Genomic DNA, 57671 nt, shown 5'->3' with positions numbered 1-57671 from the left:
TTAATTCATCCTGAAATATTGGTCGTTTGAAGAGTTTGCAGAGTGTGTACAAGATCAGGGCATTCGCCTTTTCGCCACTTGCTATCATCCTGGCTTTTTCTCCTACGACAGTATAAATATCCTTCTCCTGAGCTTTCGCAGGAACGTAAAGTTTAGCTGGAGGTACCTCATATTCTCGGAGTAGTCTGATGTCTGCTAATGCTCTGAGATATCCTGTCAATACCAACCGGTGGATTTTAAATCCTCTTTTTTCCAATTCTTTTGAGAGGGCGCTGATGGATTTACCTTCGGAGCCTAGTATCTCGTAAATTGTCCTCCTTAAATCTTCTTCTGGATGAAACAATTGATCACAAATATGGTAAAAGATTTGATAAATAAATACCCTTCCAATGGCCGTTAATTTTTATCAAAACGTGTTCCAAAATTCCTTTAAGGTGGGCTGAAAATAGTATTAGTTGCCTTGTAATGGGATGCGTGATATCTTAGCATCACTTTTGAGAAGTGTGATAACATGAAGGCGGTAGAGTATCTTCGCGAACCTGGAGAGGTTTACTCCGATGAAAAAGAGTCGACCGAATTGTCGCTCTTTGTCAGGACGTCTGATGAAGAGATAAAGAAATGGGATCGAAGCAAGATTTACGAAGCGCTGATCCGTGAAACAACGATCAGCGAAGACGCTGCTTCGATCGTAGCTCGCGAAGTGGAGAAATTGATATTGAGCCTTGATCTAGACGTAATTACAGCACCTCTGATCAGAGAATTGACGAATGCGAAGCTCGTAGAATATGGGCTGGCGAAGATCCGGAAGCAACACACGAGACTCGGCGTGCCTCTCTACGACACACGACAGATCATCATGAATCCAAACAAAGAAAATGCTAATGTTCCACATGGGCCAGAAGCCACAAATCTGACACTCGCTGAGAGGATCAAGAAGGAATTCGCGTTGCTTGAAGTTTTTTCACAGGAGCTTGCGGACGCTCATATGCGCGGTGACATTCATTTGCACGATCTGGGTATGATAGACAGACCCTACTGCAGCGGACAATCAATTGAATACGTCAAAAAATTTGGTCTAAATCTACCCAATGCGATATCTATTGCAAAACCAGCGAAGCATCCAGAAGTTCTAATTGAGCAAATCATAAAGTTCTCAGCAGCTCTCCAAGGTCACTTCGCAGGCGCGATAGGGTGGGACGCCGTTAACATATTCCTCGCCCCTTATCTCGAGAATGTCGACGATGTCAGGATGAAACAGCTGGCGCAGATTCTGATTTTTGAATTTGCACAGCAAGCCGTTGCAAGGGGCGGTCAATCAATCTTCAGCGACCTCAACCTTTACTGGGAAATTCCGAACCATTTCGTTGGTGTCCCCGCCATTGGTCCAAAGGGAGAATTCACGGGGCAGAATTACGAAGATTACATCGAAGAGAGCCAACGATTTGTATCGGCGCTTTTCGATGTCTATCTCGAAGGCGACGCACTCGGCAGGCCGTTCTTCTTCCCGAAACCCAATGTCCACATGACTGAGAAGTTCTTCTCAACCGATGGTCATGAGGAGTTTCTGCAGAAAATATCGCATGTCGCATCGGAAAAGGGAAACACGTACTTCGTGTTTGATCGTGGGAATACTGCAAAGATCAGCGAGTGCTGCAGATTAGCCTTTAAGCTCGACAAGAATGATCTTGAGGACGCTAAGATGCCCTGGAAAATGAGGTATTCTGCGATGCAGAACGTGACGATTAATTTGCCGAGAATTGCATATGAGGCGCATCAGGATGATGAAAAACTCTTCGAGATACTCCGGGAACGCGTGGAACTCGTTGCACAGGCCCATCTCCAGAAAAAAGAATTCATAACAAAGCTGCTCAAGATGGGCAAACACGGTCCTCTTGCGCTTCTAACAATGAATCTCGACGGAGAGCCCTATTTCAGATTGGAAAAGGCGTCCTATCTTGTCGGGATGGTCGGACTCAACGAGATGGTCCAATATCATACCGGTGAACAGATGCATGAGTCAAAAGACGCATTACGATTCGGTTTGAAGGTGATTGCTGCGATGAAAACCGAGGCTGATCGGCTCGGTGCAGAGTACGGTATAAGAATGCCTCTTGAGCAGACACCGGCTGAAAGCACAGCATACCGCTTTGCAAGACTCGACATGAAGTACTATCCGCTCCAAGCTCCTACGGTCATACGGGGCAACAAGAGCACTGGTGAAATCTACTATACGAACTCAACATATCTCAATGTCGGAGCACCAGTGAGCGCGATTGAAAGAGTACGAACAGAGGGACTCTTCCATCCGTTGATCGAGGCCGGTGCACTCACGCATGTGTGGCTCGGTGAACATAAGCCTCCAGCAGAAAGCATAGCTTCGTTCGTTAGAAAGACATTTGAGAACAGTCAGAATGCTCAAATCGCTTTCAGTCCTGAGTTCACATCCTGCCTGAGCTGCGGTAAGACGAGTAGAGGGCTGAGGTCAACCTGTCCATATTGCTCTTCGCCTGATGTCGAAGGGATCACAAGGGTCACTGGCTTCTTTTCGAAGACGAGTAGCTGGAACAAGGGCAAGATCGGAGAACTCAAGGATAGGGTGAGGAATAACATCGCGTAATGTTGGAGAGTGAATTTTCCCTTTTCTTTTTTTCTGTTTTGTCCTCTTATTTTGCGTCTTAACGAAATCGGCGTGCAGTTACCGAAAATTGCTTTGTTTAAGTTCAAATACTAAGAGCTATTAATTGAAAGACTGTCGTGAATACCCGGTGAAATCTGATGACTAGGGTAAGGGTCGGGGAGCATCTTTGCGTCAACCTCAGTCGCAGAAGTCTGTGTGATAATTGTTGGACTGATTCCTGCCCGCATAACAGAGAGGAATTGGTTGAGTTCTGCGAGCATTTCAAGCCCCCATTTGCCATTTACAGAAAATGCCCGAATTGCGGAGGGATATACGAGCTCTTTTCAAATTTCAAATCGCTTGATCCCGATCTCTGCCCCCGATGCAACGAGTCTGGATTTCGCATTGTTTTCATCTCGTTTGCAAAGAGATAAACAGTAGGTCTAGATGATTCTCGGCCCGATGATCTGCCAGAGTATCAGCGCTAGAACGAAGAAAGCGAGAGTATAAGTGATTGCCGCGATGTACTTTTCCCTCTCCCTTTCTGTCGCGTTCTTCTTTAACTTCCTGACAACTGAGTCAAGCCAATCCTTGAAAAGGTATCCGCCATCAAGCGGGACAGCTGGCAAGACATTCGTTAAACCAACCATGAGATTTATCCAAAAGACCCAGTACATGCAATTAGCTATCACCCAAAATGCGCTCGTAGGGAGAAATGCTATCACACCACCAGGTACGAAAAGATCAGCTAGCGGCGACCTTAATGGTGCGAGACCGAGAAATGGCAGTGAGATGTATCTGAGCGTTGCTGAAACAAAACTATCAAAGTCAGTAACGCCTGCGTATGGATGGGCAAGCCTCTTTAACAACACATCTGGGGAATTGAGCGTCGCACCGATGTATGCCGTGTTAACACCAAGATATCCAGTGTCTTTGAAATCTGGTCCTATCAGTTCTGGCGCCATTTTTTTGTAATATTCCAGCTTGCTCTCCAGAGTTATCTCCGTTATCTCATCAAACACTTCGAAAGTTCCAGTCGCATCAAAGTATGCAAGCAGCGTGATGTTCACCGTCTGGTACGGCTTTGTCAATGACATCGCTCTCTTAAAGTCAGATTCATTACGCACGATTGTATCGTTGATAGAAGCGATGATCATTCCTGGTTTAATTCCAGCCATAGCCGCAGGCAATCCTGGAGCCGTCTGCGTTACCACAACTCCCGATGTAATATTCACTTGATTAATATGGCCTGCGTAGTAAAACTCAACGGAAACCAGCTCGCCAGGGTCAGGAGCGCTAATGTTCCCGATGTCGGATATATTCGCAACTTGTAGTCCTCCAATCCTCATAATCTGCGACCCAAAAAACAGTCCTGCATGTTCCGCTGGACTATCATCTGCGACACTAATAACGACGGGATTAGGCCTAACGGGCGTTGCCGAAGCAACAAAGAGTGAAGAAAATATAATGGCGCAAATAAGTGCCAGAACAATGTTCGTCGCAGGACCTGCCGCGTATACGCTCGTCCTTTTCTTCTTCTCTGTTCTGACGAGTTCCTCCTCATCGGGCTCAACAAATGCCCCCAGTGGAACCACGAGGAAGAGGAGACCTAGCGACTTCACTGTCATATTGCCAGCTCGTGTCATGATGCCATGAGCGAATTCGTGAGCCACGATGGCAGCAATCAACCCGACGATGCCGTAACCGATAGGAATGATCGGGTTTATTCCCGGAATTCCGATAAGCAATTCAGGTCCAGGCGCTCTCTCCGCAGGAATATCTGCAACTATCGTCGCTTCCCAGATCAGCAAAGCCATGATGACTATCATTGCAGCAATGCAGATGATCTTAGCAAGAGCGCTGTAGAAAAGCCAAAATCTCCTCGGCTTCGATAGCTTATCTATCAACAATTTTCCCCTGGTCGTCCTCCACATAAGGATTGGTCCGACCAGTCGGATTCCGTGCTTCGCAAGGAAGCCGGACTTGTGTAACAAGTAGACTAGAAAGATGTAGGCGATAAGGACGATAAGCGCAATGATGTATGGATTCATCGAGTTCTCTGGCTCGTAAAGGAAGAAGAAGTATTAAAGGATTAACCGGGAAAGGAAATGGACATCGTAATCTCGAAAATCATTCCCGACTCCAGACTTCATCAGAAATCTGGTCATAGATCGCTGAGGAATCGTCCTTCTTCTTTTGTTCTTCATCACCCTGTCTCGCAAGACGGAGAATCTGATCGCTCTTTAAAATCCAGTAATGGATCCTCCAGAGCTTCCCTTTTTTCAAGTGTACTTCTTCCTGCGTCGTGGTAAGCAATCCTTCTTCTTCCAACATGTAAAAAACATCCCTGTCCTCAGATGTAAGACGATTGTCAATAACTTCATTCGTGTAGCCGAAAAAGCTCATCAGATATTCTGCAAGGCGCTTTATATCATTCTCTGCCATCCCCTTCTTTCCCAGCGTATTTTTCAACGCCATTACAACGTCATCCATGCTTACAACTGTCAAACTTTCCCCAAAACCCGAATCGCATTTCAAATTAAAGAAAGTATTGGATGGATTTTTTTCAATCAAGTTTCTTTGTTCACTCTTTTGTGATCTACGTCGATTATTCTCCTGACACAGGAAGCTGAAATCGTCGCGGTCCAAAGGACTGCAATTGCGATGATACCCGCGAGAAAAACAAAATCAATAATCCCACCTGCTCCAAAAATAAATTCTCCTGTTTCATTGCCCCATATCGAGACGAGCTGCAAAACATCGAGGCCTATAAATGCACCGAGGCTAGCTGCTACATAAGAAATTGCGGAGGCCTGCATCAGATCTTTTTCATCTGAAAAAATATAAGCGCATAATGCAGCAACCGCAGAAATGACGAGCCAAAAGGGAAAGTCGATTACGATCTGCCCGTTCCTGATATCCGCGAAAGCGTATGATAGGACTGTTATGGTAGGTACTGAAATGACCAATTGAGCGATTTTAATTCTCCGAAATATGATGATCAAGCACGACACAAGCAAGGGGACGAGGGCACCAGTGATGTTCATACTGACAGGCGGGGGACCGTCGACAATTTTGAGATTGATGAAAGAAAAAAAGATTGCCGCAATTGCGATGAGCGCGGCGTACGCTATCGACTCCAACCAAGAATCCTCCACCCAGAAGTCCAGGAGGTTGCACGAGGTATAGTGTGCGGCCAGCAATACGATAACAATGAAGATCATCAAGGAGGCGATGGCTGATGCGAGTATCACCGGGACAGATGACATCCCTTTTACCATGGAAATAACGCTATTAAGATTCTACTGCCTCTTCATCTGCCCGTCTTTTCCGCTCTTATTTGATTCGTGCTTCCAGATTTTGCTATAGATGAACACTTCTAAGAGAACTAGTAAAACAAGAGTGAATGCGATTATGGCTAGAGTCGCGCTAGTACCATAAACCCTAATGATCTCAAGAATAACAAATGAATCGAGGAACATACATCCGACTGCGTACCAGTACTTAAGGTAGGTTTTCTTGACCCATGAAGCCCAACTTATCTCCTGTTCTTTGATCTCCTCGGTCCCTTCATGCACACTGTCTTTTTCTTGAATTCTAATTAGGCGTTTTTTTGCCATATTCTATTCTCATCGGAAATGACAGGCAACAAGATGCCCGCCGCCTTTATCTACAAGTGGCGGCTCTTTCTGTTCACATATTGCCTCTCGATATCTGCACCTCGTATGGAACCGACATCCTGATGGTGGGTTGGCCGGGCTCGGGAGATCGCCAGCAAGGATGATCCTGTCTCTTCGGAGATCAGGGTCTGGGATCGGAATCACTGAGAGGAGTGCCTCGGTGTAAGGGTGAAGTGGTTTTCTAAAAAGTTCATCTTTGCTCGCCGTTTCAACGATCTTTCCTAAATACATGACGTTGATCGTGTCACACATGTACCTAATCGTGCTAAGGTCATGGGATATGAAAAGATATGAAAGTCCGAACTCCGCCTGGAGGTCATTGAGTAAGTTCAATATTTGTGCCTGAACAGAGACATCTAACGCGGAAGTCGGCTCATCCAACACAACGAAATCTGGATTTAGCGCAAATGCGCGTGCAATACCGATTCTCTGTCTCTGTCCTCCGCTGAACTCATGGGGATACCTGTAGAGATGCTCTGGGTTAAGACCAACCCTCTCCAAAAGTGCAGTGACTCTCTCCCGCAGCTCTTCGCCTTTCGCCACACCGTGCACGAGCAGCGGCTCGCCAACGATATCCTTTATGAGCATCCTCGGATTGAGGGATGAAAATGGATCCTGAAAGACTATCTGCATATAGCGCCTGAGCTTTCTCATCTCTTCCTCTTCCTTCATGTCCAATGCATAAGTCTTCTGGATCTCCAGTAGCTCGTTCTCCAGTTTGACCTTTTCCTTTTCATCGTATGGATTTTTTTGATCCAATAGACATAATTTCTCTTCAATTTCAACGAGCCTCTTTCTTACCGCTGAAGGCATCCGATAATACACATGCCCATCCGTCGGCGGAACCAGATTGAGCATGCAGCGGCCCGCTGTTGTCTTGCCACACCCGCTCTCTCCCACGAGGCCTACAGTCTCACCTTTTCTTATCGCGATGTTAACACCGTCAACAGCCTTCACACTGGCGAGCTCTCTCCTGAAGAGCCCACCGCGGATAGGGAAATGCTTTTTCAACCCGCGGGCCTCGACGAGATACTCTTCCATCAGCTCGCCCTCCTTGTGTATAGATGACAAGCGACGAAATGCTCTGGTCTCACTTCAATCATTGGAGGTTTCTCTTTCTTACAAACCTCCATTGCGAACTGACATCGCGGGTGAAAACGGCATCCTGATGGTGGATGGACGAGGTTTGGTACATTTCCCGGGATGATGTCAAGTCTTCTCCCTTCTGTTGTCAGTTTTGGAATTGAATTCATCAGCCCTTGTGTGTAAGGGTGCAGTGGCTCCTTGAAGATCGACCGCACGGGACCAACCTCAGCCATTACACCTGCATACATGACACCAACTCTCTCACATGTTTCCGCTACGACGCCAAGATTGTGAGTAATGAGGAGAATCGAGGTGCCCGTCTGTAACTGCAAATCCTTCATAAGTTTGAGGATCTGTGCTTGTATTGTAACATCGAGAGCTGTCGTCGGTTCATCAGCGATCAGCAACCTTGGTTTGCATGCGAGTGCCATCGCAATCGTTACACGTTGCTGCATTCCACCGCTCAACTCATGTGGATAGGATTTCAAAACGTTTTTTGGATCAGGAATTCTCACCAATTTCAACATCTCCTCAGCTCGGCGGAGCGCCTCCTGTTTTAACGGTTTCTGATATCGTCTGAGGATCGGAATTCTAGAAAGGAATCTCACTGATAGGGCATCGGGTTTCTTATTCATTGTCTTATAAACTCTCTTATAATATGCAAGGATGGGAAGCCTCAAGATGCGGAGACTGGATTTGGTTGACTTGATCTCTTTGATTTCCATTTCAATGTTTTCTAAAACAGCTTTTGAAAGCTCCTGCCTTTCATGTAGCAGAAAGTTTTCAGCGATTTGCTCTCCCGCAGTAAAAACTGGGTTGAGCGAACTCATTGGTTCCTGGAAAATCATCGAGATGTACTTTCCACGGATCTTCTGCATATAAGTAATACTCTTCGATAGCAGATCGTATTCTTTCCGGATTTTTTCAAGTTCCTTTTTTGCATCTTCCAACTCTTTTTTCTTTCCATTCTCCTTATCAGAGGATTGAATCTCAGCAATCTTTTGCAGGAGTTCGATTCTTTTCTGCCTGACTTCTGAGGGCATCCCAAAAAATACGCTCCCTTTCTCGATTTTTCCTGGTGGTGACGGGATCAAACGAAGAATACAGTTTGCTGTTACACTTTTCCCGCAGCCTGTTTCACCGACGAGTCCAAACGCCTCCCCCTTCTTGATTGTAAGGTTGATACCATCAAGTGCCTTGACGACTCCCTGATATGTGTAAAAGTTCGTGTACAGATTTTCGATTTCAAGTAGTACTTCGTCCTGTCCCTTCATGAAGTCATCTCCTCAGACGCGGGTCTAGTATGTCCCGTAAACCATCGCCCAACAAATTGAAACCAAGAACGAAGATAAATATCATTAGACCTGGGAAGGTCACCATCCACCAGGGATTATATTTCGGACCATCTGGATATGGGTAGGGTATTTCGCTAAGGAAATATTCCTGCCCATCAGAGACCATTTTTCCCCATTCAGCATAGCCTGTCGGTGGCCCGAAACCGATGTAACTCAGGCCAGCCGCGACCAGGACTACGACGCCGAGGTCCATAGTAGCAGATACAAGCATCGGAGCTAGAGAATTCGGGACAACATGTCTGAATAAGACCCTACTCCTCTTTGCACCGACCGCTCTTGCTGCTTCGACGTAGGTGCTTTCCTTGATCGAGAGTACCTGGCCTCGTATCAGTCTCGCATAAGGAGGCCACCATACAATGATCAATGCCAGCATCGTATTCTCCAGATTTCTGCTCAACACGGCTGCGACAGCCATCGCAAGTACAAGCCCTGGGATTGATAGAAAAACGTCAGTAATCCTCATGATTATTTCGTCAATCACCCCTCCAAAGTATCCTGCGATAGCTCCCAAAACAATTCCAATAATCGATGCAACAAGGACAACATACAGAGCGATATAAATTGAGGTTCTAGCGCCCCAAATGACGCCGTAATAAATATCGGCACCGAGTTTCCCCGTGCCCATAATATATCCTTCTGCACCTGGAGGTTTCGGTGGCGAAAAGTCTTTTGGAATCTCCATCGGATTTCGTTGGTTTGGTTTCATCGGGGCTAGAACGGGCGCTAGAATTGCAATCACAACGATGCTTAGTACAAGTATTAGACCGACGATGGCAAGAAGGCTTTTCCGCATAAGAAAAAGCGAATAACGCAGTTCTCTGATTCTAGGTGATAGTGTCTTCTTCAGGTATTCCACTCTTGATCCAAAGAAATTGCTTCTTTTTGTCTGCACTTTGTCTTCTATCTTCTCACCCCAGTCTAACTCGTGGATCCAAGAAGGCGTAGAGAACATCAACAATTAAGTTGGCTATAACGTAGACAATGGCTGTCACTAGCACAAATCCCAATATCGATGCCCAATCGTTCATGAGGATCGCGTCTGTCGACCATCGTCCCATACCGGGCCATGAAAAGATTGTCTCTGTGAGCACCGCTCCTCCTAATAATCCCCCAAAGGAGAGGCCTACAACTGTCGTCGTTGGGATCAGGGCATTTTTCCTCGCGTGCCTGTTGATGACGATTTTCTCTGGTAATCCCTTTGACCGCGCAGTTTTAATATATTCCTGCCCGAGAACTTCGAGCATACTCGACCGCATAATCCTGGTAATGATCGCTATTGTCCCAAATGACAAGGTTATCGCCGGTAGAGCTAGATGTAAAAGTGCGTCCCCAAATAATGTGAGGTTTCCATTCAGTAAAGTATCGATGGTCCAAAATCCCGTGTATTTATGAATTGAACCCTGTTGGAGATATAGTATCTCATCATACCTTCCTCCAGCGGGAAACCATCTTAATTTGTAGAAAAACACGTACTGGAGCATGAGACCTAGCCAAAAAATTGGCAGTGATACGCCAGAAAGCGCCATTATTCTGGTCGCATGATCGACGGGTTTGTCTCTCTTTACCGCGGATATTGTGCCAAGAGCGATCCCGACAGAAACAGCAATCAGGATGCTGATGAGTGTCAACTCAAAAGTGGCAGGAAAATATTGAGCAATAGCAGTTGTGACAGGCGCTCTTGCTGTCTTGGAATACCCCCAATCGCCATGCAAAATACCGTCCAACCAGTACCAATATTGAATATGAATTGGTTCGTTGAGATGATATTTCTCATATACATGTGCTATCTGTTCTTCATTCATTCTTTCATGAATATACGCGGCAGCAGGATCGCCACCGATCCTCGTCAATGTGAATATAAATATTGAGACGCCAAGTAAAACGGGAATAAGCAACAGAAGCCTCCTAATGATATAGGCTCCCAGTTTCAAGCAAGCATCACCTTATTCCTGGAAAGGGATTTTGCTATAAAGCGTTTTCGAGATTTGGAATAATAGTGATGGATTCTATGAGGGGATGGTTCCTGAATTTGATGAGCTGGGTTCCTTTGGATGGAACTGAGTTCTAATAATAATACTGAAAAAAAATAATATAAAAAAAGGGTTTAAACTCTCAGGCTTTGTATATTGGATAATAGTACATACCTGAGAACATTGGGTTGAAGTAGTAGCCTTGTGTCCAATCACGCTCTACGTGGAAGTTTGTCGCCTGCGCCAGCCATGCAAAATAGGCGTTTTCGTAGACTGCCATTTCGATCTCGTAATACATCTGTGCTCTCAATGTTGTATTGAGCTCACGTGCAGCGTTCTCAACCATTAGTGATAGTGTATGGTTCTGTAGGCCGATTCTATACGCATATGTGCCGTTCTCATGGTAGAATGGGTAGGTATAATCATCTGGATCTGCGTAGTCAGGTGCCCAGCCAAGGAAGAAAATGGGCAACTGTCTTCCGCGCACGGCCGGCAGATATGCACCAGACCAATCGAGGGCTTGAACATTAACGATGATTGTGCCATTAACAAGTCCCTGCGTACTCAACGACTCAAGACCAACCTTGAACATTTCGCATGCCGCTTCTCTGACTGCATTTCCGGCGTTGTAATATAGCCATATTTCGAAGCCTTCATCAGCATAGCTCCGTCCCGTCACGTTATTGATTGCCAATTTAAGGTAATATGCAGATTTCGTTAGGTTGTAATCAAAGAGTGGCACAGATTCATTGTAGCCAAACATACCCTTTGGTATCGCGCCTCTTGGTTGTATCCCTGTGCCAAGCAGTACATCGCTGAGGAATTTATCGTAATTGAACGCATGGACGAAAGCTTTCCTGACATAAACGTCCTTGAAGAACCAGTTCGACACATTTCCAATTGGATTTGGACCCGGTCTAATGTCCTGGTTGAACCCGATGAAGTCGATGTTAAATGTCGGCTTTCCCTGAATAATGCGTAGTCCTGGCTTGCCTTCCACGTCAGTCTTATGCTGTCTTGGGATGTAAACTGAATCAGCATCACCAGAGAACAGCATCATTTCCCTTGTTCCAACGTCCTGCACCTTTTTGATGATTACGTATTTGAGCTTTGCTGGTTCCCGCCAATAATCATCGAATCTTTCCAACATGATGTATTGGTTCGAGACCCACTCTTTGAGCTTGAATGGCCCTGTTCCAGCTTCGTGCGTATGCATCCATTCGTTCAACTGGTTGACCTGGACTCCGCCATGCGCTTCTACGTAGTCCATCGATACAATTGATGCGACAGTATACGCAAGTACCTGGATGAACGCTGGATATGGCTGTACCAGATTTATCCTAACAGTATATTGGTCTAGCACCTCGACTGAAGCATCAATAGCATCCATGTCAAGTGGGCCATGACCATAGTCTGGAATCATCACCTGCCCCATCATCCAAGCTGGGCCCCAATCATCGTTGATGATCAGAACACGCTCGAATGAATACTCGACATCGTACGCATCCATTGTCGTCCCATCGTGGAACTTCACACCTTGTCGAATGTGGAAGGTGTAGTGAAGTCCGTCTGGCGTAACGCCACCATTCTCGATTGTGGGCACATTTGTTGCAAGCATTGGAATGAGCCTATCTGCATACTCTCCATCGTACCAAACAAGTGTCTCGTAAACGTTCTGCAGAATTTCTCCGCCAGCACTTTCATAGTCGTACGCCGGATCGAGCGATTCAGGCTCACCGATCGTCGCAACGATGTACGTATCTGGATTCTTGATCGCGACGGGTACCAAGACCTCTTCAGGTAGAACGATGACTGTGTTGAAGTACATCTGAGCAGCACCGTTTATGCTTGTGACGGCTAGCCAGGAGGCGTAAACACTCCCATTGCCGACATATGTGTGGTTGACCGTCGCAACTTCATCCATGGTGCCTGATATAACCGTTCCATCTCCGAAGTTCCATACTAGGAGGGAGATCAAGCTGCTGTCGAGCAGTGGAACCCAGGCCTCATCATCTTCACTCCAGATAATCGCGTACGCTGCTGATGAACTTGCATCGAAATCGACTTTAGTGCCACTTTCTATGACATCGCCGCTTGTTGCTGCAACTGCGTATGGAGCCGTACCATTTCCAATCTCCTCAACAGGAGGATGCAGAACTTCGACACGGATCGGGGAGTTCCAGTTGGTCGTTCGTCCACCTTTGTCATCCACAGCCGTTACAGTGACCAGGTATTTTCCTGGAAATTCGTATGTGTGTGTTACGACCGCACCAGCGACATTGTCCGTGCTTCCATCGCCGAAGTTCCAGATGTATTGAACGATCTGTCCATCGGTATCAGTGCTATCAGATGCGTCAAAAGTCACCGATTCTCCCGCAATGATTGTTGTTGTATCTGCTGTTGCGAGAACTGTTGGATTCTTGTTCTCAACGACTTTTCCTCCCATGAGAAGAACAGCACCAGCAATGGCTGCGACGACAATGATGATCACGATAACGGCAGCGATAATCTTCGTCATCGAGCCTTTAGGTGCCCCCTCCTTGGGAAGTCTTTCGCCTTCGCCTTCCATTTCTGATTTCCTCCTTATCCCCCCACAAAGAAATCAAATAGGGGACTGGATATTTGATAAAGCCTTGTTGCTATAAATAGATTTTGAAATAATATGGCAATGGCCAGACACTATATCAGCATTTTTTGAGTTTATTACCGTTGCAATCAGTTGTTTTGGATTTCAGAAAATATACGATTTCAATAAGGATCAAAATAATGGAAACGCTCTTACTAATTCTCCTTGGAGACTCTCCTTGGAGACTTCTCTTGCTTAATTGGATTTAATAGATTTTTAATCTTGGATGATGGAATCGAAACAATTTGACTCCAAGCAAATTTAAATAGGGAATCTTTTTTGAACGTTGATGTATTCTACAGTATTAATCACCACGCCAGATCGTGAGTCGGCAAGGAATATTGCACAGACCGTGCTCGGGAGGAGACTTGCCGCCTGCGCGAATTATTTTCCAATAAAGTCTATGTATTGGTGGAAAGGACGCATTGAGGAAGCCGAGGAATTTATCCTCTTGTTGAAGATCAGGACAGAAGATTTCCAAGAGCTCTTGAAGCTGGTGCTAGATAAACATCCTTATGAAATCCCATGCGTTGTGAGATACGACATAGTTGAGGGACATGATAAGTATCTTGATTGGATCAGGGAATCAACAGCGAGACCGTCGGCGGATTGAGTTCAAAGATGATTCGCCTAGCCCACTTCAATTTTTTTGCTTTCATCTTCGAATCTTTACCCTTTTGTTCCCTAACTGATTCAAAGTCGAATCCGATGAGATAAATCTGAGATGCGCCAAAGTGTCTCGCAAGAGTAACTGCTCTATCTCCATCCGTAAAACCGCCGAAATTGTAAACATTTCCAAACGGTTTGGATTGGGTCGTCGGGGTGATCCAACCTTCAAAAAAAGGCAACGCCTCTTTGATTCTTTCAACATTGTCACCGTGTGCATGGATCACAGCGACTGAGCCGCATGAATTTGCCTCAACCTGTGCCTTGATGTCTCCATCCAAATCGGTAACGATTATGTCTGGTAGAATTCCTTTCTTCATAAGGACGGAAGTCGCGCCGTCTGCCGTTATGAGAGTACCGATTGGCTTAACATTCTCCAACTCGGTCTCAAGGTTCGGTCCATATCCGTAGATGGTAGCCCTGTTTTGAATGATTCTCCGGAGACACTCTGGTTTGCAAATTCTCTTACCTTCAATCAACGTATTGAGGAGCCGCGCTGAGAGTTCATCATCGATGCGCGAGAAATTGAACTCTTGAAGTATCTTGCAATACAACGGCTCCCACTCGTTAAAATCCACGAAACCACCTACTCAACCGATTCTGTGGCCTCTTTCTTTTCTGGCACCTGCTTTTCCGCGGTGCTTCTCATGATCGTGTTCAGCAAACCCCCGAAAACTGCCAGCAAAAACCCACAGATAACCTCGAATAGGATTATAAGCTCGTCATAAGTCCGATACCCAAGGAAGAACTGCGTTGCGTCGATTGCGCCCTGGATAATGAATCCGATTGCAAAAACAGTGATGGACACGACAAGATAAGTCCAGTATATTTTTCCCTCCGAAAGGAAATGATTGACGAAGCGTCCCGTTTCATAGGATAGAACTGCAAAGATCCAGACCCAAATAGTGCCACTCACGAACAGAAGTGCCTGTCGGAGAATTCCAGCCTCTGCATTTGTGATGGCAGCATCAAATCCATAAGCAAATCCCAGAAAGATAAGTGCGATCGATAGTATGGCAAATGGGATCATCTGGCTTCCTGATCTGATCGCTCTTCCAGCTTTTCTCGAGAATTCCCTGAGTCTTTCACCAGTTCTGTAAGCATAGAGAATCAGGTAAAACCCAAGAACAACAGAGATCGTCCCAGCAGCCATGCCAGGCACGATAGCTATGTCCCATTCACTGATGAGCTGAATGATCTTCGGAATGAGAGAGAAAAACCCAAAAACTGCAAGCACGAGACCGATTGGGGTAATTAGTCTTCTTCTGATTTTATCATCCTGTAACATCTTGATCAGAATGTAATAAGTACCTTCAACCGTTGGAGCCTGTTTAACGAAAACCCGTCTGACGGAATCGATTTTCACTCTTGAAGAGACCATCGGATAAATGTATTCATCTTCTGCACCATCACTGACAAGAACCACTCTGTCCGGCTTAATCATTTCAAGCACGTTCTCGAGCTGTGTAGCGAGAACGAGATCGGATTGATAGCCCACCTTAACATCACCACAGATCGTCGCTATTTCCGCATCGATCCCTGACTTGACCATTTCATCATAAATACTGATAGCAGCGAGAAGAGTATTGGTGTCCGAATCTTCAGGATCTTTTAGTCCCAATGCCAGGGCAGCACTGAGGTTCTCCTCTCTGCCTATAAAAGGACTATGGAGGCCTGTCTTGACCCCGAAATCGTCGTCGCGGTCTACGCAGAGAACCATGATTTTCATTCACTAAACTCATCTGGTTTCAACATATTTGTTTTTTGTTATTCATTGATAAACGGTTCAAACTCTTCGATACTACTTTTCACATAATGATTTCGAGACGTGTCTTTGAAATAGAACCTTTACCACTTGGCTCACTGTTATTTGGCTTTTCTGCATGGGATTCCGAGGTTAATTGGATATCTGGTTCTGATGTGAAGCATAAATATTTATCATTTATAATTTATATTCAATTGTATTTAGGACTAAAAATAAAATCTCAGAGATGTGCAAAGAACCGCTGACCTGCTTCGCAAAAAAATTATAAGCGATGATTCTCATGCAAATATGGAATGGAAAAAAAAGCTGGATTCAAAGAATGTCCCAGATGCGGATTGCGCAATAAGATCTCAGCCACTGAGTGTGACTTCTGCGGCTGGAACTTCGGGGAGATCAGGGACGAATGGACGGATCACCTTCTGGAGCTCGAGCGAATTGTCCTGCAAAAAGAAGAGAGATCCGTTGAAAGAGAAGATTCCCGAATCGTTGAGGCCACATTGGTAAAGACAAGGGATCTCGCAATTGAAGAAGAGGAGGAACCTCTTCCACAGCATTCATTACAACCACCTACATCAGAGATTTCTGAGACGCCATCCGCGCCACTTGCGACTCCAAGTTCTCGTGAGATTGAGCAATCACTTGAACAGGAGCAATCTTCTACCCCTTCATTCTCTGCCGAAATTGCGGAACCACCTGTTCCTCCCACCGCTGAGGAGGAGGTGCCGGAACAGCTAACGCGTGATCAGGAAGCAGCAAGCGTCGATGTTGGAGTCGAGGAATCGACGATAGCGACGATCGAGGATGCGCATTTGAAGGGTCGCCTGGAGGGCGAGGTAACTTTGGAGCGAGTACGACCGCTCTGGAAGAAACTCATCTTGAGGCCTGGCGAAGTCCGTGGAAAAGGGACTACCGGCACAGAATCCTACGCTATAGGGAGGAAGTCGTTATCGTTAGAAATTAGAGCAACGCTAATGGCTGCAGGGTTCGTGATTGTTGGTTTTTCAGTTTATTTGACGATTCTTCTAGTCTCATCAGTTTTCACATTCAGTCAAGTGCTTGGATGGACAGTATCGGTAGCTGGGGCAGTGATGATCGTCATTGGCTTTGTGAGGATTATTAATGTTAAACATCTCAGTCAAGAAACATCAGGGTATGCCGAGAATTCGAACAATAAGAATGACGAAAGAGGTGAACTGGAGGTTTTGATTTGTCCAGTGTGTCACGAAGTCGTTTCATCCGAAGATCAGTTCTGCCCCGCCTGTGGCGCTATGTTTGAAACATTAAGGCAAGAAGAAGCCGAAGTGCTGTGAGAGGTGTTCGATATGAAAATTAAATGGCATGGTCATGCGTGCTTTGAGATCAAAGACACTCTTACCATCATCACTGATCCACACGATGGTAAATCGTTGGGGATCAAGCCTCCGCATGCGAAAGCGGATATCGTCTTGGTGAGTCACGACCATTTCGACCACAATGCACTGAGAATCGTCAAAGGGGACTACATAGCCGTGAGGGAACCTGGTGAGCGATCGATCAAGGACGTCAAGATTCTTGGTATTGTCACCGCTCACGACGATGTCGGCGGATCTAAGCGTGGAAAGAACATCGTTTTCGCCTTTGAATTAGATGGGATCAGATTCTGCCACTGCGGAGATCTCGGTCATCGTCTGAGTCAGGATCAGATCAGGGCACTTGGATCAATCGATGTCCTCTTTCTCCCAGTTGGCGGTATCCCGACGATCGACATCGGATCAGCACGGGAAGTCGTCAATGATCTGGCTCCTAAGATTGTTATCCCAATGCATTTCAGGGTTGCTGGTCTGGCGCTTTCGATTCAGCCTGTTGATGTCTTCTTATCAGGTATCCCCGAGGAAAGGATTCTCCGGGTCGGTAATGAAATCGAATTCGCGAAGGAGGACCTTCCCACAGAGACCGAGTATTGGATTTTCTCGCCCTGAGAGCGAGCAGATTTCGTCTCGCCTCAATTTTATCGCTATTAGCTCAAAAAATCACACGAGCCCGAGCGCATCTTCCACGCGCCCCAACTCAATAGGTGTACTCTTAAATCCAACGGCTGCTCCCCTTGAATTAGCGACAAGGCAAGCTCTCACGATCGGCGTACCGTAATTGAGCGTCCCGATCGAGGCAGGAACCTTGAAGAGTGATCGGATCATTTCTAGCTCTTCTTTTTTCGTATTTGGATGGCAGAGAACACCTTTATTTGTCGCGATGCAAACGGATCCCACAGTCTTATGCCCTGCTAGTACTCCCTGAACAACTTCGACTTGCAAAACCTTCTCAATCTTCCTCAGAACCTTTTTTCCGATTTCTGGATGAACAAGAGCAGCGTTGTCGTTAACGAGAATATTGTTGCCGGTCGCATTTAATTTGTCTTCGATTCGGTAGACTGGGATCCTTTTCGAAATGACTTTGATCTCCTCCTGGGAGGCCATATTGGTAACAACCGCACCGTATGAATTCATTGCAACAAGAGATCCCAGGATGTTTGTACCAGCGATCGAGCATCGTTCGACCTGAACGCCAAGAGCCTCCTCAATGTCACGTTCAAGCGATTTTGATGAATCAAAAGGGATTAAAGAAAAAAATTCATTTGCGACGCAATAAACACCAATATACGGGTTTCCGTTGTAGTTTGAAAGCTTCATCATGCCAAACGCACCGATTGATTAGTCCTCTGGGAGGGAGACCTCAACGAGTCCGTCTTCGAATTTGACCGCCTTGACTCTGATGCGGAACGGCGGTTTGCTGATTCCCCTGCTCCAGATCGCCTCATTCAATCGGTTATCGATCCAAATATCCTCCTCATCAGCTTTTAGATGCCGTACGATATATTCACGGACTTCTTTGATCGCACGCTCAGCCCTCTGAGTCCTTGGCACCTTCTTGGTGTCTTTTAGAGGGATATTGAGTATCTTCTCTTCTTGCTCCATAGAATCCCTACTCCTTTAGTTTATGCGTCCGCCAATTCCGGCGCTTCGGATGTCGCAAGAAGTTCCTATTTGTCCTGATCATTACCCACGCGGGGACCCTACGATTCTGTTTTGTCGCCTTCATAAGGCGAGATTTCATTGCCGACGGTTTATTTCGAGCCATAGTCACTTCCTCTCAATCGTGATTTCCCTTCTTCTAGGCGCGACACGCCTCAGGATCTGCTTCAGGGTCGCATCATCAATCTGCCTGTCCAGCCTCCCACTTTGAACAAGCATGATGAGTTGATCTTCGACCAACCTTGCAATATCGGGATATGCCATCTTGACTGTACCCAGTCTTTCCCTCGCTTCTGGCGTAAGGATCTGTCTAAGGAGGGCTTGTCGCTCTGCTTCAATTTGTCTCGCCTGTTCCTCAGCGAGCAACTGCTGTTCCCTTTGCCTCTGAAGCTCGGCGAGTTTTCTTCTTCTTAGTTCCTCGAGCTCAGCATCCTCCATAGGATCACAACCATTTAACTTGTCGTTGATTTAGTCATTTCGTCATGAATCTCTTTTGCGATTTTATCAAGAAGGGACCGCCCTTTAGGGGTGACGACCCTTCCTTTTTTCTTATCTTTCATGACAAGGCCCGATGCTTCCAGTTGCATCAAGCATTTCCTCGTGATCGATCCACTTCCTTTAACCGCCCTGTTCGGCTTGGACCCGCGATCAGCGAAACCGCCATACTCTGCCGCGAGCCTCGATGTGCCTATGGGCCCCATTATATATACTTTTCTAAGGATCGATGCGGCTCTTGTGTACCACCAGTCTGGTTGAACCGGTGATTTCTCTGTGTGGCGACCAGTCCGAACATAATCTGCCCACTCTGGCGGTTTGATTGTCTCGTAGGTCTTTAGGATTTCTGCCGTCTTTTCGATCACCTTGTCAGGAGGGACATCAAAGACTGTGACCATCGTATTCAACCTCAGGAATATCTTTAATCTTGCTCATTTAATGACGACGCTTGCGGCATTAATAGACTGCCTATATAAAAGTGTTTTGGACAGCGTGGAAATATGGCTTCAATTTCCTACTATCATGAAATTCCCTTTGTTTTTTCATAGAAAATGTTCACGGCAAAGTCTCTCCTGTCTTTCGAAAAAAATCGCGTCCTAAGAGAATTAAAATATGATTCTCCATAATTCATGCATGTGAAGACCGTAATCGCAATCACAGGAGCTTCTGGAGCAATCTACGGGAAGCGGCTTCTCGAGACACTAAGCGGCGAAAAAACCCTTATCATTTCAGATACGGCCAGGGAGATTATCAAGTTCGAACTGGGAATTGACGCTGAAGACCTTGAACGACTCGCAGATTTTTTCTATCGAAACGATGACCTCTTTGCCCCTATTTCATCAGGCAGTCAATTCTTCGATGCCATGGTCATCGCACCATGTTCCGAGGGCACGATCGCAAAGATTGCAGCAGGCATCGCAGACTCATTGATTACGAGGGTAGCTGCGGTGGCGATGAAAGAAGGACGCACACTCGTTCTCGTCCCGAGGGAAACCCCCCTCAGTGCTGTGATGCTGGAGAACCAGCTCAAGTTGTGTAAGCTCGGTGTCAAGATTCTCCCCGCATGTCCTGCCTTTTATCATAATCCAAGGACCGTGGACGATCTCGTTGACTTCGTCGTCGGAAAGGTCTTAGATCAAATCGGCGAAACGCACAATTTATTTAGGCGCTGGCGTGCATGATTGGAGATCAAAGAAAAAATCGACGATAGCCAGGTCTGATGACCACCGTATATGGCATCACGACCTGTGTTCACTTTATCGAAACTGCAGCACGCCTAATTTCCCTTGTCTCTCCTGACTCTCTGAAGCTTTCCAGGCGCGTACCAATTCCATTTACCGAGTAGCGACATCGCAGCCGGTACAAGATAGATGCGGACGATCGTCGAATCGAGGAGGATGGCAAAGGCGAGTGCAAAGCCGAATTCCCTCAAAAGCGCGCCCTCGGATAGCATCATCGTGCCGAAAGCAGCTGCCATTATGATACCACACGCCGTGATGATGCCACCTGTCCGCTCCATTGCATGGACGATCGCGTCCGTATCGCTCTTCCCCTTTTGTGCCTCTTCCCTGATTCTTGTTGTGATAAAGATGTCATAGTCCATGCCTAAACCGAGGCAGACAACGGTGAGGACCATTGGCATAAGCCACAATATCGGGACGCCTTGCAAGAAGTTGAACAGAAGCATCGTAACTGCAATCGTCCAGGAAATGCTCAGTAAGATTGTAATGATCGAACGGAGTGGGCTTATTAGTGAACCTAGAACAATCATCAAGACAATGTAAATGCCAATGATTGCAAGGACCTCCATGACTTTGAAGTCGTCCCAAACGAGCGTCGAAATGTCATACATGATAGCTGTGGAACCAGCGATGTAGGTCGCTGAGACATTGTTGTTCTCGGCCGCGAATTCAGAAGCCAATGATCGGATGGCATTGATGCTATCAATCGATTCTTTCGCAAAAGGATCTTCTCTGAAGCTGACGGTGATCAGCACGACCTTTGAATTATTTTCGCTGATCATTCCTCTCATGAGCGCCATGTACTGCGCGGCTTGTTCTTCTGGATACAATGACAAGTTTGCATAGTCGATCGGCTCATGCTCGCCAAGCGGCCGGGTCGGACTGGTGATTTCCGCTACACTTGACAGGTTCGAAAGTTCCTTGCACAAGTCTTCAATGGCATCGAGAGCACCCACATCAAATGAGTCATTAACTATGATAGGATTTTTCATTTCGACAGCAATGAGTGTCGGCATCATTTTACCGGCACCAAAGCTCTCACCAAGCACTTCGATCCCGAGCTTGCTCTCATTATCTGGCATCGCTTCTATGAAGTCATAACTCGTCTCGAGCGTCAAAACAAGATATGTGGCAGGGATCGAGATAACGAGTGCAACAAGGACGATCGCTTTGGCGTGTTTGACAGCAAATTTCGCGCTCTTCGTGAAGTACCCTTCTTTGTTTTTCTCTCCATTGTTTTTCTTCACGCCTGTCATCTTTGATGGCCAGAATATTCTGTCCCCGAGGAGCATGAGTATCGATGGGAGGAGTGTTAGCGCTGCAATGAGCGCGATTGTGATTCCGAGCGCAAGGCCAATACCCATCGATTTTAGCATTTCAAAACGACCTAATGACAGAACACCGAACCCGATGATCACAGTCGCGCCACTCGTTGCTATTGATTCTCCAGCCCATGTTACAGCGGTCTTGACGCTCTCCTCCTTTGATAATCCATTTCGTCTCTCCTCCCTGTACCTTGAGAGAACGAAAATACAATAGTCACAGCCTGCCCCCATCATTGATGTGACCATGAGTGTTGGAACGCTGTAGTGAATTGGAAGGAAAAAGGAACCGATAGCGTATACGGCTGCAAAGCTCACACCCATGGCAATCCCGATAATCATTGGCGGGACAGAGGATGCGATGAAGGATCTGAAGAAGAGTCCGATTAGAATAAGGACGAGGACGATGGTGATCGGATCGATCCTTTCGATGTCCTCGTTTGTTGATCTTTCGAGATCGAGGGAAATCGCATCCGATCCAGTCACGTAAGTCGTGATACCATCTGATCCGGATGTTGAATCCTTGACAATTTCACGAATGATGCCTACCGATTCTTTCCCGAGTGAAATGTTTTCATCGTCACTTTCGAATGTTAGGGAGATGATCATTGTGTCGTTTTTCGGAGTATTGACGAACGAGGAGAGAAGTGCGGGGATAATCGGCAGCGGGAAGTTGTCAATTGTATGGTTAACTACAATCTGGTGGGAGAGCTGCTGGAACGTAAAGATTGACGCATTTGAAGGGATCTTCCCAACTTCAAATACAAGCCACAGATCAATTGAAGCCAGTTCTGCTATGTTTGTTGCCGTAAACATTGAAATGAGTGAGTCGTTGTTCCAACCGTCCCATCCTAGATATGAATAGATTGCCGTGATGAAGGCTCCTTCTTCTCCACCGACTGCATTGCTCAACGCGTCAACCGACGATCCGACGATCCCTCTGAATTGCAAGTCATTTGGTTCGGACGATGAGGCGTTCCACAGAGAGTAAAATGTCTCAAAGTAACTGGAAAACGATTGAGCATAATCAGCAGGAATCTCGGATGTCATCGCTTGCATTTGAGAAAGGAATAGTTCCTTACAGAACGCGTTCAAAGCGTGATAATCATTCCAATCTGTTAAATCAAAATTCGAATAAATCGAATAAAGGAAGGCCTTGAAATCGGAGGGCAAGGGAGCGATAAGCAGGAAATTTTCAAAGCCTAACAAAGCACTCGAGGCCCTTTCAGAAGGCATAGATTCCAGAGGTGTTCCTCTTGTGGCATTCCACCCGATTATGTATGTTGAGTACCATCCCATTGCAAGCGATCTTTCTGACTCATTTAATCCTTGCGTCTCGAGGCTCGTTATCAACAAATTCTTTGTCTGTTCATAGGCAACCGAATCAACTGTGCTTACATTCCACAGGGGATAAGTCATATTGATTTGTATCCAGGTTGCCAAATGCATTGCAGGGATACCGAAAACCATGAAACAGCTCTTGTTTGTCTCTTGCCAGAGTGTCCGGAACTCTAGGGGGATACCGAAAACCGCGTAGGCTGTGAGATCTACCATTTCTTTTATTTGGTGGTACCTCTGATTGATATTCTTCAGCACACCAGTGCTGTAAACCTCAATGGCATCGTAAAGTGTGTCGACCCTTACTTCACCATCAATTCTCCCGCCATGTGTTTCATTAAAGATGCCATTCTTGATTTTAAAAACCGCTTCTTTCATTTCCTCATTGAAAACATCTTCATTCGTGAGGACAATGATCGTTGTTCCTTCTCGACCTGCCGATGGAAAATGTTGGTTGATGAAATCCTGTGCAATGATCGACTCAACATCTTTTGGAGCCATTTCCGTTTCTTCATATTCCACAATATTGAAGACCTGCGGTGCGACGGGAATGGCAATAATTAATACGATTATCCACGCTGCAATGATCCCTTTATAATGACGCGCGATGAAATTCGCGATTCTTGCAAACATCAGTATCCCCCTAACCGAATGGTAAGATCGGGAAAAGTGAGTTTCTATAAAAAAATTGTCATACAAACTCTTCAGATTTCAAATAGCGGAGAGGTCATTATATTTCAGTAATGATCCACGACTTTTGATTTGGTTAACCAAAATCAAAAGAAGAGATTTGACTCGTTAATCAGAGAAGGAACTACGAAGCCTCGAAAACTCATTCAACTTCTCACAATAAAAGCTCACTCGACATAGATCGCTGGTCTTCGCGGAACTGCCAATCTGGCTTTCTTCTGAGGATCTGGTGCGTTCGGATCGTCAGCGGAGTGAACTGAAATCTCGCAGCCGAACTCATCCTTAAGGAATTGCGCAGCCTCGTTGAGAAAATCGAATTCATCGAATTCAACTTTAAATCGATCCAAATCATCACTTGAGCACTTAAGAAGTGCTTCTGCAGTTTTTCGTGCGAAATCCGAAGCTTCTTTCCCATGAGTTTTTAAGACTTGATCCTTCATGACCATTTTCATTAAACCTGGGATCGAAAGTTCTTTACTCTTCGCCAGGTCGACTGCCATGGAAAGCACTTGCAGCTTCCATTTCGGTGACGTGTATAATCGAATATGTCTAGGCGTTATGCCAGTCACATCGAGTATTTCGTTGATATCGGAAATTATCGATTTAAGATATTCCTCAGCTTCTTCAATATCTGGCCTGATTTCCTCCTCAATGACATTTGGAAAACTCGATGTCGAGACAAAACATTCTTTACCAGAATTCTCCCACAATTCCTCAGCGATATGCGGGGTGATCGGAGCCATCATTCTTATCCAGGCATCCAAAACTCGATTGATGAGTTTTCGGTTTTTACCTCCCCTTCGGAGGTACCATCGAATATCGTTGATCATCTCAAAATATACTTCATTGGCCAGTCGTCGAAGATCATAATCTCTCATCCCTTCCCGAACGGCCCTGATCCTCGAATTCAATCTCGATAGCATCCATCGATCAATGTGTTTGAAGTCCCCCATTCCATCGAGATTTCTCAATTCCTCGATCGTTTTAAGAATCCGATCGATTCTGCTCTTGTAATTCTCGAGCGTCCCCTCATCCCACTCGACGTCCGCAAATGGCGAAGCAATGTGTGCATAGTATAATCTCATCGTATCAACGCCGAATCGTTCCGCTGCGCCTGGGATCGGTTCCGCACCTCCTTTTGATTTTGATATCTTGCCAAGTTTTCCTGTGATGTACCAATTGACAAATATTCCCCGTGGCCAATATTTTTCTTGGAGAATTCCAACATGGTTCATTAGAAAAGCTGGAAAGTGAACAGTCATATGTTCCTTTCCGCCTAGGTTAATATCGAGAGGATACCAATACTCGACATCTTCTCTAATTCTTCTCAAAAGCTCTTGGTCGACACCAGTCTTTTCGGAAACCCTTACGACATCGCCTTCACCGAGGAAGACGTAGTCAAAAAAATCCTCAGTCAATTGTTCTGTCTTTAACGATCCTTCATTTACGTACTTTGAAACAAGATAATAAATTGGATAAAGTGTGGAGTCTGAGATTGCCTCAATTATCCATTTCTCGTCAAATGGGAATCTCGTACCTAGCCAGTTACCCTGTCTAACGCATGCCCTCTCACGGAACCAGTCTAGAACATTTTGTATATTTGCATAGTATTCTGGAGGAAGGATATGCATAGTTCTTGCATGTCTCTTGCTGTCCTCTGTCAACGTCTTGTTGCCATAATCAATGAACCATTGATCTGGGACTTTCTTGATCACAACAGGCTTTCCACACCTGCAGATCACTTCTTCAGATAGATCGTAAAACAGTTCAGCTTCACCATTTGAGACCATTTCATCGCGCATGAGCTCTTTTGCTTTCTGAACCGGTAATCCAGCATATTGACCACAATTGTCATTCATCTTTCCTTTGTGGAATCCGTCGCGGTACACGATCTTCTTTGCTTCTTCGAGCCTTGTGTCACCACTTCTCTCAATACCCATCTTCTCAACAATCTCGACTGCGGGTAACGGTCCCCAGCCATCGATATCGATGATCGGAATCGGCTTGATTTTTCGGATTTCAGCAGGGTCGAGACCGTATTCAGATAGCGAAGTCTCGTCTTCTTGTAGTTCTTTTAACGCTATCCAGTCATCTGGGGCATCGGATGGAACGCTCGTGACTAAGCCTGTACCAACTGAGGGGTCACAGAATTTTGCTGGGAGAACCATAATCTCCCTGTGGATCATTGGAGCGATGCATTTCTTCCCTACGAGTTCTTTTCCGCCGATAGTACCAATAATCTCAAGCCCTTCTTTTTGGTATTTCATCTTTTCAAAGGAAGGTCTGCTTATGACCCAGATCTCATTATTGTTCCTGACTTTTACATATTCGACATCTGGATTGACCCAAAAATTAGTCTGCCCAAATACGGTCTCAGGACGAAGCGTTGCTGCCACGAGAAACAGTTCGCCACATTTGAACTTAAGAAGGGTATATTCAACGATCTCCGCCCTCCCCCCTTTCTGGAGATCTGTCTCGGATGGGTCCACAGCTACAGGACCGCATTCAATACAAGCCGGAGCAAAATAGGGCTTCTGGATCAAGAGCCCTTTCGCCATCAGCTTACGGAACTGCCATTGAATGAATTTTTGATAATCAGGATATATCGTGCATGTGAAACGACGCCAGTCAGCAAGAAAACCAAATCTTTTCCAGTACTGGTTAATATAAACATCATTAAAGAAGTGAACGACTTTGATCGGATCCTCCAGATTATTGATTTCAGATTCTGGACACCCGTTTGCGAACATATACTCGAGGGTCGCCTTATCGCGTGCTTTTATCTTCTTTGCCAGACTAATTGCACCGTTGCCCGTTGCATGGGTTCCAACGGGAAACAAGACATTGTATCCATTCATTCGCATATAACGCGCGATCGCATCTACATACGTATAGCCTCTCAGATGCCCTACATGCAAATATCCAGTTACACCAGGATAAGCGAAGATGATCATAAATTTCGGCCGGTTATCAGGTTCCGACTCATTAATGCCCACATCATACCATCTTTCTTGCCATTTTCGCTCGATATCTGTCAGGTTGTCAATCATGTTATACCTTTGGCACGGTATACGGAAGGATTTAAAAGATATTTTCGATAACAGGTACTGACGGGAGCTCCGCCGACTGGAAATTTCATTTGATCAAAGAATTATCAAGATGTAGACCCCAAATATGTATCTCCAATTCAGCTCACAAAGGACTGTTTCGTTGTCTCATTCACATCAATGAGAATCGGGGGAAGAAAAGCGCTTCGGTTTTCTTGGGATGATTAGTATGACAAAATATGACTTTTGCAACAAACTATAAATATCTTTTTTGTCATAATGTATGACGCCCGTGGTGGGACAGAGGACTGGCGTTCAATGAATGAGGAAAGGATATCGCTCAGGCTAGGCTCAGAGGAACTAAGGGTCCTAGATGAGTTCCTTAAGATGCATCCTGAGTATACGAGCAGATCCCAACTAGCAAGAATCGCACTAAGATCATTCATTGAGGGCAAACACGATGACAAGGCGATCAGATCTCAGGGGACAGAGGTAATGATTAGGGTCCCTCGCTTGGCCCTACGTGTCATCGAGGGGCTTGTTCGGGCGGGTGTCTATAACTCCATATCCGAAGCGATTGAGGAGTGTGTGAGAAGGGAGTTCGTTTCGAAATCGCTCCTCGAAGAAATCAAGAAGAGACTGGATGAAAACGAATGCGAGACCCTGGAAATCGTTCCGGACTCTGGACCTCTCGCGGGGAAATCGAATCAAACTGGGGATGAATAGGCCAGAAGGGATGGGATGCACGGCTTTGTTACTGCAAAGCCATTGGGCCAATCTAAATCATCTCCAGATTTCGGGAAGGAGGCCGATTAAGTATGGATAAGACGATGAAAACTGAGCAAATAATGGCAATGCTCAGCAAAGGGATGATTGAGCCGAGAATTTCAGTCGTGGGATGTGGTGGGGCAGGGAATAACATCGTGAACAGCGTATACTGGAACTGCAAAAATAGCGTTGAAACGATCGCAGTTAATACAGATGAAAAGAAACTACAATCAATTGATGCACATAAAAAAATCCTCATCGGCAAAGATGTAACGTATGGCAAAGGGGCTGGTGGATTTCCTGAAGTCGGAGAATACTGTGCAGAATGTGCTCGAGAGACTCTACGAGAAGTATTGAAGGGCAGCGATATCGTGTTCATCATAGCTGGGATGGGAGGTGGAACTGGCACTGGCGCTGCACCTGTTGTCGCCGAGGTGGCAAAAGAACTGGATGCTGTAACATTTGCTATTGCGATCAACCCGTTTTCCCATGAAAAAGAATGCCGGAAAAAAGCGGTTGAAGGTATCAAAAAGCTCAAAGAAGTTGCCGAGACCACACTAGTTCTAGATAATGACAAGCTTCTCGAAATTGCGGGTGACATACCTGCATGGGAGAGCTTTTCTATCATGGAGCGTAGCATTATCAAGATAATTGAATCGGTATGCACGAAAATCAGTGAATCATTCATAACTCAGATCGCATCAGATATTGAGGAAATGCTTGAGGATATCGATGAAGAAGAAGCTGAAGAACTCTCCCAAAAGAAGATCCCAGAAGCCGAACTGATCCACGCTGCTGTTGGAAACGGATGTGAACCAGACCCATTTGGCAACGCAAATGCCAAATTCGTTTCGAATTGACCGTTTCGTTTGAACAAGGTTTAAACAGGACTGGTCTGCTCGAGATAGTGATGGCCGAGTCACGACTGAATCAATCAAATAAAGGTTCAAGTCTGAGGGGAAAGTGAGCAAGATCTGGAGGAATTAGTGTCTTGGATTGGGTTCAGATTTTGGGAAATGGATGAGTGCTAAAAAAAGAGAAGGAATATTGAAAGAGGAATATTGACGTAGCCACGCGGTTTATTCATTTGTGTCCTTGATTTTCTTGAGGAGACGCGCGTATTCCTCATCGACGAGTTTTTGTATCTCGTTGATCGCTTCTTCTGAAAGATGTCTGAATCTTCCCTGGATCATCAGATATTCTCGAACGGGTTTCCTATTCTTGATCTCTTTCGTCAATGAGTATTTTCCATTCTCTACTTTATAGAGCGGAAAGATCCCAGTCTGTGTTGCAAGTCTCGCGACTTCGATGCTCTTTCTAGGATCAATACGCCAGCCCGGTGTGCACGGAGCTAAGACATGAATGAATTTCGTACCTTTGATGTCTTTCGCCTCTCTCAGCCTCGCAATGAAGTCCTCTGGATACGCAACGTTGACGGTCGCCCCGTATGCGATCCCATTAGCAACGAGCATTTCCATGATCCTCTTCTTTGGAGTTCTGTTCCAACCTTTTCCATCGGCGACTGGGGTTGTCGTCGTCCACGCACCTATCGGAGTGCAACCACTTTTCTGAATCCCAGTATTCATGTATGCTTCATTGTCTAGCATGACATAGATGATGTCTGCATTGCGGTCAACTGCAGCAGAAAGCGCCTGAAGACCGATGTCGACCGTCCCGCCATCGCCAGCCCATCCTACAACATATGCATCCTTGACACCGAGTACATCGAATCCAGCCCTTATACCATCGGCTACGGCCGCTGTGCACTCAAATGCATTGTCAACGACAGGAACTTTCAGGGCATAACTCGGCCAGATACCAAGTATGACGCCACCGCAACCCGCAGGGATATTCAGTACTGTTCGCTTGCCAAGGGCCTTTAAGGTGTAACGAAAGGCAAGCGGAGTCCCACAACCAGGACATGCACTGTGTCCTTTACATACATATTCTTCTTTTGGAATCGTAAATTTGGGGATATCTACCACCTCCCCGTTCCATCTTTTATATTAATCCATTCGACCATCCTATCCACTTTCCCTTCCTTTTTGATCTTGAGGAGGTCTTCAAAGATAAACTCCATGTTCTTCGGCGTAAAGTCTTTACCACCCATCCCACCAACATAGTCTTTGACAAGGACTTCTCCACCTGGGACATAAATTCCGTTCTTCACTTCTGAGTACAATGCGCCGCCGTATCCGAATGTATAGCTCCTATCGAACACGCCGACTACGGGTACCATATCATTGAGTTTCTTTAGCTCCTCAGCCGGGAAGGGTCTAAGGGTCTTGAGTTTGACGACACCGACCTTCTTCCCTCTCTCACGCATCTTATCGGAAACTTCTTTTGCCGTGCCGACTGCAGACCCAGCTAGAACGAGGGCCACTTCTGCATCATCGCAGTTGTAAAATTCTACAAGACCTCCATAGCTCCTGCCGAATCTTCTTTCAAATTCTTTATCGACTTCCACAATTTTCTTCTTCGCTACCTCTTGATCAAGTGCAATCCTATACCTGAATTCTGACCACCAGTCTGGCATTGTGAGACCACCGAATCTCCTTGGATCGTCGAAATCGATTTTCCATTCTGGATCGAATGGCGGGAGAAAATCATCGACTTCATCCTGATCTGGAATATCGACTGCTTCATAGGTGTGGGAAAGAATGAAACCGTCCTCGATGACCATTGAGGGCAACATCACTGACCGATCTTCAGAGATCTTATACGCCATGAGGATCGTGTCGAGTGTTTCTTGATTGTTCTCGCAAAAGAACTGCATCCAACCTGTATCCCGTTCGCTCATCACATCCATATGGTCTCCCCATATGTTCCATGGGGGAGCAAGTGCCCGCGCCACGACCGCCATGACGATCGGTCTTCTCGCACCAACTGCCCAGAACAGCATTTCATGCATCAGGGCGAGACCGTGTGATGACGTCGCGGTGAATGTTCTTGCCCCAGCGTACGAAGCGCCGATGAGCATTGACATTGCGCTATGCTCACTTTCGACCAAAAAATACTTGCCTGAGAGCTCTCCCTTAACATACATTTCCGCTAGTTTCTCAGAAATACTGCTCTGAGGCGTAATTGGGTAAGCGGCAATTACTCCAACTCGAGCTAGCTTAACAGCGTACGCAGCCGCATAATTGGCTGTCATCACTTCTATCATTTTCCCATCTCCTTTTCCATCGTAATCGCATCAGAGGGACATTCGTTAGCGCAAATCCCGCACCCTTTGCAGTGATCGTAATCGACGCTAGGATAATCGCCTTCTTTTTCGACTTCGATGCTTAAATCGGGGCAGAATTTCCAGCAGATGTAGCATCTCGTACATTTCTCCTTGTCGATGACTGGTCTGATCGTCCGCCAGGTACCGGTTTTGTTGTCCTCTGTAGTGAAAAATGTGATCGGTGTAGAGGGTAGATCCTTATATGTCTTCGGCATTTCCACCATTATTACGCCTCCTTGACCATATAATAGGCCTCTTTGGCAGCAGCGACATTTGCTTCTTTTTTGGTCGGGGCAGCTTCCTCGATGCTCTTCAAAACAGAATCGAGTGATATCTTTGGAAAGATTCGCACAAATGCTCCAACGATCGCAGTGTTGACAATTGGAGCGGTTTCGCTCCCGAGTCCGTGCTTCAATGCAATACCAGTGGCATCAACAGTCCACGTCTTGTTGGGCTTGTTGATTCCGAGTTCTTCTTTGCTTCTTATCGTGTTCATCAATATCTCGCCATTTTGCTTCAATCCCTGACATACATCGACGAATTCCATGAGTTTCGGATCAAGAACGATCACATAATCTGGTTCATAGATGCCAGCATGAATTCTGATAGGTTTTTCATCAATTCTGCAGAAAGCTGTTACTGGTGCGCCTCGCCTTTCCACCCCAAAGAATGGAAAAGCTGCAACTCGCATGCCATCTTTGACGGCAGCGCGGGCGAGAATCTCGGAAGCCACAACGGCTCCTTGACCGCCTCGTCCATGAATGCGGATTTCGATCATTTATTACACCAAGGCGGTCAAGTTTCTTTGTGATTATAAGCATTTTCCACATTTTTCATATCCGTGCCATTTATTAGCACTCGTTTTCCGTTGATGTCGATACGGTTTTCACTTTTTTTGAACCGCCCTGAGTTATCACACATCTCATCAAAAAGAAATAATACTATTCTTGCAAATGTTGGGACGATGGTATTCCATAGTCTTTTTTTTAGAGTCTTCGTAAATGCTACAGAAGACGAGAATAAAGTCATTAAAGCCCTGCAATTTGTTTCGGGTACAAAGGAGTTCAAGCGATCATTGTCAACTGGCTATCATGGCAATCCCATCACAATTCTCGAATCAATTCTGAGAAAAAAATCTGAAATTGATGCATTTCTTAATAGACTGAGTCTGGGCGATCTGAAAAAGATTATTGATACATTGGAACGGAGAATGGATGATGAGGGATTTGTCTATTTCAGATTTGATAAGCAGCTCGCATATCACGAACAACTTGTTCTAACGGATGGTGAGGATGTAATCGCTGTCAAGGGAAAAGCAAAAGCTTATCCTAGTACTTACGAGCGCGCGATCAATGCGGCCAGGGAATACTTCGAGTCGTTGATTAAAAAGAAATCATCGAATTCAAGTTCGCAGACTAATTAATATCTCAACCAGTGACTCCATGAATAATACAATAAGGGGTTTCATATTCGATGATGGAACTTCAATTCTGTCTTTGACCCACTGTCGCTAAGAGCTTATATACTTATGAACACATCCAGCCGTGACGCAGGGGTAGCCAAGCCTGGCCAACGGCGCAAGGCTTAGGACCTTGTCCCGAAGGGGTCCGTGCGTTCAAATCGCACCCCCTGCACCTTTTGAATTATACGAAATATTCTGCGTACATTCAGTGTCTTCATTCCTCCAAGTTTGCTTGTGTGAGTGAAAATTCCAAATTCTCATAAATTGAACATTTTTGGTTAAGGAAATGACATTCGTTATGATTCGATATTGGCGAACTGATTCGAATAATATGAATAGTTAAGAAATGGCGCTTGCCTGTGGCATTGTGAGCACAATTTGTGTCAATGAATATGCTGATCATAGGCTACCAAAACGGGGTACTGACGTTTTCATTGTCGGAGGGTCTTATCATCTAGCACTTATCGTAATCGGTCTTTTCAAATTGCACAAAGTGAAGGATTGCAGAGAGATCTCGGCGTTTCTTGTGGACTGTCAGGCATTACTAGGGATATTATAAATCGGATCGCCTTATGCGAGTTTCTATCGCCACTAATAATCGTTCCTTATGCCCTGCAACCAACATACGGTTTACGACATTAAATGAAATATTTCTTTATTTTGAGAGATACTGGCTTTCCGTGTTATTCAGCTCCAGATCAATCGGATCGACAAAATTGTTTCGAGGCAATCTATTTATATCAGAAGCCCCAGAATAATTTTTAATATGATTATGACCGAAAACCCCCCCATTGCTCCAGAGATACTAGCAAAAGTCATCGCAAGCAAGGTCGGCGTGAATGGGCAGATGGCTAAGGAGCTAGCGCTACGTATCCTTAATTACTTCGGTTATGGGGAGGTCGTAATAGATAATATCCTAGATCAGGAAGATCGCCGTCTATTTTACTTCCTGCAAGATCTCAAATTATTGAAGACAAATTGGGAGGAAACAATTCTCCCGAATGGTAGGAGTTGGAGAATCTTTTACTGGGAACTAAATATTGAAGAGATTCTACATGAAGCTCGGAAACTGACCGCCACAAAGGATGAAATTGTCAACATATATGACACACTTCCAGATACAGTTTGGTCTCGAGAACGACCAGAGGTCGCTGTCTAATAATTGGTGATATTTTTCTATATCCGAACGAATACCCCATCGATAGTAATGCATCCTCAGAGGAAGATCCTCATTGTGGTTATTGATGGCATGGGTGACAGGGCTGTCAGAGAACTCAATTGGAGAACACCTTTGCAATGCGCGAAGCGGCCAAATCTTAATTGGTATGCTGAAAACGGTGTGAACGGACTTATAGACATCATCGCTCCGGGCATTAGACCAGGTAGTGACACTTCTCATTTAGCGATATTAGGATATGATCCTTATCAGGTCTACACAGGAAGAGGGCCTTTCGAAGCCGCAGGAATCGGACTGGTCGGGCAAAAAGGGGATATCGCATTCCGCTGCAATTTTGCCACAATTGATCAACAGGGAAATATCGTTGATAGGCGGGCGGGAAGGATAAAGCAACCAGAAACGACAGAACTCATCTCTTCTCTTTCAAATTTGAGAATAGAGGATGTCCAAGTTATTGTTAAGGAGGCGACCGAGCACAGGGCTGTCTTGCTCTTGAGGGGGGAGGGGCTATCGCCATTTGTAACAGATGTGGATCCGCATGAAAGCTCACAGATCCAGGAATGCAAGCCGCTCGTCCCAGAAGCAGCGAAAACCGCAAGGATCGTGAATACTTTTGTTGAAGAATCTAGGAAGATACTGAGGACCCATCCTGTTAATTTGAAGAGGAAAGAGGAAGGAAAACCCGAAGCAAACGTCATTTTGCCTCGAGGGGCTGGCACCTTTCCTGATATCCAGCGGCTAGAAGAAAAATGGGGAGTGTCTGCAGCTTGCGTTGCAGGGGTTTCTCTCGTAAAGGGGATATGCAGGATCTGTGGCATGGAAGTGGCAAATGTTCCAGGTGCCACGGGCGGTATCGATACAAACATGATAGCGAAGGCAGAACGCGTTGCCGAGCTGCTTGAATCAAAAGACCTCGTCCTCCTTAACGTGAAGGCGACTGATATCGCTTCCCATGACGGTGATGCCCGCAAAAAAATCGAAATAATCGAACGGGTCGACTCGATGATAGGTTATCTGAGGACATCCATTCCATCGGATACTGTCGTCGCGATCCTTGCGGATCATTGCTCTCCTGTTGAAATCAGAGATCACAGTGGAGATCCAGTTCCTGTGACAATATATTGTGAGTCCGGAATCAGAGATGCTGTCGAGCAGTTTGATGAACCCTCATTCCTTGAGGGGGGCCTGGGGAGGATCCGCGGAAAAGATCTGATGCCGATCCTTCTTGATAAAGCCAACCGGTCGAAAAAGTTTGGCGCGTAACAGCTTATTGACCAATTCAATCTAGGAATAATTGGAGAGCGATCTCAAATTGAGAAAAAGAATCGGTCGTATTCGCCTATCAATTTACTCCCCTTGAAAGAGGCAAAAATGGAAAATACGAAGTGATTGATAGACATGATTGTGCGATTATGAAATTCTGTTATTGCCCTGATTGTAAGATCCTTAGGCCTAAGAATTGGTACTCACGAGAGAAATGTGAGGTTTGCGGTGCTCAGTGCAAAGTAATTCGTGTCAAGACTACAGTCTTCGGATGGCTATCTTATCTTTTCAGTCTCGTTGCCATTATTCTTTTACTCGATTTCATTGCGCGAGATCACGCTCTTTTTTCATTTCTCAATTTCTTGAAGGCGATTCCATCGGAATTCCTTGTTGCACTGATTTTCGTCTCGATCTTTGCTGCCTTCATTTTCCAGTATCTAGAATTGGCTAAGACTACTAAAGAGGCAAGGGGAATGATCAGGGGGAAATAGCCCATCGGGTGACGAGCTTATTTGACCCATCTGGCCAGAAATCCAGGTAAGAAGGCAAAAAGAGACGAGGTCCGACCCTTCATTCACCGAGACTTCTATGAATGATGCAAACTTGCTTGTTTTCACATCGTCAGTATAATCGGACGACACGACGAATGAGTGGCCGCTACATTTTACACTCCATTGATAATCCAGGTATGCGGGCAATAACCGATCAAGAAGGTGGCAAGCAATTGATTTAAAATAAAGCACTTTTGTATCATTTTCTCCAAGCCCGTTCATCAGAATATGGGCTGAGATGTGAGCGATACTCAGAGACTTGTTTCTGGTGAGGTCAGATGCTTCAAAACTGGAGATGTCAACGGTCGTCATGAGTAATACGTGGTGCGCATTCTCGGTATATCTCTGCAGGTAGTCAGATTGTTCATCTTCAGTCCTGAGCGCAAAATTGGATATTGAAAGGGAAATCATCACGCATACCACAAGAAAGAGCAGGGCGTCAAAGATCAGTGCTTGCGCTTCAACCTTGTGCTTGATTTTACCACACTCCGATTATGACGAGACCCGCACCAACTTTCTCAGATGGATATGAAAGGCTTACGGGGTAGGTGGCGTAGAAAAACGAATCGGGCGCATCAGGGATATCACCATACTTCAAAAGAGTAAGAGTTCTCTCTTGGTTCGTTATATCGACGAGAGTGATGCTATAGCCGTTGGCGCCGCTAGGATCGTAGATCACCGAGGAGAGATTATAGAGTGGAGGAATAACCAGCATTTTATTTTCATTGAAAAATCGGTCATCTGAGAAGAATTGTTCACAAATCCTTTCAGGCGCCCTCTCCATGTCATCTTCCGACTCAGCAAAATCTTCTATACCTGACAAAATGACGCCGGATAGAATGACGATTCCAACCGTTACGATCATCAGACTCAGTAGGACTTCAAAAAAACTCCCGATTGCTTGGGAATCTCTGTTCAATCTCAATACGTTATGCTCTTTGATGGAATAGAAATGATCGTTTTTCAATGATCGCATCATCATTCCCCGACCTTTTTATGATCTAAACCCTGCCTTTTTTTCTTGACACTACAATTATATCTCGTATATCTCGTCAGCATCCGAGGTTTAAGAGCTCGGTAAGAATTGGGCTATAAGACACCTCTCAAATAGTGACCATGAGTGATGGATTTGCACCTTCTTTTGATCTCATCCTTCAATTCTACCCTCTTTTCGTAGAACGCCCTGCCGATGAGCTCGCAAAGTTCAGAATCTCTCCTTCTCAAATCGATTCCAATCGAGTCGATCCCTATTTCCGTAATTTCGTCGAGATAATCAAGAAGGATTAGGTCATCGGAATTGAGAATGTGCGTGAGTCCATGGTTATCGCGGTAGACTTCGAATTTCTTCCCTCGCTCGTCAACCAGTATTCCTTCGGGGATCGTGGGATCTTTCGTCACCATAAGTTCGATTTTTCCGAAAGCAAGAATCTCTAGCCTTCCAAAATAATGCTCTGCAGTTTCTCTTATTTCGTCTCTATTCAATTCAACGGAGAGCGTATACTGATACAATTTTGGAATCGTGAGGCTATTAAAGAAGTTGAGGGAATAATGACCATAAAGTTTCTTATCGGAGTACTTATGAGCCTGCCCCAATGTACATACCATTAGAGACTCCTCATGCGTTTCTGGCACTGCCGTCGAGATTCTCGGCATCATTAGAACAATTTCAATTCCCCGATCCTCACAAAGACGCTTTGCGTCGTTGAACTGTTTGTTCCATTCAAAATAGACTCTCGTGGCATATGGAAGTATCTTCTGGAGCGATTTTAGAGACGAAATATAAAAGGACAATTCGCACTCAGACTTCTCTCTCCGTCTATAAGGTAGATCAAGCTTCGCAAGTCTTTCCTCTGCTCTTTCTGGCTTGAACGGGAACGATTCTATCATTTTTTGAATTTTCGGAAATTCCCGGTCTTTCGTTTTGTAAATAAAATAATCCCCATCTTGTAGATTAAATGGCGGAACCAGAATGTATCCATTGCTACTTTTCCCGATACGCCCCACCTCGAAGCCACCGATTTTCTTTCCGTCTTTGTATAGAGTGATTCCGTCGCCCTTCTGTATCGATTCAGATTTGATTCGGAGGACTCCTCTCATCACCGTGCCTGTGCCGAGTGGTAAACCCCTAGAGTCTGGAAAATCCCTCTGCATTATCTGTTCCTTATCAAGATATCCAGTGGTGAATCCTCGATTGAAAACAGTTTCGAGTAACTCTCTCTCCCTCGCGGTAATGATCTCCTCTTCTCCTTTTTCTATCCGGGCGATTGCGTTTGAATAGATTCTTGATGCCAGATAAACATACACTGGACTTCTCATCCTCCCTTCGATTTTGAAAGCATCGATTCCGATTTTCATTAAGTGTGGTAAATTGTCGATGGCGCAAAGGTCCGCGGTACTCAACATGTAACCTTCCATGTTGCCAATCTTGTACATTTTTCGGCAGGGCTGTGCACACATCCCTCTGTTACCGCTCCGTCCGCCGAGTAAGCTAGAGAAGAGGCACTGACCCGAATACGAATAACACAACGCGCCGTGGACAAAAATCTCGAGTTCTATGTCCGTATCTTCCCTTAATTTTTTCAGTTCGGAGAATGTCAATTCTCTTGCCAAAATCGCTCTACTAATCCCATTGGCCTTTGCCCAAGCGGCACATTCAGGCGAATGGATACCCATCTGCGTTGAGGCATGAATAGGTATTGAAAAATTATCGCTAATCAGCTGCAAAAGCCCTCGATCCTGGATGATAATCGCATCAATGTCGATGGACACGAGAAAGTCGACATGGGAGAGGACGGCGGAGAGCTCCTTTTCTTTGATGAGGGTATTCACAGTTGCAAAGACTTTGACGTTATTGTCATGGGCGATTCGAACCGCAGCTTTCAGTTCTCCAGGAGTAAAGTTCTCTGCCAATCTCCTAGCACCGAATCTTTTTCCGCCGAGATAGACTGCATCAGCACCTCCGAGGATTGCAGCCTTGAGTGAGTCTTTTGAACCAGCAGGTGCTACGAGCTCAGGCACAATCCCACGTATGTCGTTGATTTATAATTCTCTTCCTGCGGTAACCGCGTATTACATTGGACGACATCGCCACTCTAGGACATCGGCGTTTCGGGAATGTTACCTTTCAAATCAAAGGGTTAAATCCTTGGCTAATTAGCTTCATTGTAATGAATAATTGGATGGATGCCTAAACCAAATTACATACGAGGTGTATGAGGCAAGGTGGAAGATTATTTCAGCATATGAGAAACAAATTCTCTCCACATGATGATGCTGGTTTCTGCGAGTACACGAAATCTGAAGGCAGAATTGAAATCAATTGCAGCAAATGTCAAGGCAAGCAGGATCTAAGAGACACTAGATGCTTCAGATCCGTTCTCAGAATTATTTCGAGTGAAGCCAGTGTCACTGAAATTCTTCTAATGGGTGATCAGGACATCTCATACGATAGAACGGTTGTCAAAATTCTCCAGCATATTTCGAAAATAAAAAGTTCATACTGTTCTGCATTTGCGAGTTTCAATCCTGATAGGCGCTGTGCCTCGTGCCATTCAAACCCATGGTCTGTATTCGATCATGTTATCGATCAATTGTCTATTAAGGACCTGAGGCTTCACTTGAACAGCCAGCTTATTAACCGATCTGAAAAATGCCAGGACTGTTCAGAGAGGCTTGAATTTTGGCTTAAGTGTGCAAGTGCGGAAATTGAAGCGATTGAACGAATTGTCGCTAGGGAACTCTTCAAGGTGGTGATAACTGATGGTGAATGTCGTTATCAGACCTTCTAGTTCGAGTCGTCAATTGAGCACTGATCAGCGGGGTACTGCGAAGAAGGGATTCGACAAACTCATCGCTGAGAGGAGTACTCATAGGCCACATTATTCAGGATGTTGGCTGATCAGGAATATTCCCAGAAACGCTAAAAAGATTGAAGACTACGATATTAAAGATGCGCATGTCCAGATTTTCTCTCTGAATGAGGGGATCGAGTACCTTTATCATATTACACCGTGGGAATATGATCTTCCAAACGAACTAACACGAATTGTTCGAAAAACGATCGAACACCTGGCAGAAAATCCGCCGAGAGAGTTCTCCCTTTCCTTCGATGAACTCAACTCGTATATCCAATCAACTTCCCTTCAAGTGATCACATCGCTCACCGATAACGGAATTGCACTTCGACACAAGTATGGAGTAACCAGCGAACAACTGCTAGAACGGCTAGCGGCGGTAGTATCGAGATACACAGTGGGGCTAGGAATCCTTGAAACAATGTTATCGGATGATCACATCGAGGATGTTTACATTGATGCACCAGCCTCTGAAAATCCCATCTACGTTACCCTTAACGGAATTTCTGGGTCGAACAGCATCGTGAGATGTGCCACAAATGTCCTTGCGACAAACTCAGAAATTGAAGGGCTCGTCTCGAGATTCAGGCAATATAGCAGGAGGCCTTTTTCCGAGGCCTTTCCTGTAATGGAGATCGATGTCGCTGGTTTTGATACTCGCGCGACCGTAATCGGTCCCCCATTGAGCCCTATGGGCACTGCGATCGCCCTGAGAAGACACTCACGGCTTCCATGGACACTGCCTAAGCTCGCGTTTAACGAGACAGTTGATTGTTTCGTCGCTGCTCTCATCTCTTTTTTGATAGATGGTCGTGCGACGATATTGATCTGTGGACCCCGGGGAGCAGGAAAATCTGCTTTGTTGGGCGCAACGCTATTCGAACTTCCAAGAACTCAGAGGATTATCGCGATCGAGGATACACCAGAATTACCGATAAGGAAGCTCCAGCAGCTTGGCTACAAGATCCAGTCAATACTTGTCGAAAATGAAATCGGTGTTGAAAGAGAAGAAAAGACTGACGAAGCACTCCGTGTTTCGTTGAGACTCGGTGAATCTGCAATTGTTCTAGGAGAGGTGCGCGGGAAAGAGGCTATTACACTCTACGAAAGTATGCGGACTGGAAAAGCAGGATCTTCCGTTCTTGGGACGATACATGGCGAATCGGCGAGGTCTGTCTACGAGCGCATCGTTCACGATATGGGCATTCCAAAGGAAGCGTTTGCTGCAACGGATATTGTTATTACAATCGGTTTGTACCGGCCTCATGGATCTTCAAAGCAGATGCGCAAGGTCATTGAATTGACTGAACTCGAGAAAGACGGCAATCCTGGTGAATTCCGGCCGCTCATTGAATTCGACCATCATACTGGAAAGTTCAACGTGCATTCAATCCAGGATGCAAGTATTATCAAAAAAATCGCAAAATCATGGAATCTTAGCTGTGAGGAGGCATGGGCGAACATTCTGGCGAGGGCGAAAATGCGGGAAGTTCTTCTCGAATTTGCTCAGAAAGGTAGGAGGGAATGTCTCGAAGCCGAGTGGGTTGCGAGAACAAATGAATTTCTTTGGCAACGGATGGAGCTAGGAGCGATTGATCACGAGTTGATTGTCAATGAATTCGAAAGCTGGGTTGAGAGGAGGTTGGGAGTTGGTGAATTCTCTTGAAAATGTTTACATTGCACTCGTCAAGAAAGTAAACAAGGTGCAACCTCCTCAATATTTCAAGAAGCGCGCTAGAAGTTTGATCTCACGTCAATCGAGACAGTGGCTGCAACTCCACGGGGTAGATGAAGATGACGTCATCTCCGCTTCATGGGTAATACTCATCGTTTCCTTATCAACCACGCTGGTGATTTCCTTAACGTCATTCTTTCTCATAGGGAGTATTAAAGTGACCCTGATATGGATTGCATCGCTCCTTTTCACAATCATTTTCGCATCATTGATTCTCAGCCTACCAGACCGATTTGTCAGCCGTGAAGAAAGAATGCTATTTCGGGACTCTCCCGCAGTCATCGGCTGTATGTCGATGAGTATCCAATTTGATCAATCGATTGAAAGGGCGATCATATTCACGGCTAATCATCTAAAATGTCCGCTTTCCGAAAAGCTCTCTTCTGCATTGTGGGGGGTGATAACAAGGTCGAGGACAAACGTAATCTCGAGCTTACTCCAGATCGCCTCATCTCTTTCAAACATGAACGATGGATTACGACAGGCACTACATTTGATTATTTCTTCTTCATGTGAAAAAACAAAAGAAGGCATAACTCGTGTTCTCGACAAGGCCAATTCCATTGTCATTAACGGAATCAAAGAGGGCGTTGAGAAATACGTTGTTTCTCTGACTGTGCCAACGTTGGTTCTTTTCGCGCTCGGCGTTTTGTTGCCAGTCATGATCCTGTCTTTCTTCCCGCTATTGATTTTCCAGAGCCATTATTCATTAGCGTCTTCTAGTAATATTATCGGAATCACCTCATCAGCGGAACCAACAGGCGCCTATGTTCTGTTATTGGTCATCTTGCCCGCATTGACGTTTCTTTTTGCAAATTCAATCCTGTCAAGAAACCCAATGAATGATCAACAGAAAAGCCAAGTTGGCATTGGACGAGTTGAATTGCTTATGTTGTTGTCTGTCGCTTTTGCTGTATTCGTTCTCTTCTTTTTTGATCTCGCTCGAAGCCAACCGTATGTGGTTTTGTTAGTATTATCGATCCCATTGCCGATCTATTTCGCTTTTAAATTAAGAAGTGATCATTTATTAAGAAAACGCAACAGGGAAAATGAAAGAGAGTTTATAACAGCACTTTACCAAGTAGGAAATAGGATGATTACTGGTGGGAGCCTTGAAATCTCTTTGAAGGAATGTATAGAATCGAGATTCGGCTCGCCCTTTGCTGAGTTCGCCAAAAGGGTAATTCATAGATCAAAAATGATGAGGAGGAACATTGAGCATGTGGTTGTTGAGGAGACTGCAGTATTATCAATTTCGCCGCTGATCAAAGGAGCAATGCAGATTGTTGCGAGGTGCGCAAATCGCGACACACAAGGGGCAGGCCAGCTAGCGGTGAATTTAGCACAATACCTCAGTGATCTCAAATCATGTGAGTTAAAAATTGAGGAGCGGCTGTGTGGAGTCGTGGATATGATGAGGTCTACATGCATCTTCTTCGCTCCAGTCGTCTTAGGTATGACTTGCAGCATTTTCTCCGCAGTGGATGTTTATGGGCCAATTGCCGCGAATATGCTTAATACAAATATTTTGATCGCTGGGATCTATTTACTCGAACTGACTTTCACGATTACCTATTTTACGGTATTTCTTCTGGGCGATAGAAGTTGGAATGAGGTTCTCTTTCAATTTGGCAGGAGGATGCCTCTTTCGATGGTCGTATTTATTGGAACATCACTCCTCACTCGGATCTGGTTGGCTCGATTTCTCTGACAATGAATAGTTCGTTATCATCTTTGTAGAAAAGGTCAACGGCAATTTCCTCCTCCGTGTCTGGTGACATCGTGGACTCAATTAGATTCTTGACCTCGTCGCGTAGTACAATATCGATGGCCATGCCAGATCCTGTGAATGTGGCACGTGCTTTTCTGTCATCGACGACCAAAATATTCCCCTTTCCGAGGGTACAAGAGGATGAGAACTGGATCCCATCAATAATGCACGAGAGCGGCCTTTTTGTACCAGTATGAACAACAGCCGAGATCTTCCCATTGACCTTTTGTCGACCAATCCTACCCATCTTATATCCTACTACGACATAAGGCCCCAGATGTCCGTGAAATCTTTTTAGGATCCGCAGCTCCTCTGGAAGTTCGATCATTGAACCTGAGTAATTACTCTTCTTTATCAAATTTCCTCCGTATCATCTTTTTAATTGATTTTTTCGTTGTTTACGCAATTATAGCAAAATTTTAACCCTAAATTATTGTCGTTTCGTGCATATTCCCAAGAAATCAAATATCCCTCGTTCAAAAATCATAAAAATCATCTAGAAACGGGGAGTGCTTCGTCGAGAAATGAAATCATTCGATTCGAGAAGTTCCATTCGCTGACCAATTCTCCGGGAAAGGTCAATCATCATATCTCTAATCCTTGATATCCCCTCAGTCATGAATCTCAAATACTTGAACGCAAAGAGAATCGAAATTGTCGTTCTCATCCTATTCTCACTTTGGTTTCTTCTCATACTTATCTCACCATTTCTTGTACAGAGAAATACTGTTAATGATCTGAGCGGACTTGTCGGCCAGATTGATAACTCCGAAGCCATTGAAAAGATGAACGCTCTGCCGCGAATCATATACACAATTGGTGATATTTACTGCCATCAGAAATCAGATCGATCCTTTTTTATGAATGGGAATCAGATGCCCTTTTGTGCAAGAGATGTCGGGATCTTTTCCGGTCTCATTTTTGGGATGCTTATCGTCCTCTTGGCCCCAAAGATAAGAATCAGCGCTATCACTTTTGTTCTGATGTTCATTCCGCTTGTGATTGACGGCACGTTACAACTTTTCACATCCTATGAATCAACGAACCCGGTGCGGGTTTTCACAGGGATCTTGGCAGGAATCGCTGTCGCCATGCTTTTGTCATTGTTGATTCGAGAGCTATTTCCCGATTGGGGAAAAAATGAAACGAAATTGAGCGAAGACCATTAGACAACAGTGTCAAGTCGACCCTGCATCGGCTGTTAATGAATGAAGGAAATGTACTAGGATTGTAATTCCTTTGGACGTGTGCAAAATGTCATTTCGCAGACGATCGACGGCATTCATCAAAGTCCGTGACGAATTTTATCCAACATGAACCGTGGTGTGACCGCTTTCCTGCTGAAACGGTCATAAAAAGGAATAAAATATATATATGGGCCGTTTCATTCGAGTGAGCGACAAAACCCATATCTTTTGAGCAGGATTGATTTTGGAAGGTGCAGTTCGATGGAAAATGAGCAACTTAAGAAAGGTACAACGACTATTGGAATCGTTAACGCCGAAGGAGTCGTGTTGGCGTCTGAACACAGAGCGACGATGGGCAATATGATCGCTCATAAGGAAGTTCAAAAAGTTTTCAAGATTGATGATAATTTAGGTCTAACGGTCGCTGGTCTCGTCGGTGACGCTCAGCTATTGGCGAGATTCCTCCGTGCAGAGGTTGAACTCTATAAGCTGAAGAGGGGTATTCCAATATCTGTGAAGTCCGCAGCAACGCTTCTTTCAAATATACTGAGGAGTGGTGGAGGCATCGCTGGTTATTATTACGTTGGCTTGATTATTGGCGGCATCGATAGGACAGGCGGACATGTGTTCGGGATCGACGCTGCGGGTGGCTCGATCAGGGATGATTATGTCTCCGTTGGATCAGGATCTCCTTTTGCTTATGGGGTTCTTGAGGATTATTATCGAAAAAACCTTTCGATGAGTGAGTCGATCGATCTCGCAATCAGGGCGCTCAATGCAGCGATGAAGCGTGACTCGGCGAGTGGCGATGGTATGACGATCGTTACCATCGGAAAAGACGGATACAAAGAAGTGCCCGCCGAGGAAGTGAAGGACCGGATGAAACGGATGGGGATCGAGGCCTGATTGTTGTAGCATTAGCGTCTCCCTACTCGCTTTCAAACCCAGCAATTCGAAGTGTGACATGATCATGAGCATGGACAAAATACTTGAGGAAATAAGAGAGCAGGTCAGGAAGATTGTTCCCCCAGAGATTAATATTACCTCAGTCGACCTTGAGGGACCTGTTGTCGTTGTTTACACGAGGGATATGGAGACCTTCGCATCGAATAACGAAATAGTGAAACAGCTCGCTCAAGCGCTGCGCAGAAGGGTCGCTATTAGGCCTGATCCCACGATGTTGGCAGATCCAGAGAGTGTGGAACAGAAAATTCGTCAGATCATCCCTCCGGAAGCGCAGGTGACAGATATCTATTTTGAACATGATACAGGTGAAGTCACCATAGAAGCGGGTGCACCAGGTCTCGTCATTGGAAAACACGGTGCATTACTTAATGAGATAAAGAAAGAAGTTGGTTGGGCGCCAAAGGTCGTCAGGGCTCCGCCAATCCCATCAAAAACTGTTTCCGAAATACGTTATTACCTTCGCCATATCCATGATCAGCGAAGAGAATTTCTCAAGAAAGTTGGAAGACGGCTGATGAGGACCCGCATTGAAGGAGATACATGGATCCGAATTACTGCGTTGGGTGGGTTCAGAGAAGTCGGAAGGAGCGCAATCTTGCTCTCTACAAAGGAAAGTAAGATTCTCATTGATTGTGGTGTTGATGTCTCAGATCCGAACAACGGTTCTCCGTATTTTAACGTTCCAGAAATTCAGCCATTGGAATCAATTGATTGTGTGGTGATTACGCATGCCCACTTGGATCACTGCGGCTTGCTGCCAGCACTCTACAAGTATGGTTACGACGGTCCAGTTTATTGCACCCCACCTACAAGGGATTTGATGTCGCTTCTACAACTCGATTACATTAAAGTCTCATTTGGGGAAGGGAAAAAGAGCCCCTATGATTCCTCTCACATCCGTGATGTCGTTGCACACTGCATTCCTCTGAAATATGGTGAAACGACTGATATCGCACCAGATGTCAGGTTAACATTCCAAAATGCTGGACATATCCTTGGATCCGCGGTTTCACACTTCCACATTGGTGATGGATTGTACAATATTGCCTTTACTGGCGATATGAAGTTTGAACGTACATGGCTGTTTAACGCGACCGTAAACAAATTCCCGAGACTCGAAACCTTAGTCATCGAATCGACATACGGAGGCCACCATGACATGCAGCCATCTAGAGCGGAGGCTGCTAATCAGCTGAAAGGAATCGTTGAGCGCACATTATCTAAAGGTGGTAAAGTTCTCATTCCTGTCTTTGCTGTCGGTCGTTCTCAGGAAGTTATGCTTGTATTGGAGGAACTAATGAGGACTTCGAAGGTTCCAACTGTACCGGTCTATCTTGATGGAATGATATGGGAAGCGACCGCCATACATACGGCGTATCCCGAGTATCTCAACAGCCAACTACGTACACAGATATTCCAAATGGGTCAGAATCCGTTCCTCTCAGATATCTTCAAGCGGGTTGACAGCAACGAGATGCGGGAAAAGATCAGTCATGATCCAGATCCGTGCATCGTGCTCGCAACAGGAGGTATGATGAATGGTGGTCCAGTCATTGAGTATTTCAAAGCATGGGCCGATGACCCAAAGAGTTCATTGGTCTTTGTAGGTTACCAAGCGGAGGGCACCCTAGGGAGAAAGATTCAGAAAGGATGGACAGACCTGACTTTGACAGAGAGGGGCAAGCCGATTAATCTCCAACTGAAGATGGCCGTTGAAACTGTTGATGGCTTCTCTGGACACTCTGATCGAAGGCAGCTGATCAATTATATCTCTTCATTAGAACCCAAGCCTGAGAGGATTATCATATGCCATGGTGAAGAACACAAGTGCATTGATCTAGCAAGTGCACTCTATAAGAAGTTCAACGTTGAGACGAGAGCTCCGATGAACCTGGAAACAGTTAGGTTGAAATGATTATTCGATTCCGGGAATTCTGGTCTCTCTTCCCTTTTCTCCTAGTAAAACAACTCTACTATCTTCTTTCTCCATGAGGATTTCAAGACCAAGCAGGTTTCCTAGTCTTGTCCCGAAGTCCCTTATAGATGCATGGGATGGCATGTTGGTGAGGCTCATTCTTTGCCTTGATTGCCCGACGAACATGTACCCTTTTGGCTCGATGAACATTGGATCGGCAATCTCATCGAGTCTTGCGTATTCTTCCTCCCATCCCAGATTCCAATCCTGGACGAGTGTGTGGCGAATGACTGTTCGTGTGTTTAATGACGGGAGCAATTCAAGTGTCGCCATGAGCCGCTCCCACCCATCGGGAATCTTTGGAACGCAGAGCCTCCTGTAGATATCTTCATTTGGTGCGGCGACGGTGACATAGAGCTGTGTCGGTAAAGGATCCAGTTCCTCAAGAACTTCCGGTTTTGTCCCATTTGTGACGAGAAAAGTCGTTAGTCCCCTCCTATGACACACCTCGATGAATTCACTGAGGAAAGGATACAGCGTAGGCTCACCAGCAAGGGAGATTGCGACGTGTTTAGGTTCCCGTGCTTCCTTCCACCGATTGATTTCACACCTCTTGTCCCCTTTGAATCCAGATACGAGATATTTCTGTTGTTCAATCAAGGCGTCAAGCATTTCTTCTGGTTCACACCATGAATCTGGAAGTGATTCGAAACCCTGAACCCGCCAGCAAAAAAGACAGTTTTGGGTGCACATGTTTACGACTGGTGTCATCTGTAGACACCGGTGAGATTTAATTCCATAGAATTCCTGCTTATAACAAAATCTATTACGCAATAAACTCTCTTTCACCCAATGGCATAGTTTTACAGCAGCATGCCAGTGGTACACCTTGTACTGCTGCTTTTCGAGGATCGCGAAAAGTTCTGATCTCATTTTCTTCATGCAACTGATGTTCTCAATATTCAAAAAGGCTACGCTGCCGTGTTGGCTGATCTTCGGTGGATTGTTCATCTTCAGCCGAACGATCGCTGGCAATGTATGAAGCTTCAATTTCGATCTCTCTGATAGGTCTCTTTTCAATATCGGTAACCTTCTGAATCTCTGTCAATAAATGTCTGATCTTGTTCGAGTCTATCTTCTCATTTAAGAGGAAGGCCAATTCTTCCGCATCGAGTCCCAATTCAATGGCAATTCTTATTACGAACTCCCTGTCGTTTTCAGAAACATATTGAATATAGGGTAACAGTTCATCTCTCGCTGTCGATGCGGAGCAGTGGCACAGCGCTCCTAATTTTGCTGATATATTGTCTCTTATTGTTCTCAAGCTCCTCGAACGAGACATTTTCATCAGATAGAGCGGGAATCGGTATTTCGCGAATTCTTTGTATTTTCTCTTCTTTGAAGCACAGACACCGTAGGTCATCAGATCAATCGCATAGGACCAGAAACCGTAATACTGTCTCTTTCTAACCCTTCCCAAGAAAACGTCTGATCTTGACAAAATGTGATAAGCATGATAAAGATCATTATGATCTCTGTACTCAAGCGGGATGTTTTCATCGATCCAAAGCATTACATAATCAGGAGCTTCATTCACTTCCATGAAAACCGATCTCGCCCTATCAGGATTAGTGCCATGAAGTATCTCAACCAAAAGATCGTACATGGATTTCATGATCTGTCTTTCATTTAAGATTGCAACGTTTTTTTCTTTGACTTCCGTCCTGCCGAGCGCGACTGCTTGCAAGTCTCGAATCGCGGATCGAAGATCTCCGTTTGCATTGCTTGCTATCAACTCAAGGGCTTTTTCATCAATTCTCAACCCACGATCCTTCATGATTTTCTTGAGGACTGATTTTATCGAATTTGGATGGAGGCGATTGAATTTGATCTGCTTTGTTTCCGATTTGATTATCCCGCTCCTCTTACTCAACGCATAAAAATCATTGACAATTAGGATGACTGGCTGTTTGGTCGCTTTAATAAGTTCGACGATAGCAGGTATTCCTCCATAATCTTCCTTGCCGAAGATATTGTCTGCTTCGTCGAGTACAATAAGTTTTAAACATCCTTCTTTAGACGAGAGAAATTCCCCATCATCTGTAAAAGTATCTGTCATTGCACCTCTGAGCGCAATCTTTCGAATCGCTTCTGCGTTGCGCTGATCAGATGCGTTCATTTCAATGATGCCCCATCCAAAATCATTTGCAACGGCGAGAGCAGCGCTCGTCTTCCCCGTCCCTGGGCTACCGATCAGTACGGCAGCTTTTTTCTTTGGATGGCCGTTTTCCCAATCAAGCGCCCATTCCTTCAGCTCTTGTATCGCTTTGGGGTTACCAACGATATCATCCAGTGTTCTAGGCCTGTAGATTTCAGTCCAATCGCCACTATCTTTATTTGTGCTCATGATTGCCAAATAAAAATAGACAAATAGTATTTAATAAAGATCACCAGGGGGTCGAAAATATTCAGCTTCGTATTGCAATTAATTCGGGCTTGATAACTAATTAGAACAAATAAATGCAAATATAACGCAAATTGCTTAACAAAATAAGACTAGATCTATTATGTTAAGAGAAAAAAGTGTGGTTCTTATAGAGCAAGGATGTAACGCACTGCAACACCAAGAAATTGGAGCATTTTTTGGGCATTTTTAATTGAACACACGGACGGGACCTGTTCTGTGAACGGGATTCAACTTTTAATTTCTTGAAACACCCTGAATTGCGTTCGGCTCGTTTTGAATTCTCTCTCATAGTTTATTTAGATTTGATGATTAATTATGCATTCTTTAATTATTAAGATAGTTGCGTTACGAGATTAATAATTATCGAATAATTAATAATCATAGATTTGCAACTCTCAAATATCTGACAAGAATTAGAGAAAATTTCGGTAACGCCAGCTGAACCGGAAAATTCATGGATTTTCAACTTCATGGAAAAAATACTCAGTTTCTCCGTAAATCAACACTTCTCAATAAAGGGATAGTTCCAAAGTCTATTTGTGCAACACGAAAAGGAATAGTAAGCTTCTCTTTAGCCTCAAGGGAGTCAATGAATTAAATTATCACTTTAGTGGTGTTAATTATCAAATTGATTTAAATATCGTTAATTCTCAGGATTAGAATATTACAAGCACATAAAGGACGCAGCATAAAAAGGGATGAAGTAAATTGTTGAACAAAAATGTGCAATTTAGTCAACGACGGTCTCCCGAATATCAACCAAAAACGATAGTTTTTCGCATAATTCTCCCCCACTTGAGCACAAAGAGTGCAAAAAAATAAAATCAAAGAAATTGAGAGGACGAATTGACGAATGTAGTGCGGAAGAAATCATTGAGGGAGCTTGCAAACTTGCCGCTTGTCTCGAACGAAGCTGCGGTCCTCAATAATACTCTGGACGGCGTTAAAGAGGTTTGCAGGCACGATCGGAACGTGCGATCCCTTTATCAAACGTCCGTCCCACCGCAGGTAGCCAGCGTAGATAGGATTCTTGAGTATCCGGCTGATAGACCAAATAGTCCAACGGCCACCTCGTCTGGTTGCAATTTCATGCCTATTGAGTCGCCACGCAATCTCGCGCATTTTCTCCCCCCTAAGATAACTTTGGAAAATATCTAAAACAATCCCGGCCTCATCATCTACAACAGTCAGTTGTCCGTCCACAAATCTGTAGCCAAAAGGCGGATAAAAACCGAGCAGACCCTTGCCCGACTCAGCTTTCTGAGCCATACCCATATAAGTCCTCTCCCCGATCTGTTCGCTCTCCAATTGGGCGATTCTCTGGATGATGTCAACAACAAAACGTCCGACGGCATTTGATGTATCAAAAGATTCCTGCATGCTAGCAAATTTCTTACCCCATTTCTCAAGAGTCTCCATCATAATCATGAAATTCTTGCTGTTTCTATGAATTCGATCCATTTTCAAAACGAGGATCATGTCCCATTTATCCTTTTCCTGCATCATTCTCTGATAAGCTGGTCTGCGAGTGTTTCTTCCGCTATGTCCATCATCGCAATAGATATCCGCAATTTCCCATCCTTGGGCTTCGCAATACGCGATCAGCCTCTCTTTCTGAGCATCGAGTGAAAAACCTTCCTTTGCCTGGTCTTCAGTGGAAACTCTAATGTAAATCGCCACCCTAGTCAATCACAATTCCCTCCCCTTTAATGCGAATGAGATTACGCCCGCTCTTTTCATTACGGAGTTTTCTTCGAATCTGCTTCATCTCCTGGACGGCATTGTAGAGCTCTAAGGAAATACATGCCTGGTGCGGAGCCTTGATGACAAAATTATCCCATTTCATGAACCCGCAATAGAGGGGATTTGAAAGGATTTTCCCAATTGTTCCTTTCTTCCATTTTCCGCCTTTCTTCGTTGGCACACCCTTAGCATTGAGCCTTTCAGAAATTTCGTTCAGACTCAGTCCTGCTAAATACCATTCGAAAATCCTTTTGATTACCTGTTGCTCTGTTTCAATCGGGATAAGTGTTCCATTCTGATAGTTGAACCCATATGGTATTCCAAAACCCAGGTATCCTCTTCCCTTTCTTGCTTTCTGGGTCATGCCTATCTTAACTCGTTCTCCGATCTGCTCGCTCTCCAATTGAGCAATGCGCTGGATTATATCCATGACAAATCGTCCTATAGCACTCGTTGTATCGAAGGACTCCTGCATGGAATTGAACTCCTTCCCCCATCTCCTGAGATCCTCCATCATTGTCGCAAAATTCTTGCTGTTACGGTGTATCCTGTCCATCTTTAGAACGACAATAACGTCCCATTTATCCTTTTCCTGCATCATTTTTTGATATGAAGGGCGTTTGACATCTCGGCCACTATAGCCACTATCAACATATTCACCGGCAATCTCCCATCCGCGAGCTTTGCAATAAGAATGCAATCGTTTGAGTTGGGCGGGTATGCTGAAACCTTCCTTCGCCTGGTCTTCGGTTGATACCCTAACATAGAGTGCAGCTCTCAGCTACATCCTCTCCAGCATTGTTGAATTTAATATCTGGATAGGATGCTCCCATCCACATTATCTGACAACTGTCAGACATATATTACTGTGCGATATAAGAATTTGTCGAGGTACTGCCCGATAATGTGTAATTCATTGAACGCAATTTTGTTAATAGATATCGTTACAAGCTTTCTGATTTAATGTCTGAGCAATAAGTTTGATTAAATAATCATTGAACGATTTATCGCCCATTGAACGAGGAAGAGCTCAAGGCCAGGATTGCAGAATTGAGGCAGGAATTCGGAAACCTATTAGACGACGAGGCACTCAGAAGATTGATTTTGGATGAAGAAGGTCTACTAATAATGAATATGAAATGTGTGTCCGACCTGAGAGACCGCGAAGAAGCATCGGTTGAAGCAATAGTCAGTAGAATCTTCGGCATAAGAGAATTCAAGAAATCAGATGGATCAAATGGCAGAGTGAGGAATATAGAGATTGAAGACGGGACAGGTGGAGCTCGTCTTGTGCTCTGGGATGATGATGTCGACCTGCCGGAAAGAATTGGAATAAAGGTTGGCACAAAATTAAAGTTGATCAATTGTTTCGTGAAGATCTCAGATTTTGGAATCGATATTATGCGGGGGAGGAGGGGCAGAATAGAGATAGAAAATTAATAAATATACGCATTTTTTATCTTTAATTGCGATACGAACTAAATAAAATTTGGAAATCTCATTTCAATTCGCCATTGAAGATTTCTTCCTGAATGAATCGAGGCAATTTGCTGGAATTTATCAAGAAAATGAAATATGATAAAAAGGAGCAAAAGGGTTTGAGAAGTTCACGTTCTCTTTCTGCGGGTAAACACAAGGATGACGACGATGAATGCAGCTGCGATCACGATTGCAATCACAAGGAGAGCGGCCCAGTTAGACAAGCCACCAGATCCCCCACCGGTCACCTCATCAGAAATCGACGCCTCGTAACTTTCGATTTGCTCAAGTTGCGACTCGGCCATCTCTGGCTCAGCCAAAGTTGCCTCAACTTCTGTGCCCTGGAAAGGATCATATGGGATTTCTGATGGCATCTCGATAAAGCTTAGTTCCGTTGTTGCCTTGGCTAGGAATTTGATCCCAGTAGAGTAATAAATTCTCTCGCGACCATCATTAACCTTGATGACGTAGACCTCTATTGTTCCGAAATTCCCTAACTGGATGTTCCTTTTTTCTATGCAATGCAGTTCCAGGTGGATGGGAACTTCGAAGCTCTCTATAACTCCGTCGTGAATATTGACATCTCCATCCTCAATCGTGAGCTTGTCAAATTCTATAGGGAAGTCCGCGATACCCGTTCTTTCCACGAATTCCTCCGAGAAGATCTCCTCCTCTACCTCATCTGGCAACCCTTGGATATCTAGGAACCCGTCTATTGTACCAGAAACGACTGCGGTCGAATCAACCGACCAGCTATCACCTGTGTCGAATGGGAACTGGTAGATGTCAAGATATGGTCCGAATTCTATGTCAATGTTGGCATTCAGATTGAATCGAACTGAAATATCATAGTTGTCGTAACTGATGGTCACGTTGCTGCCCTCTGCCTCCAAGGAGGGAATATTTTTGGCTTCGAGATCAATTATTGAACTGCTCTTGATCTGCCAGTCTATGGTCTTGATTGCTAACGTCTCTTTGTCCAGGGTTAGTTCTCCCATAGAAAAAATGGCGAAATCCTCGTCAAAATCGAGACTTATTTCCTTATGCTGTTTAGGCACACCTGGCATTCCTGACAAAATCCAAATTGCTGGGTTTCCAACATCATAAGTCCCAGCAGATGGCAGACTGCCCTCGACAGCGATATGCAATTCAGATGCCATCTTGGCACCCACCTTTATTGTTACCAGGTATTCGGTGTTTGTGACATCAGTCACTTCCCAAAGAACCCAAAAGCCACCAGTGCCTTCCACATCGAACCTTGTCAGGGTCACGTTCGCTTGCGATAGAAGATCTTCGAGATCGGATTGAACATCCTGCAAATCTGGAGTGAAATTGTATTCCGATCCAATCGCCCATCTGTCCCCTTCTTGCCACTCTGGGGCTTCAGCTTGCGCGGATACGACCGACGGCACCGAAACAGAGAGAACACAGACGAGAGCCACGAAAATCGAAATTTCAATAAAACGCTGTTTCATCTGACTCCTCCCAGCTGTTTTGAATCAATTACTTGGTCTGTATTAGAACCTTTCGGGTTTGTTATTAAAAAAGAAAATAAGAAAAAGAGAAATGTGGGATCTATTCTCTTACATCATTCCCGGACCCATGGGTCCGCCTGGCATTTCCCCGTACTGTCCCCCTGGTCCGCCCTCAGGTGGTGCAGTTCTCTTCGCAGCGATGACGTCATCGATTCTAAGTATCATGCCTGCGACTTCGGCCGATGATTTGATCGCTTGTGTTTTGACTCTTAGCGGTTCGATGACGTTCTGCTCGAGCATGTTGGATGGCTCGGTGCTATTCAAATCAACTCCAAAGTATTGCGATCCCTTTTTGTTGCTCTTGTGTACGCTCTTTAGTTTGAGAACAACATCAATTGCGTCGTGACCAGCGTTTTCTGCCAGTACCCACGGAATGATTTCCAGCGCGTCAGCGAAAGCTTCAATAGCCAATTGCTCGCGGCCCCCAATGGAGGAGGCGTAATTGGCTAGATGCAATGCAACCTCGATTTCAGGAGCTCCGCCGCCAGCGACAGCCTTTCCGTCCTCGAGCGTCACTCCGACAACACGAAGCGCATCGTGCAGGGACCTCTCCACTTCGTCGATGACATGTTCAGTTCCACCGCGAATGATGATGGAGACAGACTTTGGGTTTTTGCAGCCCGTGATGAAAGTCATATCTTCTTCGCCAACTTTTCTCTGCTCAACAAGTTCAGCAGTCCCAAGGTCAGAAGCCTCCAGTTGGTCAAGGTTGCCAACGATATTTCCACCAGTTGCTTTTGCTAGTTTGTCCATATCGGACTCCTTGACTCTTCGAACTGCGTAGATCTCCGCTTTGGCAAGATAGTGCTGCACGAGATCGTCGATTCCTTTTTGGCAGAAAACCACGTTCGCACCAGATGCCTTGATCTTCTCGACCATTTTCTTCAACGACGCTTCTTCTTCATCGAGGAATTTCTGCATCGATTCAGGATCACTTATCTGGATTTTTGCCTCAACCTCGGTCTTCTTGATCTCAAGTGCCGCGCTCAACAAAGCGATTTTCGGATTCTTAACGGACTTTGGCATCCGGGGATGAACACGTTCCTTATCAATGACGATTCCCCTGATCAGCTCAGTATCGGCAATCGAGCCGCCGACTTTCTTAGCGACCTTGATATTATCGATATCGACAACGGTCTTTCCATCACGGTTTTCCGCGACCGCTTTGACGGCCTGAACGGCTAATTGAGCGAGCTTTTCCTTTTGACCACCAACGCTCTTACCCATCATTGCCGTACTTGCGATCTTCATGAGCAGCTCTTCATTATCGGCCTTAACATCGATTGCAATCTTCTCTAATGTATTAACGGCCTCTGCTGCAGCCATCCTATATCCATTCACAACGATTGTTGGATGGACCTTCTGGTCGAGCAATGCTTCTGCTTTTTTCAACAGTTCACCTGCGAGGATGACTGAGGTTGTTGTGCCATCCCCGCACTCCGAATCCTGCGTTTTCGCAACCTCAACAACCATTTTCGCAGCTGGATGCTGGACGTCCATTTCCTTAAGAATCGTCACACCGTCGTTAGTGACGACGATGTCGCCCATCGAGTCAACGAGCATTTTATCCATGCCTTTCGGCCCAAGGGTCGATCGAACTGAATCGGCAACTGCGCGTGCAGCAGCAATATTATTTGACTGTGCTTCGCGGTTCCGACTTCTTTCCGTACCTTCTCTGAGTACGATGATCGGTTGACCCTGTCCCATAGAATATGCCATTAAATAGCCTCCTGTGCGGCGGTATTTTGGTACTTCTATATGAAGTATTGCATTGATGAGTGAGTTTCTGGGAGTGCTTCGACAGGAGTTCGATGCCGTTAGTTTCAGTATAGAACGATTGATCCAGTATGTTTTTTATTGAATGCTGATTAATCCCTCAGTTCAGCCAACATCTTATCGAGAATGAATCAAGAGTTGAATCTAGAATGCCCTTTCAAAGTGGATTTGATTTTTCTTGCAAAGCCCGAAAATTTCCCGTTGAATTCTCTGATAGAAGGAATTTGAACGTGCTTTATTAAGGAACTCCTCTTTAAAATGAGAATCCTCCATCAAATCACATGAAATAAGTGTTTCCATCATATCCGGTCTCAAACGCAACTTGTCAACCATAACGCGTTTAGTGCCTGTCGACGCAATCTCCGAGATGAGGGCCCCTAGGCGATCTTCTGTGACAATAGGTAGTATCGGTCCGATCATGGCATAGGTGTCGATCTCTAATTCCGATAGCTTCTTTAAAGTCTCAATTCTTTTGGACGGTGGAGGGGCATGCGGTTCGAACTGACTTGCAAAATCATCATCGATTGTCGTAATTGTGATCCCCGCCTCAGCACCGCACATTCTAGAAATTAAATCCGCATCCCTTAATATAAGGTCAGATTTGGTCAGTATGCTCGCTTTTAATTCCGAACGTGAAATGATCTCGAGACTTTTTCTTGTGATGCAGTAATTGCGTTCAATTGGCTGATATGGATCAGTTACAGTTCCAATTCCAACGATACCTGTCTTATTGACGATCTCTCGTCTTAAAATATCCGGCAAATTGATCTTGACCTCAATTTCAGTCGCCCATGATCCTCTTTTGAGTTTGAGCACAGATGGTCCGTAACAGTAGAGGCATCCGTGCTCACATCCTCTGTATGGATTCAGCGCATAATTTAAACCAGGGAGTCTTGAAGGAACAAGAGATGATTTGCATATCTTTTCTCTTATAGTAGGGAAATTGGCACTACGAATTGGATTTCCATTTTCGAACGAATAAAGGTCATACATACTCTTCAATTCTCCGCTGATGCAGTGTGTCTCTGAGGATCTCGCTGTGTTTGATCCAGACATCAATCGGAATGTCCATTCGCGAAGAAATGTATCTAAGGGCATCTTCGAGTCTGCTGAATCTAAACGGTCGCTGGTTTAATGCCATCCTAACATTTTCCCTCACATTCCAGACACCAACGGGCATGATGTAACCCGGATGTGCTTCCCTGAAAATTACAGCTCCCGCTTGTCTCCTCTCCCTTTCAAGTAATTCGTTAACAGCAAGACGTGCTGCATAATAGCAACCTCCGATCTGTGCATATTCTTTCCTGCCGTTGTAAAATTCGTGGTCACTTATAATCTCAATCTGTTTCCCCGATGGATTCCATGCGGTATTAGGATACCATGCTTCAATTAACTCATATCTCCACGTAGTAGGAAGTAACAGCACGATCCAGCGGTTGTCGAGTTGTTCCCAGTCATAAATTCGGAATTCGTCAATCAATGGATAGGTTTTTGTTTTTTTGAGGAGAGCTTTCCCTATTAAGTCATCTACGGCAGTGATGCTCCATCGGGTTGGAACAAACCTTCTGTTCCTTTCGATTCCAAAAGCCCCAACACTGAATGCCTTCTGTATCCGGGATATCATAACTCCCTGTTGATAGAGACCAACTACCGCTTCTACCGCGCGCAGATCTGTATCATAGTATGCCTTTTCGATCTTTTGATCGAACTTTGGATATTCAATGCTGAGTTTTTTTAGTTTTCCAGATGGTCCGAATGGCTGAACCTCATCATCAAGCACAATTCTACCTGATGGTGGTTTTTCGAATTTTGCTTCCACACCGATTGGATTGATCGCAAGAGCGAGCTCCCTCGTTTGATCAACGATTCTTGATGGCGAGCTGATATCTG

53 protein-coding genes and 1 tRNA gene (2 of these 54 cut by a window edge) are annotated in these 57671 nt (G+C 45.1%); 20 read left to right on the top strand and 34 right to left on the bottom strand.

The annotated features are described in order from the left end of the window. A protein-coding gene (locus QHH00_01455) for a hypothetical protein (GenBank protein MDH7508051.1) crosses the window boundary here: on the bottom strand, positions 1-343 show its 5' portion. 239 nt of this gene lie to the left of the window's left edge; 343 of the gene's 582 nt are visible here — the first part of the coding sequence; the start codon lies at positions 341-343; its stop codon lies beyond the left edge, outside the window. Between the two features lie 168 nt (positions 344-511). On the opposite strand from QHH00_01455, the gene nrdD reads away from it, so the two are divergent. Next, on the top strand, positions 512-2617 hold the full coding sequence (gene nrdD, locus QHH00_01450; protein MDH7508050.1) for an anaerobic ribonucleoside-triphosphate reductase: 2106 nt from the start codon (positions 512-514) through the stop codon (positions 2615-2617). A 158-nt stretch (positions 2618-2775) separates the two neighbouring features. Beyond that, a complete protein-coding gene (locus tag QHH00_01445) occupies positions 2776-3051 on the top strand; it encodes a hypothetical protein (protein MDH7508049.1) in 276 nt (91 codons plus the stop codon). Positions 3052-3060: 9 nt separating this feature from the next. Here the strand turns inward: QHH00_01445 and QHH00_01440 are convergent, their stop codons facing one another. The 9 genes from QHH00_01440 to QHH00_01400 all read right to left on the bottom strand — a co-directional run bounded on the left by QHH00_01440 (position 3061) and on the right by QHH00_01400 (position 13277). Next, positions 3061-4668: a site-2 protease family protein gene (locus QHH00_01440; protein ID MDH7508048.1), complete on the bottom strand. Its 1608-nt coding sequence runs from the start codon at positions 4666-4668 to the stop codon at positions 3061-3063. Positions 4669-4747: 79 nt separating this feature from the next. Further along, positions 4748-5125, bottom strand: a complete 378-nt coding sequence (locus QHH00_01435) for a hypothetical protein (GenBank protein ID MDH7508047.1) — start codon at positions 5123-5125, stop codon at positions 4748-4750. Positions 5126-5187: 62 nt separating this feature from the next. Continuing rightward, on the bottom strand, positions 5188-5886 hold the full coding sequence (locus QHH00_01430) for a DUF1614 domain-containing protein (protein ID MDH7508046.1): 699 nt from the start codon (positions 5884-5886) through the stop codon (positions 5188-5190). 33 nt (positions 5887-5919) lie between these two features. Then, on the bottom strand, positions 5920-6237 hold the full coding sequence (locus tag QHH00_01425; GenBank protein MDH7508045.1) for a hypothetical protein: 318 nt from the start codon (positions 6235-6237) through the stop codon (positions 5920-5922). 9 nt (positions 6238-6246) lie between these two features. Beyond that, a complete protein-coding gene (locus QHH00_01420) occupies positions 6247-7338 on the bottom strand; it encodes an ATP-binding cassette domain-containing protein (GenBank protein MDH7508044.1) in 1092 nt (363 codons plus the stop codon). Continuing rightward, on the bottom strand, positions 7338-8657 hold the full coding sequence (locus QHH00_01415; protein ID MDH7508043.1) for an ABC transporter ATP-binding protein: 1320 nt from the start codon (positions 8655-8657) through the stop codon (positions 7338-7340). The genes QHH00_01420 and QHH00_01415 overlap by 1 nt, the downstream gene beginning before the upstream one ends. A gap of 4 nt (positions 8658-8661) precedes the next feature. Continuing rightward, on the bottom strand, positions 8662-9630 hold the full coding sequence (locus QHH00_01410) for an ABC transporter permease (GenBank protein MDH7508042.1): 969 nt from the start codon (positions 9628-9630) through the stop codon (positions 8662-8664). Between the two features lie 16 nt (positions 9631-9646). Next, a complete protein-coding gene (locus QHH00_01405) occupies positions 9647-10669 on the bottom strand; it encodes an ABC transporter permease (protein ID MDH7508041.1) in 1023 nt (340 codons plus the stop codon). 181 nt (positions 10670-10850) lie between these two features. Next, on the bottom strand, positions 10851-13277 hold the full coding sequence (locus QHH00_01400) for an ABC transporter substrate-binding protein (GenBank protein MDH7508040.1): 2427 nt from the start codon (positions 13275-13277) through the stop codon (positions 10851-10853). Positions 13278-13623: 346 nt separating this feature from the next. On the opposite strand from QHH00_01400, the gene cutA reads away from it, so the two are divergent. Further along, a complete protein-coding gene (gene cutA / locus QHH00_01395) occupies positions 13624-13947 on the top strand; it encodes a divalent-cation tolerance protein CutA (protein MDH7508039.1) in 324 nt (107 codons plus the stop codon). Here the strand turns inward: cutA and QHH00_01390 are convergent. Next, on the bottom strand, positions 13913-14578 hold the full coding sequence (locus QHH00_01390) for a DUF115 domain-containing protein (GenBank protein ID MDH7508038.1): 666 nt from the start codon (positions 14576-14578) through the stop codon (positions 13913-13915). The genes cutA and QHH00_01390 overlap by 35 nt on opposite strands. An 8-nt stretch (positions 14579-14586) precedes the next feature. Further along, positions 14587-15729 (bottom strand): DUF373 family protein, encoded by a 1143-nt coding sequence (locus tag QHH00_01385; GenBank protein MDH7508037.1) that lies wholly within the window; start codon positions 15727-15729, stop codon positions 14587-14589. Positions 15730-16058: 329 nt separating this feature from the next. Between QHH00_01385 and QHH00_01380 the strand changes: the two genes are divergently transcribed. Both QHH00_01380 and QHH00_01375 read left to right on the top strand, forming a co-directional pair. Further along, complete coding sequence (locus tag QHH00_01380; GenBank protein ID MDH7508036.1) at positions 16059-17075, top strand: zinc ribbon domain-containing protein; 1017 nt, start codon at positions 16059-16061, stop codon at positions 17073-17075. Positions 17076-17087: 12 nt separating this feature from the next. Next, complete coding sequence (locus QHH00_01375; protein MDH7508035.1) at positions 17088-17723, top strand: MBL fold metallo-hydrolase; 636 nt, start codon at positions 17088-17090, stop codon at positions 17721-17723. A gap of 51 nt (positions 17724-17774) precedes the next feature. On the opposite strand, the gene QHH00_01370 is transcribed toward QHH00_01375, so the two are convergent. From QHH00_01370 to QHH00_01350, 5 genes are read right to left on the bottom strand one after another with little or no spacing between them, the layout of a single operon-like run. Continuing rightward, positions 17775-18434, bottom strand: a complete 660-nt coding sequence (locus QHH00_01370) for a translation initiation factor IF-6 (GenBank protein ID MDH7508034.1) — start codon at positions 18432-18434, stop codon at positions 17775-17777. 18 nt (positions 18435-18452) lie between these two features. Then, entirely contained in the window at positions 18453-18716 is a 264-nt protein-coding gene (locus tag QHH00_01365) for a 50S ribosomal protein L31e (protein ID MDH7508033.1), read from the bottom strand. Positions 18717-18723: 7 nt separating this feature from the next. Beyond that, entirely contained in the window at positions 18724-18879 is a 156-nt protein-coding gene (locus QHH00_01360) for a 50S ribosomal protein L39e (protein ID MDH7508032.1), read from the bottom strand. 2 nt (positions 18880-18881) lie between these two features. Beyond that, positions 18882-19211: a DNA-binding protein gene (locus tag QHH00_01355; protein MDH7508031.1), complete on the bottom strand. Its 330-nt coding sequence runs from the start codon at positions 19209-19211 to the stop codon at positions 18882-18884. Between the two features lie 14 nt (positions 19212-19225). After that, positions 19226-19666: a 30S ribosomal protein S19e gene (locus tag QHH00_01350; protein ID MDH7508030.1), complete on the bottom strand. Its 441-nt coding sequence runs from the start codon at positions 19664-19666 to the stop codon at positions 19226-19228. Between the two features lie 237 nt (positions 19667-19903). Here QHH00_01350 and QHH00_01345 point away from each other — a divergent pair, with 237 nt between their 5' ends. After that, the gene (locus QHH00_01345) at positions 19904-20449 is read left to right on the top strand and encodes a UbiX family flavin prenyltransferase (protein ID MDH7508029.1); all 546 of its coding nucleotides are present in this window, start codon (positions 19904-19906) and stop codon (positions 20447-20449) included. A gap of 95 nt (positions 20450-20544) precedes the next feature. On the opposite strand, the gene QHH00_01340 is transcribed toward QHH00_01345, so the two are convergent. Together QHH00_01340 and leuS are read right to left on the bottom strand one after the other, a co-directional pair. Then, a complete protein-coding gene (locus QHH00_01340; protein MDH7508028.1) occupies positions 20545-23802 on the bottom strand; it encodes an MMPL family transporter in 3258 nt (1085 codons plus the stop codon). 224 nt (positions 23803-24026) lie between these two features. Beyond that, on the bottom strand, positions 24027-26909 hold the full coding sequence (gene leuS / locus QHH00_01335) for a leucine--tRNA ligase (protein ID MDH7508027.1): 2883 nt from the start codon (positions 26907-26909) through the stop codon (positions 24027-24029). A gap of 276 nt (positions 26910-27185) precedes the next feature. Between leuS and QHH00_01330 the strand changes: the two genes are divergently transcribed. Both QHH00_01330 and QHH00_01325 read left to right on the top strand, forming a co-directional pair. Further along, the gene (locus QHH00_01330) at positions 27186-27632 is read left to right on the top strand and encodes a ribbon-helix-helix domain-containing protein (GenBank protein MDH7508026.1); all 447 of its coding nucleotides are present in this window, start codon (positions 27186-27188) and stop codon (positions 27630-27632) included. Positions 27633-27724: 92 nt separating this feature from the next. Then, on the top strand, positions 27725-28534 hold the full coding sequence (locus QHH00_01325; GenBank protein MDH7508025.1) for a hypothetical protein: 810 nt from the start codon (positions 27725-27727) through the stop codon (positions 28532-28534). Between the two features lie 219 nt (positions 28535-28753). On the opposite strand, the gene QHH00_01320 is transcribed toward QHH00_01325, so the two are convergent. Genes QHH00_01320 through QHH00_01305 form a run of 4 tightly spaced genes read right to left on the bottom strand, consistent with a single transcriptional unit; the run spans position 28754 to position 31678 of the window. Beyond that, entirely contained in the window at positions 28754-29659 is a 906-nt protein-coding gene (locus QHH00_01320) for a thiamine pyrophosphate-dependent enzyme (GenBank protein MDH7508024.1), read from the bottom strand. Further along, positions 29653-30840: a hypothetical protein gene (locus tag QHH00_01315; protein MDH7508023.1), complete on the bottom strand. Its 1188-nt coding sequence runs from the start codon at positions 30838-30840 to the stop codon at positions 29653-29655. Before QHH00_01315 ends, QHH00_01320 begins: the two co-directional genes overlap by 7 nt. Next, positions 30837-31124 (bottom strand): 4Fe-4S binding protein, encoded by a 288-nt coding sequence (locus QHH00_01310; GenBank protein MDH7508022.1) that lies wholly within the window; start codon positions 31122-31124, stop codon positions 30837-30839. The genes QHH00_01315 and QHH00_01310 overlap by 4 nt, the downstream gene beginning before the upstream one ends. Before the next feature lie 2 nt (positions 31125-31126). Further along, complete coding sequence (locus tag QHH00_01305) at positions 31127-31678, bottom strand: 2-oxoacid:acceptor oxidoreductase family protein (protein MDH7508021.1); 552 nt, start codon at positions 31676-31678, stop codon at positions 31127-31129. A gap of 186 nt (positions 31679-31864) precedes the next feature. On the opposite strand from QHH00_01305, the gene QHH00_01300 reads away from it, so the two are divergent. The 5 genes from QHH00_01300 (at position 31865) to QHH00_01280 (ending at position 35293) form a co-directional block, all read left to right on the top strand. Beyond that, positions 31865-32323, top strand: a complete 459-nt coding sequence (locus QHH00_01300) for an RNA-binding domain-containing protein (GenBank protein ID MDH7508020.1) — start codon at positions 31865-31867, stop codon at positions 32321-32323. A 126-nt stretch (positions 32324-32449) separates the two neighbouring features. After that, positions 32450-32534: transfer RNA gene (locus tag QHH00_01295), tRNA-Leu, on the top strand. Positions 32535-33134: 600 nt separating this feature from the next. Continuing rightward, complete coding sequence (locus QHH00_01290) at positions 33135-33521, top strand: hypothetical protein (protein ID MDH7508019.1); 387 nt, start codon at positions 33135-33137, stop codon at positions 33519-33521. 48 nt (positions 33522-33569) lie between these two features. Next, positions 33570-34802: a 2,3-bisphosphoglycerate-independent phosphoglycerate mutase gene (locus tag QHH00_01285; GenBank protein MDH7508018.1), complete on the top strand. Its 1233-nt coding sequence runs from the start codon at positions 33570-33572 to the stop codon at positions 34800-34802. Between the two features lie 149 nt (positions 34803-34951). Further along, complete coding sequence (locus QHH00_01280; protein MDH7508017.1) at positions 34952-35293, top strand: hypothetical protein; 342 nt, start codon at positions 34952-34954, stop codon at positions 35291-35293. A gap of 538 nt (positions 35294-35831) precedes the next feature. On the opposite strand, the gene QHH00_01275 is transcribed toward QHH00_01280, so the two are convergent. Together QHH00_01275 and QHH00_01270 are read right to left on the bottom strand one after the other, a co-directional pair. Next, positions 35832-36329, bottom strand: coding sequence for a hypothetical protein (locus QHH00_01275; protein ID MDH7508016.1), 498 nt, complete (start codon positions 36327-36329; stop codon positions 35832-35834). A gap of 113 nt (positions 36330-36442) precedes the next feature. Then, the gene (locus QHH00_01270; protein MDH7508015.1) at positions 36443-38371 is read right to left on the bottom strand and encodes a peptidase U32 family protein; all 1929 of its coding nucleotides are present in this window, start codon (positions 38369-38371) and stop codon (positions 36443-36445) included. Between the two features lie 404 nt (positions 38372-38775). Between QHH00_01270 and QHH00_01265 the strand changes: the two genes are divergently transcribed. The 3 genes from QHH00_01265 to QHH00_01255 are packed head-to-tail and all read left to right on the top strand — an operon-like array spanning position 38776 to position 42653. Next, on the top strand, positions 38776-39141 hold the full coding sequence (locus tag QHH00_01265) for a hypothetical protein (GenBank protein MDH7508014.1): 366 nt from the start codon (positions 38776-38778) through the stop codon (positions 39139-39141). Further along, entirely contained in the window at positions 39113-40873 is a 1761-nt protein-coding gene (locus QHH00_01260; protein ID MDH7508013.1) for a type II/IV secretion system ATPase subunit, read from the top strand. Before QHH00_01265 ends, QHH00_01260 begins: the two co-directional genes overlap by 29 nt. After that, on the top strand, positions 40860-42653 hold the full coding sequence (locus tag QHH00_01255; protein MDH7508012.1) for a hypothetical protein: 1794 nt from the start codon (positions 40860-40862) through the stop codon (positions 42651-42653). The genes QHH00_01260 and QHH00_01255 overlap by 14 nt, the downstream gene beginning before the upstream one ends. Here QHH00_01255 and QHH00_01250 read toward each other — a convergent pair. Then, the gene (locus QHH00_01250; protein ID MDH7508011.1) at positions 42622-43071 is read right to left on the bottom strand and encodes a formylmethanofuran dehydrogenase subunit E family protein; all 450 of its coding nucleotides are present in this window, start codon (positions 43069-43071) and stop codon (positions 42622-42624) included. The two genes, QHH00_01255 and QHH00_01250, sit on opposite strands and share 32 nt — an antisense overlap. 274 nt (positions 43072-43345) lie before the next feature. On the opposite strand from QHH00_01250, the gene QHH00_01245 reads away from it, so the two are divergent. The 3 genes from QHH00_01245 (at position 43346) to QHH00_01235 (ending at position 46781) form a co-directional block, all read left to right on the top strand. After that, positions 43346-43882, top strand: a complete 537-nt coding sequence (locus QHH00_01245; protein ID MDH7508010.1) for a DUF2085 domain-containing protein — start codon at positions 43346-43348, stop codon at positions 43880-43882. A gap of 279 nt (positions 43883-44161) precedes the next feature. Then, positions 44162-44806, top strand: a complete 645-nt coding sequence (psmB, locus tag QHH00_01240; GenBank protein ID MDH7508009.1) for an archaeal proteasome endopeptidase complex subunit beta — start codon at positions 44162-44164, stop codon at positions 44804-44806. 64 nt (positions 44807-44870) lie between these two features. After that, positions 44871-46781, top strand: coding sequence for a beta-CASP ribonuclease aCPSF1 (locus QHH00_01235; GenBank protein MDH7508008.1), 1911 nt, complete (start codon positions 44871-44873; stop codon positions 46779-46781). On the opposite strand, the gene twy1 is transcribed toward QHH00_01235, so the two are convergent. The 4 genes from twy1 to QHH00_01215 all read right to left on the bottom strand — a co-directional run bounded on the left by twy1 (position 46782) and on the right by QHH00_01215 (position 51772). Beyond that, positions 46782-47792, bottom strand: coding sequence for a 4-demethylwyosine synthase TYW1 (gene twy1, locus QHH00_01230; GenBank protein ID MDH7508007.1), 1011 nt, complete (start codon positions 47790-47792; stop codon positions 46782-46784). Then, positions 47737-49188: a replication factor C large subunit gene (locus QHH00_01225; GenBank protein MDH7508006.1), complete on the bottom strand. Its 1452-nt coding sequence runs from the start codon at positions 49186-49188 to the stop codon at positions 47737-47739. Before QHH00_01225 ends, twy1 begins: the two co-directional genes overlap by 56 nt. Positions 49189-50118: 930 nt before the next feature. Next, positions 50119-50928: a recombinase family protein gene (locus tag QHH00_01220; protein MDH7508005.1), complete on the bottom strand. Its 810-nt coding sequence runs from the start codon at positions 50926-50928 to the stop codon at positions 50119-50121. 1 nt (position 50929) lies between these two features. Next, positions 50930-51772 carry a recombinase family protein gene (locus QHH00_01215; GenBank protein MDH7508004.1) on the bottom strand — a complete coding sequence of 281 codons (843 nt, stop codon included), beginning with the start codon at positions 51770-51772 and terminating at the stop codon, positions 50930-50932. 323 nt (positions 51773-52095) lie between these two features. Between QHH00_01215 and QHH00_01210 the strand changes: the two genes are divergently transcribed. Further along, positions 52096-52431 (top strand): hypothetical protein, encoded by a 336-nt coding sequence (locus tag QHH00_01210; protein MDH7508003.1) that lies wholly within the window; start codon positions 52096-52098, stop codon positions 52429-52431. Between the two features lie 167 nt (positions 52432-52598). Here the strand turns inward: QHH00_01210 and QHH00_01205 are convergent, their stop codons facing one another. From QHH00_01205 to QHH00_01190, 4 genes are all read right to left on the bottom strand, one after another. Continuing rightward, positions 52599-53945 (bottom strand): hypothetical protein, encoded by a 1347-nt coding sequence (locus QHH00_01205; GenBank protein MDH7508002.1) that lies wholly within the window; start codon positions 53943-53945, stop codon positions 52599-52601. A 108-nt stretch (positions 53946-54053) separates the two neighbouring features. Further along, positions 54054-55724, bottom strand: coding sequence for a thermosome subunit beta (gene thsB, locus QHH00_01200; GenBank protein MDH7508001.1), 1671 nt, complete (start codon positions 55722-55724; stop codon positions 54054-54056). A gap of 201 nt (positions 55725-55925) precedes the next feature. Continuing rightward, on the bottom strand, positions 55926-56774 hold the full coding sequence (locus tag QHH00_01195; protein MDH7508000.1) for a radical SAM protein: 849 nt from the start codon (positions 56772-56774) through the stop codon (positions 55926-55928). Next, a protein-coding gene (locus QHH00_01190; protein ID MDH7507999.1) for an Nre family DNA repair protein crosses the window boundary here: on the bottom strand, positions 56767-57671 show its 3' portion. The gene runs 355 nt beyond the window's last position; the window shows 905 of its 1260 coding nt (coding positions 356-1260); its start codon lies off the right edge, out of view — the gene reads right to left on this strand; its stop codon occupies positions 56767-56769. Before QHH00_01190 ends, QHH00_01195 begins: the two co-directional genes overlap by 8 nt.

It is taken from the genome of Methanomassiliicoccales archaeon, assembly GCA_029907465.1.
In the GTDB taxonomy this organism is placed as follows: Archaea; Thermoplasmatota; Thermoplasmata; order Methanomassiliicoccales; family JACIVX01; genus JACIVX01.
Note: the sequence above shows the minus strand (reverse complement) of the source record. Positions and strands in the feature narration are given on the sequence as shown.

Excerpts from the sequence above, each read along its gene's own strand:
- QHH00_01425 (MDH7508045.1), bottom strand. The coding sequence starts at position 6,237 with ATGGCAAAAAAACGCCTAATTAGAATTCAAGAAAAAGACAGTGTGCAT.
- QHH00_01330 (MDH7508026.1), top strand. The coding sequence starts at position 27,186 with ATGTATGACGCCCGTGGTGGGACAGAGGACTGGCGTTCAATGAATGAG.
- twy1 (MDH7508007.1), bottom strand. The coding sequence starts at position 47,792 with ATGAACAATCCACCGAAGATCAGCCAACACGGCAGCGTAGCCTTTTTG.
- QHH00_01225 (MDH7508006.1), bottom strand. The coding sequence starts at position 49,188 with ATGAGCACAAATAAAGATAGTGGCGATTGGACTGAAATCTACAGGCCT.
- QHH00_01275 (MDH7508016.1), bottom strand. The coding sequence starts at position 36,329 with ATGCGATCATTGAAAAACGATCATTTCTATTCCATCAAAGAGCATAAC.
- QHH00_01205 (MDH7508002.1), bottom strand. The coding sequence starts at position 53,945 with ATGAAACAGCGTTTTATTGAAATTTCGATTTTCGTGGCTCTCGTCTGT.
- QHH00_01415 (MDH7508043.1), bottom strand. The coding sequence starts at position 8,657 with ATGAAGGGACAGGACGAAGTACTACTTGAAATCGAAAATCTGTACACG.
- QHH00_01340 (MDH7508028.1), bottom strand. The coding sequence starts at position 23,802 with ATGTTTGCAAGAATCGCGAATTTCATCGCGCGTCATTATAAAGGGATC.
- QHH00_01315 (MDH7508023.1), bottom strand. The coding sequence starts at position 30,840 with ATGATAGAAGTGATGACAGCCAATTATGCGGCTGCGTACGCTGTTAAG.
- QHH00_01420 (MDH7508044.1), bottom strand. The coding sequence starts at position 7,338 with ATGGAAGAGTATCTCGTCGAGGCCCGCGGGTTGAAAAAGCATTTCCCT.
- QHH00_01260 (MDH7508013.1), top strand. The coding sequence starts at position 39,113 with ATGGTGAATGTCGTTATCAGACCTTCTAGTTCGAGTCGTCAATTGAGC.
- thsB (MDH7508001.1), bottom strand. The coding sequence starts at position 55,724 with ATGGCATATTCTATGGGACAGGGTCAACCGATCATCGTACTCAGAGAA.
- QHH00_01365 (MDH7508033.1), bottom strand. The coding sequence starts at position 18,716 with ATGGAGCAAGAAGAGAAGATACTCAATATCCCTCTAAAAGACACCAAG.
- QHH00_01360 (MDH7508032.1), bottom strand. The coding sequence starts at position 18,879 with ATGGCTCGAAATAAACCGTCGGCAATGAAATCTCGCCTTATGAAGGCG.
- leuS (MDH7508027.1), bottom strand. The coding sequence starts at position 26,909 with ATGATTGACAACCTGACAGATATCGAGCGAAAATGGCAAGAAAGATGG.
- QHH00_01385 (MDH7508037.1), bottom strand. The coding sequence starts at position 15,729 with ATGAAAATCATGGTTCTCTGCGTAGACCGCGACGACGATTTCGGGGTC.
- QHH00_01305 (MDH7508021.1), bottom strand. The coding sequence starts at position 31,678 with ATGATCGAAATCCGCATTCATGGACGAGGCGGTCAAGGAGCCGTTGTG.
- QHH00_01445 (MDH7508049.1), top strand. The coding sequence starts at position 2,776 with ATGACTAGGGTAAGGGTCGGGGAGCATCTTTGCGTCAACCTCAGTCGC.
- QHH00_01375 (MDH7508035.1), top strand. The coding sequence starts at position 17,088 with ATGAAAATTAAATGGCATGGTCATGCGTGCTTTGAGATCAAAGACACT.
- QHH00_01325 (MDH7508025.1), top strand. The coding sequence starts at position 27,725 with ATGGATAAGACGATGAAAACTGAGCAAATAATGGCAATGCTCAGCAAA.
- QHH00_01195 (MDH7508000.1), bottom strand. The coding sequence starts at position 56,774 with ATGTATGACCTTTATTCGTTCGAAAATGGAAATCCAATTCGTAGTGCC.
- nrdD (MDH7508050.1), top strand. The coding sequence starts at position 512 with ATGAAGGCGGTAGAGTATCTTCGCGAACCTGGAGAGGTTTACTCCGAT.
- QHH00_01265 (MDH7508014.1), top strand. The coding sequence starts at position 38,776 with ATGGGTGATCAGGACATCTCATACGATAGAACGGTTGTCAAAATTCTC.
- QHH00_01280 (MDH7508017.1), top strand. The coding sequence starts at position 34,952 with ATGAAATTCTGTTATTGCCCTGATTGTAAGATCCTTAGGCCTAAGAAT.
- psmB (MDH7508009.1), top strand. The coding sequence starts at position 44,162 with ATGGAAAATGAGCAACTTAAGAAAGGTACAACGACTATTGGAATCGTT.
- QHH00_01400 (MDH7508040.1), bottom strand. The coding sequence starts at position 13,277 with ATGGAAGGCGAAGGCGAAAGACTTCCCAAGGAGGGGGCACCTAAAGGC.
- QHH00_01235 (MDH7508008.1), top strand. The coding sequence starts at position 44,871 with ATGAGCATGGACAAAATACTTGAGGAAATAAGAGAGCAGGTCAGGAAG.
- QHH00_01350 (MDH7508030.1), bottom strand. The coding sequence starts at position 19,666 with ATGGTCACAGTCTTTGATGTCCCTCCTGACAAGGTGATCGAAAAGACG.
- QHH00_01430 (MDH7508046.1), bottom strand. The coding sequence starts at position 5,886 with ATGTCATCTGTCCCGGTGATACTCGCATCAGCCATCGCCTCCTTGATG.
- cutA (MDH7508039.1), top strand. The coding sequence starts at position 13,624 with ATGTATTCTACAGTATTAATCACCACGCCAGATCGTGAGTCGGCAAGG.
- QHH00_01440 (MDH7508048.1), bottom strand. The coding sequence starts at position 4,668 with ATGAATCCATACATCATTGCGCTTATCGTCCTTATCGCCTACATCTTT.
- QHH00_01290 (MDH7508019.1), top strand. The coding sequence starts at position 33,135 with ATGACCGAAAACCCCCCCATTGCTCCAGAGATACTAGCAAAAGTCATC.
- QHH00_01300 (MDH7508020.1), top strand. The coding sequence starts at position 31,865 with ATGGTATTCCATAGTCTTTTTTTTAGAGTCTTCGTAAATGCTACAGAA.
- QHH00_01370 (MDH7508034.1), bottom strand. The coding sequence starts at position 18,434 with ATGATGAAGCTTTCAAACTACAACGGAAACCCGTATATTGGTGTTTAT.
- QHH00_01310 (MDH7508022.1), bottom strand. The coding sequence starts at position 31,124 with ATGGTGGAAATGCCGAAGACATATAAGGATCTACCCTCTACACCGATC.
- QHH00_01380 (MDH7508036.1), top strand. The coding sequence starts at position 16,059 with ATGGAAAAAAAAGCTGGATTCAAAGAATGTCCCAGATGCGGATTGCGC.
- QHH00_01285 (MDH7508018.1), top strand. The coding sequence starts at position 33,570 with ATGCATCCTCAGAGGAAGATCCTCATTGTGGTTATTGATGGCATGGGT.
- QHH00_01355 (MDH7508031.1), bottom strand. The coding sequence starts at position 19,211 with ATGGAGGATGCTGAGCTCGAGGAACTAAGAAGAAGAAAACTCGCCGAG.